Here is a 57,671-nt window from a genome sequence, read left to right on the forward strand (position 1 = left end):
GAGCGAATGGATTGCAGGTAACCCAGACGATCTATTGTCAACGAATTTGGGTATTTCCAAAGAAGAAGCGGCTCAGCTTCCGAATGATACGCTCTTTATTGCACCAGACCCGCATAAGGATAAGAATCATTCCTGAATGACAACTAACATGTATCACGTTTCCCTTTGTGTAGAACCTGTCTAGCTAACCTACGATGTTCACACAAGAGTGGGAAAAGTACATGCCAACATATGTGGTTACATTCCTATCGTACTGGCTAGACTGATCTGCATCACTGCTTTCACGCCCCAGAAAAGAGGTTACGTCTATGACCTTAACGCCTGATTCGGATTCGACCAGTAGCCATCAAGGCACAACCAAACCTATTGGACATACTGTAGAACGCTTAGAGCCGGGATTATCCCGGCTTTTATTATCATCAGCTCTAGTGCTCATTGCCGGTTTCATTGATGCCATAGGATATCTAGGATTAGGCAAGGTTTATTTATCATTTATGAGCGGTAATAGCACCAAGCTAGGCATTGCGCTCTTTAAAGGTGACTACTCCGTATGGACAACGACAGGGGTCGTCGTGCTGTTATTCATTGTGGGTGCATTTATCGGTACGTTGATAACGGAATTATCCAGACAATATCATTTGACGTTAATTTTAAGTGCGGAATCTATCTTATTCGTTATTGCGATCACCTGGGTCATATTTCTCCACACCGACAGCATTCTCTTTCCACTCGCAGTGGCGATGGGTATGCAGAATACGATGCACCAGATGGTTGCCCACGCCGACGTGGGGAAAGGCTTCGTGTCAGGAACCTTGTTCGGGATTGGACAAGCCATCGCTAAAGCTGTACGCGGCAAAGCGCCTGCGTCCGAATGGGCTGTTCTGGCACTATCCTGGATTACGTTTGTCATCGGTGCGGCTCTGGGAGCACTTCTGTTCACTCAAGCCAGTCTATTCATTTCCTTAATCGTGGCTCTATCAGCCCTTGTGCTGCTGATTCCATATGCACTCTACATGCAACGACAAAGAACGGTTGACCCTGGATAATTCCTGGTCAACCGTTCTTACAATCATTGTTTATGCCATTCTATGCAGCTAAGAAACACGGGGTTATATAGATTACAATCCCAGCTTCTGCCCTTTCTCCAGCCGCTGAATCTGCTGCTCTCCCGTATCTGCAAGTTCACGGAACTGCGTAATGGTCTCCCGCATTCGCGGTAATGCTTCCTGCTTATACACACTGATTGAATCGAGTGCAGACAAGACATCCGTGAATGCCTGCTTCATCGTATCGACCGAAATGCTTGCATCATACGCCTGCTTCTGAATGGCGATGCCCTGATCCTTAAGCATTTTGGATGTACCTGCGATGAGGTCGTTCGTCGTCTGGTTCAGCAGTTCGATTTTCTGCAATACAATCTTCTGATTATAGAGCGCACTTGCTACGGTTACGGCAATTTTCAGTGCCGATATGGTTACATTCTTCGCCCGATCGACCCCGCGAATCAGTTCCTTGTTGTTACGAATGACCACTTCAATCGCCATGATCCCTTGTTGGTTAACCACCAGCATCTGCTGCAGATCCATCACACGTTGCCGAAGCGGGAATAACACTTCTTCTGTAATGAAACGAACCTTCTCCGGATCTTCATTGCGTACCTTCGCTGCCTCAATCTGTCCATCAATGGATTCGTCCATCAGCACACCTAACTGGATTTCTTTCTGTAATCGCTTGGTTAATTCACGTAAATTCTGCTGCTCGATCTCTAAGGTTGTATTGTCATTCCGTAAAGTTGCTCGACCTTTGTCCAGCGAGGTCACGATGTCTGCAATGACCGCATCTGCTTTCTGGTACTTCAAGAAATACGCGCGCAGCGGATTGAACAGCTTGCCCAGAAAGCCGGTCTTGGCAAAGTCGACCACACTTGGGTCGAGATCCTTCAGTTGCATATGCAGCTCAGTTAAGCCTTTGGCTACCTGACCGCCCTCGTCTCCCGTCTTGGACAGATGTCCAACGGAGACTTGAAGCAACGCGTTTTTCTCCGAAGAGGATCTCATCGTGTTCATGCCAAAGCCCTCAATGGATTGCAGTATCTCCTTGCGCTTCTCCAACGATTCAAGGTCCAGTGTCATGATCATCTCTACGTTGGCACTTGCGACTTGTTGCAGCTCAGCAACCTCCGCAGGCACTGGTTTCACTTCTTCCTCAATCACCTTCTGAATTTCCTTCTGACTAGGTATCTCCATGGAAAATGACATTGACGTTCCCCCTTAAAATATTACATCTGTACGTTGAACAGGTTCCCAATCTTGTACACGACATCGTCGGTATCGGCATTAATGCTTGCCGCTTCGTTAATGCTGGAGATGCTCTCCAATGCTTTGATGTCTGCGTTATAGCCAATGGTGTAAATCGGCACCTGATACGTCTCGACCAACTCACGAATATCCTGCAACGTATGACCCTCATTGGTCTCACCATCACTTAAGACAAAAATCAACGGCTTCACGTTGGGATTAGCAACCTTGTAATCCTCCAGCATCTTCATCGCCACAACGATCCCGTCAAAGGTCGCTGTCCCTCCACCTGCTTGCAAGCTATCCACCGTGCCTACAAACATGGATTGCTGGTTCGTATCATACTTGGCAATAGGTAAGTTGACGGTAACTCCACTGGAGTAGGATACTAAGCCGATGCTGTTGTCCGTACCCAGATACTTCTGCCCTTTGTGCAAGGACTCCTTAAGCCGGTTAAGCGGTTCTCCGTCCATGCTTCCAGATACATCGGTAACGAACACAGCCGCAATAGGTTTGCTGCCATTTTTCTTCTCTTTCCATACTTTCTGCGCGGACAACAGCGTACCGCCATCTACCGATGCTACCTCTGATTTATAATCCGGGAGGCCATTGAAACCGAACTCCTCGGCTGATTTCTGGTATTTATCTTGCGTGACGAATTCCGCAAACTTCTGGATGATCTCCTGCTTGTTCTGCGGCAATTGACCGAGAGCATATAGCGGGCTGTCATGCCTTACTCCAAATGGTGTGAACACATATCCACTCTTCAGATCGGCGGTATTCACAAATGTCTGGTATTCAAGTACAAAAGCATCCAAACGGCCTGACTTGGCAGCTTCCCGCATCTGAATTGTCGTGGACGCGGTAAACGGTACGTTCGCCTGGAATTTCTCAAAGCCTTGGATCGCCTTCTCGCCAAGTGGATTCGAACTGTCATACGTGTTCAGTGCTGTCACGAGAAAGTTCAGCCCTGTGGAGCTAGCAAATGGATCGGTATATCCCATCGCAAGTTCGTTTTTCGCAATCGCTTCAGTGACTGTCTTCACATTGACAGAGCCATACGTATCAACCAGTGCATCATATTTCGCTTTGGAGATGACGATCCCTGGTACGTTACCAACAAGTCGTTCGGATACCATCTCTGTCTTCACTCCGCTTGCCTCTACCATCTCGCCCCACAGTTCATTAGAAGGTGTGAAGGCGTCGGGCACATACTTGCCTGACTTGATATAGTCGGTAGCTGTTCCAGAGGCAATGTTACGAATCTTCACCGACACTTGTTTACCATCAACTCTGATATTTGCTTGGTTGAATTCTTGCGCTACTTCGGTTAACCAGCCGTCTACCCCGCTACCCGACTTCTCTGTGGAAGAGAAGATTTCAACATAATCATTCGTTGTATTCTCTACCGCAATCGGGAACTTGGATATGTCCGGCAGCGATTCTGCTACATCAACCGGATCTAGATCAATCTGGCCCTTAACCGGTTCGGCTGTTGCTGGCGCGATGTCCGCATACAACTTACCTAGCTCCTTACCTGCATTCTCCGTGCTGACCTGTGAAGATGATTTACCGAAGTTTGACGTCAGTGTAATTCCTGCATAGACTAGGCCAAACACAAGCACCAACATTACAATGGATATGAAAAAAAACTTCCCCTTCTTCGCCATACGAGCAACCCCTCACTGTCTATATAATTTGGTGTGCTTAATTAATTGATCAATCTCCTGCATACAAGGCATCTGTTCAATATCTCCGGCCTCGTAGCTGTCTAGGCGTGAAATCTCTAGTAGCAACTGATCCAGCTTGAGCAGAATTTCCTCATTGGTGTGGAGTGAATCTTTTACGTAGGTTAGATAGTCGTTGTACACTTTCGTTTTTTCCTGAAAAAGCTTCTGTGGCAAGCTCGCGGATTTGGATTTCATCATATTGGCGTAATCCGCTTCATCAAATACATTCAATCGATTTAACACGCTGCGAATGTTCAGGTACAACAGCTTCTCTACTTCTAGCGTGACGGAAGCAAATTTCTTATAGCTCAGTTCTCCCGGATCAAATCGTTGATGCAATACATTCAGGAGCGTCTCTTTCTTTTTTTTCATCCGACTAAGTTGGGATAAGCCCAGCGTAATATCTTCTTCGAGCACTTTGATGCGTCTATAAAAAGATAAAGCCTCCACATAATCCTCATGTGTTTCGATACGCCTCACAGGCAGAACAACCGGTTGCCTGAACAACAAGGTATAGCTGCCATAGAACAGAGCGAGTGCGCTACCAAACAGCAGCGTCACCGAAAGTGCTGTCGTGAATGCACTCTCCCCAAATTCCAGTCCGATAAAGCCCGGTGAGAATGCTAGAACATTCACCGCCACAATGCCGAGGATCAGTCCGAGAAACTTTATGTATTTGGTCATGTTCAATCATTCGACCTCCTTTCATGTTAGATATTAGGCCTTCATGTCGTATTTTTCCTGTTTATCTCATTCTCATTGTACATGATGTTAACGCTCTCAGGTGGATATGATTGGATATTCATAATCAAAAGCGGACTTTTTGAATAACCTCTATAACTATACGTGGCTTGGGCTTATCCCATTTCATCTTTACAGGGACAACGTCAAAACAAATGGGGTAACTTGTGGTCAAACTGTTGAAGTATGTTGCCTGCAAATAGCAGATTGTGGATGTTCAGATGTTATTCGGTAATACGCGGAAAATTGCTGTGCGTGTCATTTTTTATATAAATACGTATTCACTCGTCAGCCCCTGTGGTGAAAGACTATCCATTCGAAATGTCTTGATACGCAAGCCTGGAACATTTTAAATTCACCTCATCTGAATGTAGACTTTCAAAAAAATATACCTCCTATATTTACTCTGAAACTTAATTTACAGTAATATACCCATATCATGGTAGATTTGAGGAGGGAACGATATACAAAGAAACAAGCCTCAGATAATATTTGTTTTTGTAATTCTTGTCCTAATTTTGGAAGGCTGTAGCTTCAAGTCTGATTCTAGCGCAGATACTCAAGTTGTTAACAGGGCTATGGAGGCAGGAACAACCTATTTCAAAGAAAAATATGATCTTAACGTAAAGTTTACCCGCCACAAATTTAATCCTCCCAGTCTGGGAGCAGATGTGGGGCTATATGGACATTTAATAGAAAATACGAATACCGAAGTGTTTCTCCTTATAAACTATGAAACACTTGAAATTGTCACTGCTGCTGTCCCCGAAGGGCTAATTAACAAATAATATTTACGGAATGGATTACTTTTTGTGATCCTTTCCTGTATTTAAAATGAAAAATACCCCGGCGAGGTGCCGGAGTATCGGAATGGTCAGATTTTCACTTAAACAAGCCTCGTGAACTTGCTTCGGTAAGTTAGCTTAACTTGAATAGCTGCTGGAGTGAATTTTCCAGTTCAGGATATAACACCGATTGAATCGCACCCTGGTCAAATAATTAGAAATTCCGGTTTGCTTCGTGTGGTGCGAACCTCTGTGACTTTACCGGCACAACCATTGTCACCCAGCGCCTGGAACGTCACCGTAACAGCTTCCTTGCCTGACGTAACCGTCTCCGGAATATCATAGGCAACATAGAACGTCTCGCCAATCTTGTTCATATGAATCCGCTGTTCTCCGATAACGACTCCATCGACGATAATATTGAAGTGCCGATCATACCGAATACCCTCACGTTCAAAAGGAGAATGATCTCCGCCCCAATAGGCTACGCACAGATGATTAGGTGCTGCTGGCTGCACGGCCAGTCGATAGCTGAAGTGAGCCTCACCAGTACCGTACGCTTCTCGCCACATGTGCAGCTTGTTGCGGCCGTCCGTAGACGAGCCGTTATACTGCGCCTCACGGCAGGTGCCATCCAGCTGGTGTCCAATCTCATCTTGCTGACCGTCCGGCTGAACTCTGTCGATGGTGATATCATTCAACACCTTCTCCAGCGCATCCCCTTCATCGTTGAGCGGCCAATACACCGTATAGAACTGATGATGCACATCATAGAACGGAATGAGCTTCACAGGCTCTCCCGTGGAAGTGACCTCTCCGCTCAGCTCGAAGGTTAACTTGCTCTGATCGAGAACTCGAATCCATTTCCGTACATCCTCTTCCTCTGTCCAGATGACAGGTACAGGTGCAGTCTTAGGATTCAACGCAGTCTCGTCTACGATCGTATCCACAGGAAGCCCTTCGCTACCAAGTGCACCGGCAAGTACAATTGGCCCGTACAGGAATGCTACCTTGTGTTCATCATCTCGGGATGTATACCGACTGAGCGCCATTGGGAGGGTAAAAGTAACGACGTCTCCCTCGCTCCAGTGACGCGAAAGTGTGATATATCCCGGCTCGCTCTGGGACACGATCTGTTGCGTGTCCCCATTCACCATGACCGTCATCGGCTCTTGGAGCCAGGATGGAACGCGCAGCTTCAGATTCGCCGAGGCGTTGCCTCCGGTAATCGTCAGGGTCCCTTTTTCCGAATAAGGGAAATCGGTGTTCAGCTTCAATGACAATCCTTGTGAAGTCCAGTCTAGCGTAGAGGCAATGTACAGGTTCACATACAGGTTATCGTCTTCCTCGAAATAGATCGCTTCAGCATACTTCCCCGGATTCTCCATGCCTGATCCTGTGCAGCACCACCATGCGGTATCGTGAGTTCCGTAGATTTTGTAATGTCCTTGGAGCGTTGAAGCAAAGTACGTTTTGTTCCCTGTATCCGGATCTTGGGTGCCTAAAATGTGATTGTAGACAGCGTTCTCATAATAGTCCATGTATGCATGATCTGGGTTCCAAGTGAAGAGTTGTTTCGTTAACTGCATCATGTTGTGGGTACAGCAGCTCTCTCCTGTTTTGATCCCTAGACTCTCCATGCCCTTCGCCTCATAATGCTCCGAAATGCTCGTTGCACCAAAGACATAAGAACGGTGATGTATGGTCGTATCCCAGAAAAATTCAGCCGCTGTGCGGTAGCTCTCGTGGGAATGATCTTGATTATAAATCTCCGCTGCTCCGATCACTTTCGGAATTTGAGTATTGGCATGCATCCCCTGAAGCTCATCCTTCTGCTGCTCTAGTGGCGCCAAAATGGTCTGATGAGTAAAGCGTTTTGCTGTCTCCAGATAGACCGCTTTCCCCGTCATGCCGTATAACTGAGCAAATACCTCATTCATGCCCCCGTGCTCGCACTGAAGCATCTTCTGTACCTGCTCATCCGTCATGCCCTGTAATCCTGCCACTGCCCAATCTGCAAAACGAATAACAACCTGAAGTGCCTCTTCATTCGCTGTCAGCCTATATGCATCGATAAGTCCACGATAGATTTTATGCACACTGTACCAAGGAACCCAATACTCTCCGATGTTAAAACCACCAATGTGCTCAGCTTGAAATCCAATGATAAATGCTTGCTCAGGCAGGCCGCCAATAAAACCACTACCTGTCGTCTGCTGAATACCAGCCAATTCACTGACTGCATAGTCTAATCTACGCTTCAACTCCTCATTGCCCGTCGCCTGATAGGTCACAGCGAGCGCAGACATGTAATGCCCTAAAGAATGTCCACTGATAGAACGCGCCTCCCAGCCGGCGTAACGCTCCTTACGTGCAGTTAATCCATGTGCCTCATAACATGGGGCAAGGAATCGATCCATTTCCAGTGATAAGAGATATTGCTCTCCCACATGCTGTGACGTGCGGAATACGCTATCCGACAGATCGACCTGTGCAGGACTCAAAAATCCTCTGTTCGTTTGTGTAATCAACTGATTTCCTCCTCATGAACTGTAATCATGTATTTTCCATCTGAGTAAAAAGGATAAAATCCGTTGTTTCTACATCTCGTATTGATTAGCCAGACACCTCCGGTAAACCTTGTACTTCCTCATATTATCAAATAAAATACAAATGAATCAGACTCAGAATCCAAGAAAAGGTGGATAAATCCGTCCTATGCCAAAGCTATTGGAACATTACCTCTGCGGGAAATTTATTTCGGAGGGGAACTGGACACATATGAAGCGCAGCATGCCCTTTCAAGAGATCATTTTGATGTTAGAGGGAGAGATGTACATTGCCGAGGAAGATCAGAAGTATATCGTGCGTCCAAATGACATGTTATTCCTTCAATCCGGGCGCCAGCATTATGGATATCAGACCAGTGACGCACCGGTAAGCTTCTACTGGGTTCATTATGACACGCAGCAGCTGGAGTTTCTGTCGTATCCTACTTATTCCACAATCCAGGTACCGTCAACGGCGAATCAGTTATTCAAGCAGCTTCTGCATGTCTCTTCGTTCTCATCGGAGGAATCAGATGCGGCGTTATTGCTGTTATTGAAGGAGCTGGAGCGTAATACCAAGTCTGACTATCGTGCACATAATGCCATTGTGGATCATATCTGCAAATGGATTGACCTTCATATCCATACGGATGTTACGGTAGCGAAAGTAGCGGAGACGTTTAATTTCAACAAGGACTATATCTCCAAAATGGTAAAGCGCGAGAAAGGCGTAGGTCTCAAAACGTATATTCTGACTCAGCGCATCAATCGAGCCAAACAAATGCTGCTGAATACTAATGCAAGTGTGAAGGAGATCGCTGGAGCATGCGGATTCTCAGACTACAAACTATTCCTACGAATGTTTAAGCAATATGAAGGGCTCACCCCTTCGGAGTATCGCAACCATCTCTACCACACGCAATTGAATCGTAAGTAGGACAATTATGGAGAATACGGTCTTCGTACGCATGACAAAAAACCACCTCCTATTTCGCTGTCCCTCATGGCTAGAATGCAGTCCAACATTCGAGAGAACCGTTCATAGGTGGTGGCTTCTGGTGTGACATGGAGTGACTAAGGGCTAGTGCCTAGGTCGGTACAAATCAGTACATCTAATCCGTTATGATATTGAGAGGTAAGCTTATGCGAAATGGGTTCGCATGGAACTAGGTTTATCTGTTACTTACATTTACCTACTCATTACCCGTTAATTTCGATGAGGATTTTGGCGTGGCTCTTATCGGACATGAGCAGCTCAAGCCCTTCTTCCACGATATTGTCGAGTTTGATTTTCTTCGTAATAACCTGCTTCACATCCAGTGCTCCTTCTGCGATCAAAGAAACCACTTCTGGGAAAATGTGACGATACGCCAGTGTAGAAGTCAGGTTCGCTTCCTTCACCAACAGCTCGAAGAAGTTCACTTGAAGTGGTGTTGGAATAGCCGCAATGACGACAACCTCTCCGCCTTTTTTGATCACGGCAATGGCGCTGTCCATTGTTGGCTGCACACCTGCAGCTTCATAAGCAACGTCAATCCCACCGGATTGCTGTAGAATGGTTTCCGTTGCATTCACTTGAGCACTATTTACCGGAATAGCGCCCAGCTTCGCTGCCAGGTTCAGACGCTCATCAAACACATCGACCGCATAGATTTCGGATGCTCCAGCCGCTTTTGCTGACAAGATTGTCAACAGTCCGATTGGACCAGCACCGTATACGGCAACCTTCTGTCCCACTTTTAGCTTGCTGTGACGAACGGCATGAAGGGCAACGGCTGTAGGCTCGACAAGTGCTCCTTCTTCAAAGGATACGTTATCTGGCAGAGCATGTACCATATAGGATTCGACCACAACATATTCTGCAAAGCCGCCGTCCCCATTCAAGCCAACAAAACCAAATTGTGTACATTGATTGTAACGTCCTTGGATACAGTATTCGCATTTTCCGCAATGATACAATGGCTCTACAACGACACGGTCTCCTACATTGATTCCGCTTACATGATCACCCAGTTCACTAACTACTCCGGCAAACTCGTGACCCAGTGTGAGCGGTGCATTCTGTCCGGATAGCGGATGTTTATCCCCTTCTTGTATACCAACACCATGGTGATACGCGTGCAAGTCACTGCCACAGATTCCAGCATACTGCACTTTAATTTTCACTTGCCCCGCTTGTGCTGCCTTTACCTCCCGCTCTTCAACGCGGACATCTTTTTTTCCATACCATACTGCTGCTTTCATTGAATGCATCCCCTTTTTATCATTTATAAGATGAACACAACTTCTATTCTTAGTATAGCCCTGTTCAAACATTATTCATATTTATAGATACTAATGTTAATATTAGTTATAGTAATACAAATACGGAGATGAATACATGAACCTTGAACAGCTTGAATACGTTGTTGAAATTGCCAAAACGAAATCATTTTCTGCTGCTTCCGCGAATCTGCACATCACCCAATCCGCAATTAGCCAATCGATTCATCGACTTGAAAAAGAACTGGATCTTACGCTTTTTGAACGCTCACGCAGCGGTACGTTCCCTACGGTAGAAGGCAAACGGTTTATAGCCAAAGCCATGGATATTCTCCAGCGTGTAGATGATCTGAAAACGATGAATATCGAAGCTTCCGCCTTGACAGGTGAGCTTCATGTAGCTACTTTTCCCAGTGTCATGCCCTACTTGGTTCAGGCTACAGCCGAGATGAAAATCGAACATCCCCAATTGGATATCTCGATTGAAGAAAAGGGTTCGATGGAGATTATCAAGGATATCCGCAGCAACAAGACACATCTCGGGTTCATCGCAATCTATACGAAACAACTACGCGAGTTCGACGGACTACACTTCATCCCCATGTACTCGGGCAAGCTTATCGTATGCACCCATCACCACTCGGAGCTAGCGAAGTTGAATCGGGTCACACCTGAACAACTCAAGCTCCATAAGCTCGCATTGTACCGCGATGGATTCGTTGATGATTTTATCCAAGACTTCACCTATGATCACGGCCCACTCTCTATTTTGTTCCGCACCAATAATTCCGAAGCCATTACAACGGTTCTCGGAAGTAATATGGCAGCAACCATCGGACATGACTTCTCCTTCTACCAACATCCATTGTGGAAAGAGGGCGTACTCAAACTCATTGAAATCACAGGCATTGATCAACCCAAGATGCAGATTGGATTCGTGCAGGCAGAGTCGAAGGAAATTGCTCTGGCAGCAGAGCGATTTACGTTAAAGTTCAGACAGGCTATTGAGCTGGGACATTTATAATAACTAAAAACACCCTACTTTCAGTCGATATCTGCATGAACACAGCTCGACTAAGGAGTAGGGTGTTTTAATAACGTTACACATATTACGTTTATTTCATTCTATACTTTGACTTTCTTCACTGCTTCGCTCATCTCATGCGTCTGTTGCTGTAGTACATTGGATGCCTCCAATACCTTCTGGAACATCGCAGATTGTTCACGGGTTAAACGATAGATATCGTCCGAATGATCCGAAACGCCGGATGAGATCTCGGAGATCGTGTTCACAGATGCAGCTGCTTCCTCGGATCCCGCGGATATTTCTTCTGCTGCAGCAGAGACTTCCTGAATTCGCTGGGTTACGAGTCGCAATGCGTCAACCACTTGTGTAAAAGCAATCTCCGCATCTGCAGTCAGAGTTACACCCTGACCTATCTCCTGTGCCGTTACATTCATCTGTGTCCCAATCTGTTCGGACTCTTGCTGAATACCCGTTAGCAAATCCGATATGGTCTGTACAGATGAACTCGAAGCTTCTGCCAGCTTTCTCACCTCATCCGCCACAATCGAGAAGCCTCTTCCATGCTCTCCAGCATGAGCAGCCTCTATTGAAGCATTGAGTGCAAGCAGCTTCGTCTGGGAGGCAAAATCCCGCAGCGTGTGCAAAGCGCCACCAATCTCCTGCGAATAGTTACTTAGCACTTGAACCAATGCTACCACTTCTCCCGCAACCGCGGATATATTCTCCATCTGTTTCTTCATATCTGTCATGCTCTGCTTACCCAATTGTGCTGTAGCAAGCGTCGTAGTCGCCGCGTCCGACACGGCTGTGGAGGACTCGGATATGTCCGTTATGCCTTTAGCAATCTCTTCCATCGCGTGAGCACTATCACTTGCGCCCTGCTTCTGTGTATGTGCGCCCTGTCTAATCTGTTGCACAGCATAATCCACAGTTTTACTCATGACCAACATCTCTTCTGCGTTCCGATTGAACTCCTCAGTGGATTCGGCGAGAATATCTGTAGTTACAGACACACCCGCGACCATATCACTCACGATTTTATTTAAATTTCCAGACATCTGGGTCATTGCTGTAAACGTACTACCAATCTCATCTTGGCTGCGAAGTGGGTATCCTGTCAAAATCCGATTTGCTTCTGCCAGTTCACCTTGCGCCATTCGTTCTACACTTGCTTTTAGTGGTTGCAACGGTCGCAGACCTCTTACGATAAACCATAATACAATGGCAATTCCCGCGAGTGTAATGAACAACAGCACTGCATAGAAAGGAATACTCGAGGTCATAATATCCGACTCGATCGTTCCGATAACTGATACAGCCGTATCGATACCGATTACACCTACTAGACCACCGTTGTTATCCATAATCGGAGCATAAGAGGATATGTATTCGCCATATTCTTCGTTATTAATAATGGATGAACTTGCTGTGTTCCCCTGCCGCAACTCGGCCACAGCATCTGAAGGAATGTCCGTTACTTCATTAATTGCGGATGCTTTATCTGGGTCCTTGATCCCATCCACCATCATGAGTGGTGTATCCTTGTCATCTATTTTTGCATAGTACACGTACATTGCGCCGATCCTTACACGAAAATCATCTAGTTCATCTCGTATCTTCAGAAATGTACTATTTTCTTGTGGATCTTGCACAAATTCTACATAGGGCTCCTTATCTAACTGACTTACATAACTTTGAGCTATCTGAATGTTGTAACTTGAGATTGCCTTCTGTGCAGCCAATTTTGTATTAGCCAACTGAAGCAACATACTTCCTGCAGATAGTACCAGCATGACAAGTGTAACGATGGCAACTATGCGGACAACTAAACGTTTTCTGAACACTCCGATCATTCGCTCCTCTTCCTCCCACATCCGTGTAAGCCTTTTCGACTAGCCCATACCCAATTTCACCATGCTTGAAGCACTATGTAATGTGAAAATAGTATACGAATATGTCGATTTTCGCAAGAAAATATTGGGTTGACATAAATAAGGGAATTTTCTTCATTAAGTACACAGAAAAAAAGGCTTACTCCTCTACTTTACAGTGGGAATAAGCCTTTAATTTTGGAGGTGAGGTGATATCTTTATACAACTATTTTAGCGATTCAAATTTATACATATCAGCTCTAAGCAAACTCTTAATATTTGTCCACTACGGCTCCCAGAGTTACTCCTCTCACATAAGGCTGTCCATTTAGGGATTGAAGCTCCTGTGCTGTTCCAGTAACAACGACTCCTAGAATTCGAATATCACTCTCATCGGGTTTATCCTTATCCTTCTTCAAATAATTATAAATTCGATTGAACTCATAATCATACTGTCCATTCAATTGAACGCCTCGCTCTAATGCATCCAAAAACTTCTTCTCGCTCACTTCAATTGGATCAGTATGGAAGATCCCAAATCCCTTAACCCAATCTCCAATATCAGGACTCGCATAGCTCTGATTACCATTACCATCGATGTAAGGATCATAAAACGCCTTGTTATCGTATGTGTCCACCCAATACCAGGTTTGAGTTAACCCTGGAGGGGTCAGTTTCTTCACTTCATTTAGCGAATAGTCCTTGTCAAAGGAAATCGCCATTTCTACCCGCTTGTCTGAACCCATTTCTTGAAGTAAAGGAAGATCATTTAAGATTTTCCCGTTATAATTCACCTGTGGAATGTAAAATAACATCTCTCTTTGTCCATTCAACCCGTTGTAGCTACGTGTATACTCATAACCTTCCTTTTTCATATTCTCATCTGGTAACGAAATAAGTTGTGAGACATCCCCACTCAACGTTGAAAAGTTCAAGAAAGGGAACACTTGATAATTGTATTTTTTATCTGACCAAGGTATAGGCACACCATCAATCACTTTAGCTGTATACGTCTGCAGGGTGCCATTCAGAATACCACTGTAGTTCACTTGACCTGTCTGAACCTCATTAGGCCCGCTGATCTGGTTCATAATCTGCTCGCTGTTCATCGCACGGTTAAAGCTCTTCGTTGTTAGATACTGATTGCCTAGCATTAATCCAAACAAAGCTATCACTGAAACCAGTAACGAAATGAGTACCGTGCGAATCGTCGATTTCCACTTTGCTTTCTTAATCATTTGGCTAATATTCATTGAATCTTCCTCGTTGTTTAATCCTTTCACGTTGTATCACTCCCATACTTTTTTTTGAACTGTTGTCGTGCTTGGTATAATGATGCTTTGACCTGTTCCATCCGTATCCCGAGCAATCTCGCTATTTCTTGATAAGGAAGCTCCATCTCATATTTCATGATTAATAGCTGTTTGTGGAGCGGGGCAAGCTGACGAAGTACAGCCTCTACTTCTTCTTTCTTCTCCTGTTGTAGGAGAGCGTCCTCAGGAAGGTTATCATCAGGTATGTCCATCGTATCGATCGGAACCATCGTCCATTTCTTACGGCGACAAAGATCATAGTATCGATTAATCGCTACTCTATACAGCCAAGCACTGAACTTCCCATTCTCTATGGAGTCTATATATAAAAACGCTTTGTACACCGTTTCCTGTAAAATATCCTCCGCATCGGATGGAGAAGCGCCGAGCCTAATGAGATAGTTCCGAATTTCTTGGAGCTTAGGCTGTAATTGTTCATTCATCTCTCCGGCGTTCATGCTTCACCACCTTTCATAGGTATAACGAATAGATATCAGGAATGTTAGAAATTTTGCATAAATAATACTTCAAGAAAACTATAGACGTGCCGAGACTGAACAATAATTCATGAGAAAGACCATATTACGAGCAGCCAGCTCGCAATATGGTCATCAATATGTTATATATCATTCTAGATCAATTCGAAGGCTATTTATGTATAACTTTAGATAAGGCTGTACCATCAAACCTGTTACCCCAACCTCTATTTTCTTCTATTGCATATTTCAAGAAGGAACCCACATTTGGCAGTGGAAAGCTATGTTGCAGCATGTAATCAGCTATTCTATGCACCAATATTAAGCTACTTTCTCCATATCCTTCAATGACAGAATACGCATGACTGATGCCCAATTCATAAATGTCTCGAAGTAAGATACCTATAGATTCCTCCGTTGATTGATATAGTTGAGATAGAGAAACAAATTCGTCACGGCTCAGTCTATCAAACTCCTGCTCTTCGTATGTATCGAACTCCATTAGATTTTCCGGTATCAGTTCAACGATAATTTCATTCCAATCATCTAAATGTTGAGTACTTGTAAATTGCCATAGGTAGTTCAGAACGTTTATCCAATCATTCAGATCATATTCTAAGGTAATCAGCACGTTCTCAAAACAACTGATCCCGTATGCAACTCTACCTCTAAGGGAAATCTGTTTCATCTGTTCTAAATTCATTAATGCTACCTCCTGTACATCCAAACTGAAATACCCATTAATCTCTACAATCTCATTATTTTTTGGGGTTAATCATTAAGCTACTTAGCCAATTATCCATTATATCTTGGATCTTTGTAGCACCAATTGTAATTATCCACATCCGTAGTTTTCTCTAAGTCTTCGAAAGTGTAAAACCATTCGTCCTCAACCCATAACTTGGATTTAGAATAGATCCTAAGTATTGCGCGAAAAAATCGAAATAATAGATCTTCATTATCGTAAAAGTCATCGGATACCACCGCTTTAAAATATTCATTATTGGTATCATCCCATTCAAAACTAACCACCTGATATTCATATGGTTCATCATAGATGCTAAAACAAAGGGTTCTTGAATAGTTCTCTCTAAAATGAAAAGTTACACTTTACTGAACGATTTACTGATAAGAAAAATCCCCTCATAGTAACAGGATCTACTATTTCACCTGTATACCATATGGGGAGTATATCACTTTTATTAAACAGCCTTGATAAGGTAACCACTCAGCCTGCTCGACTGAATGAAGTTAACATTACCCTCACTAAGCTGACCTAATTACGGTTTAGGCTTTACTGTGAAGGGTAACTAAGTAACCGTCTGGATCAGCAAATGTAAAGGTTCGCCCAAATGGTCCATCGATTGGTACAGATGTGATCTTTACGCCTGCTGCAACAAGCTTGTCGTGGATTTCTTGCGTATCAGGGGCTTGAAGCCACAGAGCAACACCAAGTCCAGGCTGACTAACCGAGCTGAGCTCTACTCCGGGGAGTAAGTCGCGAAGAGCAAATGCAATAGGCTTCGTATCAAAGACCACAGCATGAGGTGGCCCTGCCTGTGAGAGAACCAATCCAAGATAGTTTTGATAGAATTCCGCGGAGCTTTCAAGATTGCTCACTTGAAGTGAAATGAAGTCTGGTCCGATTACTGACATAATGTTATGTCCTCCTTAGTATATGGGTGGTTGTGTTATATGCATGATTATATAAGCCCCCTATTGCCAACAGTATGTCAGTAGTGTTTTTCCGTTTTTTTAATTTTTTCCTTATTATCTGGTGCAATTGAATGTTCGCAAGAAAATATAGATAATAAAAAACAGGTAATCAAGGTGTTATCTGACCATAATTAACCTGTTAAAATTCGCGAGTTCATCTTAATTAGATGTAAAACAAAACTTACCAAGTACGTTGCCATTTAATTATTTAAATATCTAATCTACTTTTTATTATTTCTAGTAAATTATTAATCTTATTTATATCTTCTGGATGTTCATCAAGATGTTTTCCACTGTAAGTAATTAAATAGTTATAAAATTGATCGTACTCCATTACTACCAGTACATCTTCGTCATAAGCTGGGGGCTCTCCTATAAAGCACACTTTCCTGTCTCCAATATAGTACTCCTCATTTGGCTCATGATAAGTTGAAAATTGTACCTCTAGTGGACCTGATCCATACCCATGTCTTTCAGAATCACCAAAATATTTTAATGCTCTTGGGAGGTCAATAATATAAAAATAAGATTCAACCAGTTTTTCAATTTCATATTGTTCTATAAGTATTCTGTACACTTCTCTCCCCCGTTAAGCTTTTTCTATATTCTCCTCACTCACGCCGCATTCGGGTATTCATTATCTGCATCAATATGTTAGATGTTTGCAAACTATAAAATTCAATATGTATTAGTTAAGTCATTTAATATTACAATTGCCTTTTCTATCCTTTGTATATCTACTTCTTTTAGATTCTCTAGGATTACATGATACGCATTTAAAGAATCAGAGGTATTCAAGATTGATAGTGATGCCATAGCAATATTTCCAATTCCGATTCCTTCTGCAAATGTATAGCGTGCTCCCATATATTGAGTTAAATTTTGAAGCTTTTCAATCACTAATATATTTTTTATTTTTAGTTCTACGACTCTAATCATCGTATTGCTGATGATATATATTTGTTTTGAATCCAGAAATTCAATTAATTCTCGTATGGATAATTCATTTTGCCTAATATGGCGAACTTTATCATCGAGTTCATTTTTGCTATTCATATAAATCACTCCATGAATCATCTTTTTAATCACGTAAATACGTTCGAGTTTATGTAAGTCACGCACCATTCAGCGAAAACTATTTTTAAATTTATAAGTTTTCTATATCGTACGGTGGCTTATTTAAAAATCTCTCATACCATCCTCCTAGAGGGAAGTGACAAACACCAACAATCTCTAGTTCATTCACTCTAAATACAAATCCCCCTTTCCGTTCTAGTATTCTTAACTACGGTTCATATACATAAATATACTCAGAGTATTGCGGATGATCATCTATATAGCTAGCTAATTTTAGATAAAAATGACAAATCAATTCTATACCAGAAAACTGATTCATGTATTCTATGGTTTCTTGGCTATAAATCGTTGTAATATCTACTAGCTCTTTTTCACCACCTAATAAACGAGTAATATCCGCAAATTTAGGTGAAATAGGTACTATATTTTCTTTTTGAAAAAATGAAGCCAGTCTCCTAAAAAACTCATATGCCAATCTCTCATCCCCTGGTGATACTACCGTCCCTACTAAACTCCAATCAATATTACTGCTTCGAGATACCGCTTCTCTCAAGTACATTACCTTCACTTCAACCTGGAAGCTATTTTGTTATTAAACAGATCCTTTACGACAAATTCGAGAATGGGTATAGAGTATTTGAATCGGGCGGAGCACCTTTCTATAGTTCATTCGAAACCCTTGGTCTTGTCAAAGAAACAATGGGGTCTGTGGATAGGCAGACACATAGCCTCTTTTTAATCTCATCCAAATTCTTCCTAAAATTTTGTCCTTTAATCGCCATAAAAAAAACAAAATGCCTCCTAGAATTTCATTGGAAAAACCCTAGGTTTAGCCAATGTCTACTTTAAAGGGTGCATTTTATATAAGTAGTGTTCCTTCATTTTTTTTATTTACTGGTAAGCCCCAGCTCTATATTTTATAAGATTCTAATTTGATAAAATTATCTACTAAATATTTATCATTATCACTCAGTCTCTCAAAAAGTTCGTTAAACTTAATCTTTGCATCCTCATTTTCTAGAAGAGATAGCGTAGCTATAGCAACATGCCCGAATTGCCATGGTCCAATAAATTTATTGTCTGTTAAAAGTTCTCCAAGTTCAGATAGTCTATCTACAATGCTAATATTACAGTAATTTCTTTCAATTAACTTGAACATTGCCATAGCAACAACCCTTAAATTTCTTGCTTCTAAACATACTATTAAATCTTCGTTTTTTATCTTATCAGTTTTAATCTCTTCTGCTAATTCAGCTATTGAAGCCATATTAAATCTCCCCTTTGTTATTTTTTCTTTCAATCATAGGGGCATATCTTAGTTGTTCTCTTTCTCGAATCAAGTGAAATTAAGGAAACACACCAAAATGAAGAAGACAAAAATAATAAAACAGGTAATCACGGTGTAATCTGACCATAATCGACCTGTTAGATTAAAAAAGCCTTAGTACTAACATTAAAATATTTAATAATCTTAAATTTAATTTCAATTCTCAATTTCTGGATTTTTGTAGCACCAGTCATTGCGAGACATATCACTAATATTCTCTATATTATCTGAAGTATAAAACCATTCTTCTTCAATCCATATTTTGGAATTCGGATATATTTTCAACATAGCACGGGATAATTGTAATAATAGATCTTCATTATCATAAAAGTCATCAGACACTATTGCTTTAAAATATTCGTTACCTACTTCATCCCATTCAAAACTAACAACTTGGTATTCATAAGGTTCATCATAAACGCTAAAGCAAAGAGTTCTTGAATAATTTTCTCTGAATGGCATGTCACTTATATATACTCGAGCATACTTCAATATCCCTTCATTATTATAAGTATCTTCGTCGCTATCAAAAAATAGATTCTCTTGCACACATACTTTATGAATGCTACTTAATAACTCTTTTGCCGAAATGCTTTCTCCAGTTTTAAATAATAAAAAAGACGAGGTTCCCATTATTTTAAAACTCCTTCTAGTTCTTTTAGTGAATTAACAACAATTACTCCCTTATCATTAAGCGATTGAAGCATTTTAACTGTTTGGGAATTTGAGCTATTAAAGGACTCATGAACATACAACACAACTTCCCTGCCCTCATAATTAAAGAATTGTGGATGCCCTGGATTAGTATATTTATCAATTTGGTTCATTTTAACAGCAGACATTGATTTCTTAACCTCTATAATTTGATTGTTTGTCAGAACATCAATATCTCCTGCTGGTTTGCCAGTAGTAATATTATCAAGCTTCAATCCAAATCCTGTTACTTCAATTCTCTTTAGAACATCTCCTCCCACTGTTCCTTCAATCGCTTTGCCAACATCCTTGCTTATCGTTGCTACTCCAATCGCACCTGGAATATTCTTTGGGTTTTGTTCAGTCCATTTTATTTTATTGCCGTAGGGGTTTTCAAATTCAACTTCTATACCTTTATTCGTTTTGATTATAACTGGATCCTTAAAATTCCCTATACCCTTCCCAAACTCCTGTTCCTTCTCCACAAACTCAGAGAATTTAGAAGACTCTCTCGCCTTTTTGCTTTCGGCAATGTTCTCGGTGACTCGCATACGTTGATCTTGAAAACCGTTAAAGCCACCTGTCATATTGCCTGTACCAGGACGAGTGGACGGATTGATCTTGGGGCCACCGCCTGTAAATAGATTGTGAGGCTTCATCATCGAAGACGCATACCCACCGCCCAGCATCAATCCACCTACGCCAAAAATATTTGCCCAGTGCTCACTAGACCAGGCATTCGTTGGGAACGTAGCTTCACGGATCGTACCATGTATACCGAATGTAATCCAATTGGCTGCATCATTAGGTGAGTTAAACGCTTTTTCTGCACGATCCACGTATCCAGAAACAAGACCACTTGGGATACCGAACGTCCAATAATCCAAAAAACCGCCAACACTATCATAACGCTTCTGGTACCGATCATCTGCTGATTGCAAAAAGGCTTGTCCTAACTCGACTATACTATCGGCGGACTTCTGAAAGGCTTTCCGCGTATCAGCAGCAGGCGCTTTAGCATCATTTGACTCAGGAGGGCCATAGGTTTCTAAGGTTTGATTGTCAGCATTCTTGAATTTCTCAGCATGCCTTTCCAGTTCTTTTGACTTGCTCAATCTCAACGATCCGTTGTTTCAAGCGGTTAGTCATTTGAGAAATCTGATAATGAGCCTCTTCGAATTGTTTTGATATGGCAAGCAGCTGTCCTGGTTTTACTTTTATAGTCGTCATGTCGTACCTCATATTATAAGTTTTCGTTGTTATACGAACATCTCATCACAATTTCATTAGCATAAGAGTACGTTAAACCTTGTATAATGAACTTTCATTATAATGAGGCACCCCAAGAATAGGTAGCGACTACCGAAGTATTTTTATAGTCCACATTAACCTAATTAAAACCAAAATATAACAGTACCTGGAACCTACTTTCCTTCCCGCTCCGCTAGAAACTCAATGCTAATTCGATCTACTTTCATCTCAACGTATGTACCTATTAAATAAGCATAGTCTCTGAACAATTCTTCATCGGTTAGGACGATCCCCGCATCCAAAGAGTCTGCTTGTATCACACCTCGAATGTTATAGGCAAATCCTGAATTAATCCGTTCTAACTCTTTCTTAGGCTCGTGCAGCTCCTGAACAATGACATCATCTAATATTGTAATCCCAATGGATACGGGGTAAGCACGTCCCACTTCAATAGGATATGGACAGATATTAGCAAACCCTGTAAATTCAACTCCGTTCATTTCAAGAGTTACCTCTTCTTCTATGTGGGGATCTAACCTTTTAACGACAGCCCAATTATTCATTGCGCAATCCTCCCTTCTTTCATCTCATCTGAATCTATATATGCAAGTATACCTCCAAGTACAAAAAAACACCCCAGCATGAGCACTGAGATGTCTTCTTCTTAATTAAGCAATATTTAATTCTGCTAATTCTCAAACCTTTTTCTCTATCCGATCTACATGCGACCTATAGATGCAGTCCGTTATTTCGCTTGTTTCCCATCTGCCTTACGGAATCGAACCAAAGACCAGATGATGAGGAATGCTAGCACGGAGAGACAGACACTAATACTGAAACGATTGCCTGCATCGAAAATAAACATCACTGCAATTACGGCCAGACATAGGGTTGTGGCACCTGTGATATAAGGAAATCCCCACACCTTGAAGGAAGGTTGCACGGGATACTGCTTACGCAACTTCAACTGCGATGAAGAGATACAGATCCACACCAGAATTACCACAAATCCAGGAACCGCTAGTAGCACACTGAATAGCTGATCTTGTGCAAATAGTCCCAGCATTGATCCAGCTAACAGAATGACGCTGCACACGAGCAAGGTGTTAATCGGGCTGCCGTTCGCATTGGTCTTCGCTAAAGCTTTGGGAGCCTCACCGCCGACCGCCATCGAATACATCATCCGGGATGCACCATAGATCCCAGAGTTCGCAGCCGATAAGACAGCCGTAACCAGAATGAAGTTCATAATATGAGCGGCACCTGGTAGCCCAGTCGAAGCCAGCACCTGTACAAATGGGCTACTCTCTGGTCCAAGCTCATTCCAAGGAATTAACCCACAGATGATGAGAATAGGCAAGGTGAAGAACAGAATAATTCTTAACATGAAATTGCCCACCACCTTGGGCAGTACACGATCTGCATTTTCCGTTTCCGTCAACGTTAATCCAATCAGCTCAGAACCCCCGTAGGAGAACATAACAACAAGCAGAGCAGAGAAGATTGAGCCCCAACCATTAGGGAAGAAGCCACCCGATTGTGTATAATTTTGCAAATAAGGTGTGTTATCACTCGGAATAATACCGAAGATTAGCGCAGTACCTAGGAAAATAAAAGCAATAATCATCGCAATTTTGATCCCTGCTAACCAGAATTCGAATTCTCCGAACACGCCTACACTCAGAAAATTGACGGATATAATAAACGCAGCGCATGCCAGACTCATGAGCCATAATGGCACGTCTGGGAACCAATATTGCAGGAAACTCCCCGCTGCGATCACTTCAATTACACATACAGACAACCATAGGAAGCAATACATCCATCCCATGACAAATGACACTCTGCTGCCAAACGCCTCTTGCACAAAGTCTTTCATATTCCGATTCTTATAGACGGTGGCCATCTCTGCCATAGCTGCCATGACAACGAGCAGCAACAATCCGGCGAAAATGTAGGTCACAATGACCCCAGGCCCTGCTAGTCCAATCGTTTCGGCACTGCCTTTGAAAATTCCAGTTCCAATGACACCACCCATCGCCATCAGGCTAATGTGTCTTGGTTTGAGTTTCTTCTGTAATGTTCCTTCTGTCTGAGCCAATTCCAGTCCTCCTGATGTAAAACACGTCTGTGATTCTTTTGTTCAAGTCTACCTAAATATAATTTTCAGTATACCCTATAGTCCATACCTCAGAACAGAACATCTACATGGGAATTTCATTCAATTCTTGATACCGTTCAATCCTTTATACATCAGTAATGTGATTAAGCTATATCCAACACCATATACGATCCCTATGCCCGCGTTACCCCAGAGAGTACCCCGATCGCTCGCGATGAACAACAAAGGCAGTACAAATGAAACACCCATCCCCATCATAATTTTAAACCGCCTTCTATAAAAGCAAACCACACCAAGCATTAGTGCAATGATCGGACTCATTACAAAAACTGCAAATAACGGATTCATATCACCAAATACCCAATAGATCACGTTGGTTCTCCTCTCTGGCGAACATTAGTTACGTGTGTATACTGTCATCTTAATCTAGTTTGCAATGCAACTATGTGTCTTTTGATACATTCTCACCATAACTTGCATTGCAGCTCTTTCGCTTCCTTTCCCTGTAGAGACGGTGCCGTATACAAGCCAAAGAACAGCATCCTCTGCAACTACAGAATGCTGTTCTTCAAGTATTTTTATAATAAAAGTTTTGAAGGTTTTGAAGGTTCTAAATGTCTCTAAACGTTCTTAATACTCTCCAACGTGTACTACAATTCCTTCGTCATAAATGTACTATTCGGGTCTAGGATATAATCTGCAAAAGGCTCACAATACGTAAATCCGAAATCTTCATACAGCTTGCGAGCTGGGATGAATGAATCCATGGAGCCAGTCTCTAGACTGATCCGTGTATACCCACGACTTATGGCAACTTCAATAATATGAGCAAGGATCTTTCTTGCTACACCTTTGCGTAAATGATTCTTAGCGGTTCGCATCGATTTGAGTTCTGCGTGCTCTTTATCTAGTTCCTTGATTGCCCCACAGCCGAGAAGCTCCTGATCTTCCCATGCGCACCAAAATGTAATCTCCGGCTTCTTCAAGCCGTCCAGATCAAGGGCATGAATGCTTTCCGGTGGAGAGTCTTCCGCCATTCCTTGCAAATGTTCTGCAATTAGTCCAATCACTTGTGCCCCACTCAAATCATCTACACGAATCTCCACTGCAACCACTCCTACGTTAATGTTAAGTATGATCTATGCTCGTTAACCTTCTGTATTCCATCATACTCCTATGGCAGGTTTCCTGACAACACCATTACGAAATTTCCGACTACGAGTGTTGTCTATCCCTGAAATTTCCATTATGATGAGCCTATCTGATCTCTAAAGGAGCGAGGCATATTGCGTAACATACATATAGCTAACGGTTGTTCTGAGGTGAAACAAGCTTAATTTTGGATCTGAAGGAGATTAACATGACACTATCAACTGAAAATTTATTTTATAGCCAGCGTCTAAAAATGACCCCTCCCCGCACAGAAGACGTTCAGACAATGCTATTGTGGAACGAAGATCCTGAATATCTGCGTAACGTAGATACGGATATTGCGATTCCTTATTCGGAGAAGCAGCGAGAGGAAGAGGGAGAAACGAAGAATAAGGAAGTATACTTTCGGCTACGCACCCAAGAGGATGAACAGCTGATCGGCTTTGTCGTTATTCATAGCATTGAATGGAATAACCGCTGCGGGCAGCTTGCGATCGGTATTGGACTTGCTGAACATCGCAACAAAGGATATGGTACAGAAGCATTGAAGCTGATTCTTCGATATGCATTCCATGAATTAAATCTAGATCGGGTTGGCCTTGACGTCATCTCCTATAATGCCCGGGGCATTCGTGCTTACGAAAAGGTAGGCTTTCAACTGGAGGGTCGCATCCGCTCAGCAGTTTATCGGGATGGCAAGCGATATGATCGCCTAATGATGGGCATTCTGAGATCCGAGTGGGAATCCCTCTAAGCAGAGCTCTAATCTTAACTGCGGTCATATCAATACACAAAACATACCAAAAACGTCCAGGCTTAATGCCTGAACGTTTTTTTACGATTTAATTCTGTTACACATAAAACCTTTATCTATAAAACCTTTATCTATGCGTTCCGGATCCTATATCCCAATCATCATTAACCCAGACCATGAGGATGATGTAGATTCATATCGGTGCAAACGGGTACTTTAGCTCTGCTGATACGTTACCGCAGTCATCTGACACGGCTCACATAGCAGCATATAATACATGCCTTCTCCATACTCCGCCAGTTCCTCACCATTCACCTGCCCAACCGCCTTCATACGGGTAGAACAGGACGGACAAGTTGCATATTCCGCATCCTGAACCCATCCCGGATGTCCGCCTAATTGCGACAGTGACGGTTCGTTTGCCCACTCACTGCCGTGGTAAGGGTTACGCGGTTTGGTCGCGATATGATAATGAGGAGCTGTATCTAGTGTAAACGCATCGTGATCTTCTGCATCAATCTCATCCACGCCCATAGGCATCACGTTATGCGTGCTCCAGACGGGTTCACCTTCAGCGCTCATCTCCATGTAAACTACCCCATAACAGCTGCAACTCATACAAGTCTGGACTTGAAGCTTATCGGCTTTCCATGACACCTCACGCAGTGCTGGATGATGAGCATCTAAACTAACCAGAACGGTTAATTCTCGACTGCACCATGGACAGCAATCCGAGCTGTTAACTAACATGGAGATCGGCTCTCCGCCTGAAGTAGTGGTAGCAGACTCCTTTTCATCCACGACAAATAAAGAATAACTCGGTGTTGTGAACAACATTCTACGCTTACCTTCTGTTGTCAGTTCCCAACCAGCCTCTGTCGCATACTGCTCGGGAGCTACATACAGTTGATCTGCCCACGGCGGGGGAGTTTGTCTCCACTGCTGAAATTGTTGTACAACGACATCATCCCCAATATATGCAAGCATCAGCAACAGGAGATTACGATTCTCATCATCGGTGTTCACCTGTTGTAGCAATTGATCTCGCACTTCCGGGCTCGCACTCTTATACAGAATTGCAGGGTAATAGATCTCATGAGCCAACAGCTCTGGAATCTGTTCAGATAACGAAATCCCATGATAACAGACAAGCGCTACCAGAATATCTTTGCCTGTATCCGCATCTTCTGTACGAATGAGATCCATTGCGTACTCTACCATCATAACCTGCTGCTCTGCTGATAAAGACAGAAACACTTGCTCTTTGGACTGCCCGTATGGAATATAACCAATTAATTCGTCCCGGACATGATGTGTATGCATAATTTTCAGGATCTCAACAGGATCAGTCATACCTTCATACAAGTTCACATCACGCCGATTCGCCTCGATATATTGGCGGTGCTCCTCCCGCGCAATCTCTTGTTTACATGGCATGCAGATGCCACCTGTTTTGGCTGCTGTTGCGGGCAAAATGGTGTTACTGCACCCCTCTCGACGACAAGGAATACGTTCTGTCATTAGACCTCTCCCCAATCCAAGCTTCGCTTAGTGATGACCCAGTTGCTCCTTCGTGAATTCGTAAAAAGCAAGCGCATCTTCGCTATTCGCAAAGCCCGCCTGAGCCATTTTATCACTGCCGCCACCTTTGCCTTGATACGCACCAAGATTGCCTTTGAAGAATGGGCCACATGCCCATTCCGGTGGTTGTCCATTCTGCGCTAGAACCACCTTCGCTTCTGAGATACTGGCGAAGAGCACTAAGCCTTCATGTTCTGCTGTAAGCTTGGTCGCAAGACTCTGCATATCCTTAAGCGGTTTGTCCTCAAATACCTGAGCGATGACCAGCCCTTCTCGCGCTGCGAGCAGTTCCTGCGCATAATAATCATCATTCGTTGCTTTTACCGCATTCAGCTCGCTCTGCAGCAGCTTCTGCTCCTGTTCCATTTTCTCAATGCGTTCCAGCAGCTCGTCCCTGCTCGTCTTCAATTTCGTCGTTAAGCCGTTCAGTACTTGCTGTGTTGCGGTGAATTCGTTCAATGCTCTCGATCCACATTTAAAATAAATCCGGGTGCCACCTTTCACCTTCTCGGTTTTCAGCAGCTTGATTAATCCAATCTCCCCCGTAGCCGACACATGTGTGCCACCACAAGCGTTATATTCCACACCCTCAATCTCAACGATCCGAATATCTTCAGTTACGCTCGGTTGCTTCACCAAGGGTAGACGTGCTGCCTCTTCTGCAGTTACCCATGATGTATGGATTGGAGCATTACGATAAATTTGCTGATTCACCTCGTACTCGATGGCTGCAAGCTGCTCTACACGGAGTGATTCTGCCGCCACATCAATCGTGGCATAATCCGTTCCCAGATGGAAGCTGAGCGTCATCGCATCCGCGAGCTTCAGCGTGATTGCTGATAGTAAATGTTGTCCGGTGTGATGCTGCATATGATCGAATCGACGCGGCCAGTCCAACGCACAGTCCACGTCCACTTGTTCAGGTGAGCGCTCTAGCTTATGCCACACCTCTCCATCTTCAAGATTGACATCAAGAACAGCAATGCCGCCGATCTGTCCTACATCACACGGTTGCCCGCCACCATGCGGATAAAAAGCAGTCTCTGCTAATGTGACGTAGGTGCCGTCCTCCTTGTCTGCTCTATTTATAATCTGTGTATGCCATTCATGTGTATATGCTGAGTTGTAATAAAGTTTATCTGTCATTGTATAGTTCCGTTCCCTTCTCGTTCAAAGTGGGTTATCTGTTCTCCAGATTACACTATTTGGCATAAGCAAGCCAAATTTCACCCTCTTTAAACCAAAAAAGTAGAGTGAAATAATCACTCTACTTTCTGAGAACTCTTTTAATTTAACTACCTTAAATACATCCTGCACTTAATAAATTGCTATTGGTCCATATGGCCCCTCGATAATTTCAATCTTGGTCTCGAAAATATCGGTTAGAATTTTGGGATCCATAACCTCATCCACTGTTCCAAACGCAGCAATCTGCCCATGCTTCATCGCACAGATTCGATCCGAATATTTGGCGGCAAAATTAATATCATGCATAACCGTCAGAATGGTTCGTCCAAATTCATTAGCTGCATACCTCAGATGCTCCATCATCCGAACAGAGCGAGCCACATCCAGATTGTTCAAAGGCTCGTCCAAAAGTACGTATTCTGTCTCCTGACACAAAACCATAGCTACATATGCTCTCTGTCGTTGACCACCAGAAAGCTCGTCTAAATATCTATTTTCCAGATCAGTTAAGTCTAGAAAATCAATATATTTCGAAATAATCGCTTCATCTTCATCTGTTAATCTTCCCTTCGAATGAGGAAAACGCCCAAATCCGGCAAGCTGTCTTACCGTTAGTCTTGTGACAAAATGATTTTCTTGCCGTAGCACCGTTACAATTTTGGCCAAGTCTTTGGACTTGGATTTGGAAACATCCATATTGGCAATTTTAATCTGGCCTTCATCCAAATTCAGAAGCCTACCGATCATCAGAAGCGTTGTTGACTTTCCCGCTCCGTTGGGTCCGATTAATGAAGTAAGACCAGCTTTGGGGATGCTTATATTCAAAGGGCCTATTTCTACCTCGGCTGCATAGGACTTTTTGACATTATCGATCTGTATCATAAAGAACCCTTCCTTAAAATAACAATTAAGAATGTTAGGCCACCAATCAATTCAATAAGAATGGAGACAACACCTTGCGCATGGAAAATATGATTCATAATAAAGTACGCACTCGTTAAGATTACAAATCCTATTGCAAGAGCCATTGGGAACACGTACCTGTGATCATAGGTCTGTGCTGCTTGATAACTCAACGTGGCAACTAAAAATCCATAGAATGTAAGTGGGCCGACCAAAGCGGTTGATACAGCCATCAAAATGGAAATGAGAACAAGCGTATACATGATACTTACTTGATGTTTAGAGCCCAGAACCGTTGAGACATCCTTACCCAGTGACAATACATTCAGTCGCTTGGCATTCGCAAGCAGAAGGATCGCTACAACGATAACAATCGGTATGGCAATCGGGAAATAGGCAGCATCTGCATTATTGACGGAAGCAAACATTCTTGCTTGCAAAATATCAAATTCAGATGGTGACAGAAGTCTTCTCATAAAAGAAGATACAGACCTTAGCCCCGTTCCAATAATAATACCGACCAAAAGCAGGAGTTGTAAATTTCCATATTTCCCAGAGAGCAACCATCCATAGAGGATTAGACACATCAAGACCATAGCAGCAATCTGATATAAAAAGGCATCTACACCACTAAAATTCACAAACGCCGCAGCTCCAAGGAAAAAGATCGTGCTTGTATGAATGGTGGAGTAAATAGCTTCAAAACCTAAGAGTGACGGAGTGATAATTCGGTTATTCGTAATCGACTGAAAAGCAACCGTTGCTAAGCTTTGACAAATTACAGCCATAAGCATGGCAACAAGGGCTACCACCCTTCTTGTAACAACAGGTATGAATGACGGGGAGGTTACCGGAACCGGATTGTTATACACCAGTAGTCCGAACGATGATAAAAGACCCACAACAATCAATGTTATCAGCAAAATCCAATAACGCTTTTCTTCCTTCTTGGTACGAAAGGCTCTAGCTGATCTTTTTTGGGGAGGTCGGCTAGAGTCGATGTCGACATTTAGTGGATTACTACTAGTTAATTCGCTCATCTTAGCCTCCTTTTTGACCTCCTTTGTCGTAGCAAAATAGCAATAAATACAACGGCTCCCACCGTTCCAAGGATCATAGAAACAGGTATTTCAAAAGGCATAATGATGATGCGAGACAGGATATCACATACAATGATGGTAGCCATCCCTAACACGCACACCCATGGCAGATTACTCCTAAGGTCATCCCCTCTAAACATGGAAACAATATTGGGGACAATTAGCCCTAGGAATGGTAAGTTTCCAATAACAGCTGCAACAACGCCAACAGCTAGAGAAATGAGACCCGTGCCAATAAGAATAATTCTGTTATAGTTTACGCCGAGACTAGTAGCGACATCTTCCCCAAGTCCAGCCAGAGTCAACCGGTCAGCAAATATAAAGATAAGTATAGTGACCAAAATAATAATCCATAGATACTCATACCGACCAATTTGAACAGGCGAAAAAGAGCCTACAAACCAGCTCTCGATATTTTGTGTCACTTGGAAAACAAGTCCGATAAACGTTGAAAATGCCGAAATGACTGCTCCCAACATCATCCCAATAATAGGCACAACTAAAGACGAACGAAGTTTAACTTTTCTTAGAAAAACAAAAAAAATCATTGTTCCTACAAAAGAAAAAATGATTGCGCCTGTCATTCTGAGCACTAGCGTTGGAGCAGGAAATAACAGATAAACAAATAAAAGTCCGAGACCTGACCATTCCATCGTTCCTGTGGTGGTAGGTTCTACTAAACGGTTCTGTGTAATCAGCTGCATGACCAGTCCTGCCATGGCCATTGCGGCTCCCGTGAGCATCAAGGCAATGGTTCTTGGTACACGAGTGATGAAGAACATCTCCATGCCATCCGCTTGTCCTCTGATGTCATAAACGCCAGTAAACAGCGATAAGATCGCTAGAATAGCTGTCACCGTGATGGCGATGATAAAAGGGATCGTCCAGAGCTTCTTACGGTTATGACGCTGGGGTTGAGAATTCTCAACCCCAGCTAGTTTTGGTATCAAGTTTTTCAGCACTGCGTCATACTCCTTTTACTACTTCGCTAAAGTTTCTGATAGGTTGTTGAAGATTTTAATGAATGTCTCAATGGATTCATTCGTATACGTGTCGTTTGGAGCATACATAATCTGTCCTTTAGTAATCGCCGTTGTGTTTTTGAGAGCAGGTGCATTATCAATAACATCTTGAGCAGGAACAGAAGCTTCATCGGAAGAAATAGCTGCATCACGATCCAGTACGAAAATCCAATCTGGATTGCTTTGAGCTATAGCTTCAACGGAAATATCATCACCTTGGTGATCAGCAGAAGACTTGTCAACTTCTAGGGCTGGTACCCAATTAAAGATTTCATACAATGGTCCCCATACGCGACCGGAGTGAGGAGCTGAAAAACCGATATCCCCTGCAGAAACAATCACACTCATAACTGTATCTTCGCCATTATAAGCCGCTTTTGCTGCTTCAATAGATTTATCGAATTCAGCATTCAGTTGGCTAGCTTCTTCCTCTTTATCGAAAATTTCACCTAAGCTCGTCGTTGTATCTTTAAATCCGTTAACCAGGTTTTCTCCAGGTGTTCCGGCTTCAGCAGAAACATCAAAAGTAAGATCAATTACTGCTGCATTAGGCACTAATTTTTTGATATCTTCATAGAATCCCGAGAATCTTTGACCAACAATAACAAGGTCAGGCTGGATCGATGCCAACAACTCCAGATTTGGTTCGCGGTGATTACCGATATTTTGTACCGCTTCATCAGCTACATATGGTGAATTCGCAGGCATAACTTCCTTCGGCACAGCCGCTAATTTAACATCCCAGTTCGCCAATGTCTCAAATGTTCTGTTATCTAGAGCAACTACATTCGTTGGGTTTACAGGAACTGTTACCGTTCCATGTGCATCTGTAATTTCAACTGTTGCAGGAGTAGCAGGAGTAGCCGTACTTGTAGAAGCACTAGTATCGGTCGCATTCGTACTCGTTGCATTTGAATTCGTAGCTTCATTACTGGAACATGCCGCGAGCACCAACGACAAAGCTGCCACCATCATAAACATGAATTTTCTAGAAATAGATTTTCTCATTTGTATCCCCCTAGGTTAAATATGTATGACCCATAAGTAGAGTCACTTGGATGAAATCATTATCATGTTAAATCCTCAGAGATCAATTCTTTATGAATCTTGAACCCCTTTGTTCGTTATTCCTGAGTTATAATTTAAACAAATGATAGTGATTATCAATATCAATAGATCTCATTATACCAACTTAGCGAGCATTTTCAACAGCCCATCACCTGTAATATATGGCGAAATTATGAATACAAACTTATAATCGTCTCTTCTTTTCACATGATATGTACCCGTTCATTTCCTTAAAGAACGGCATTTCACTGCCAAAAAGGAGTATCACGATGTGATACTCCTTTTTGGTAAAATCTTCATAAATTTTTATTTATCTTAGAAATCTTCTGAACTTTTCACAACATTTTATTTCATCGAATCAGACAACTCAGTGAAAATAACACCCAATGCATACGCACCAGCATCAGGGTATCCTAGACTACGGTCACCAACCGTACCTGCACGACCCATGCGAGCTACGATGTCTTCCGTTTTCTTCGCACCTTCGACCGCTGCTGCTGCACCTTTGGCAAACGCCGTTTTGAAGTCGTCTCCTGACTCAGCGCTTTGTGTCCAAGAATCAGCACAAGGTACAAGCGCATCAATCAAGGTTTTGTCACCGACAACTGCACCACGTCCGAAGGAGCGTTCGCCAGTGGACTGAATGCCTTGAACTGCAGCTTGAATCATCTCAGCGAATTCAGCCACACTCAATTGCTGCTTATCGCCTACAGCTTTGCCAGCCGCGCGGAATGCCGAACCCCAGATCGGGCCGGATGCGCCACCACAGTATTCCATGATAACTAATGAACATGCATCAAGGAATGAACCGATGTCCTTTTTCTCTTCGTTAACGATGTGGTTCCATTCACGTTTCAACTGGCGGAAGCCTTTGGCCACGCTCATCCCGAAGTCGCCATCGCCCGCATGAGAATCCAGCTCACAGAACGGTACTTCATTCTTAATGATGATCTCACCCATTTTGTCGATCAGGTACACGACATTATCGAGAGAGAACTGATTATTGTTGATTACCGCAGACGTTGCAGGTGTCTCTACCTCGAAGGATACTGGAGCATCCTCACTTACAACTGCTTCAAGTGCTTCAGAATACGCTACTTGGGCAACTGGTTCACCGGAAACCTTGAATGCAGGCGTATCGCTTTCTTGGAACAACAACGTTTTCAGTTCATCATCCAGTTTCAGGATGGTTACCGAAGCCCCTGCCATATCGATACTTGTCATATAGTTACCTACAAACGTTGTAGCAACCTTCAGACCCGTTTGTCCTGCAAGTTCACGTTGAACGGAGTTGTTCAGCAAGTACAATTCTTGTAGCGGTGTAGCGCCAAATCCGTTCACAAGCACAGCAATCTCCGCAGAAGCGTCATTGTCCAGCTTCATATCCGCCAGCAATGCTTCAACCATACGTCCTGCGAGTTCATCCGCAGACACAATTTTCTCCCGACGAATCCCTGGCTCACCGTGGATTCCCACGCCGAACTCCATTTCATCTTCCGCAATTTCAAATGTCGGAGTACCTTTCGCTGGTACAGTACATGAAGTGAAGCCAAACCCGATACTGCGCACGTTCTGTGCTGCCTTCTCAGCAACCTGTTTCACTTCATCCAGACTTCGGCCTTCTTCTGCCGCTGCTCCGGCAATCTTGTGAACCAGTACAGTTCCAGCAACACCACGGCGTCCCACCGTGTACAAGCTATCCTGCACTGCGATATCATCCTCAACGCGCACATATTGTACGTTAATGCCGTCTTCCTCTGCCAGATGAGCCGCATTCTTGAAGTTCATCATGTCGCCACTGTAGTTTTTGATAATCAACAACGTACCTTTGTTGCTAGCTGTAGCTTTGATCGCCTGGTATACCTGAATCTGTGAAGGTGATGCGAATACATCTCCACACACAGCTGCATCCAGCATACCTTTTCCTACATAACCTGCGTGAGCTGGTTCGTGTCCGCTTCCCCCGCCACTAATCAGGCTAACTTTATCCGCATTAATCTCTCTGCGTTTGATGACTTTATATTTCTTCAGGAATTCAAGCTCCGGGTGCGCAAGCGCAATCCCGTTGCACATTTCCATTACAACATTCTCGGCCTGGTTAATAATTTTTTTCATTATTTTGCCTCCTGGCGAGCTTTGTACTCCCGACCGATTCGGTCAGCTGCTGCGATGGCAGCTGCCACTTCAGGAACTGTGATTGGGAATGGCATTGCGTGAATGGATTCTTCCGGAATACAAGCAATCTCTGCTACTTGGATCAGTTCTTCTTGTGTAATTGTTTCTACACCGATATCTGCCAGGCTTACAGGCAGTCCAACGGCAAGGCAGAAGTCCATCACTTCATGCAGCTCTTCGGTTGGTGCATTCTCAAGCACGAGCTGAGCAATTGTACCGAAGGATACTTTTTCTCCATGGAAGTAGTGGTGCGTACCTTCAAGAACAGTCAGACCGTTGTGGATCGCATGTGCTGCTGCCAAACCACCGCTCTCAAATCCAAGACCAGACAACAGAATATTCGTCTCTACGATGTTCTCCAGTGCTTGAGTTACCACGTTGCTGTCACTAGCTACTTTAGCTTTTGCACCGTCAGTAAGAAGCATCTCATAACATAGCTTCGCCAGTGCAAGTGCTGCATTCGTACCTACAGCAGAAGGTGTATATCCTTCGCGAGATCCCATTGGTAGGCTCGCGTTCACACGAGAATAGGATTTTGCTGTTGCTCTTGCTTCAAAATACGTAGAAAGTGCATCTCCCATACCGGATACGAGGAAACGTGTTGGAGCATTGGCAATAACTGTTGTATCTACTAGCACCACACTTGGGCTTTGTTTGAAGTATGCATAATCATCGAATGCGCCTTCTGGCGTGTACAATACAGCAGAGTGACTTGTTGGTGCGTCCGTTGCCGCAATCGTTGGGCAGATGATCAAAGCTTCGCCTTCTGCTACACATTTTGCTGCATCAATGGCTTTACCACCACCAAGACCGATCGTAGAGTCACATCCTTTTTCCTTTGCGATCTCTTGCAGACGAGCAACTTCCTCACGGGAACATTCGCCTTTAAAACCGCTTTCAACAAACGTAATATTGAATTTCTCAGCTGTTGCATCCAGCTTCGCTTTTACACGTTGTACATCATCTGGGTGAGCGATCAAGAGTGCGGAGTCTCCGAACGATTTCACAAAATACCCCAAGTTAAGTAGTTCGTCTTCACCTTGTACATATTTCGTTGGGCTGATAAATGCTTTTCTCATAGTAGAAAACCTCCTATAAAATATTTAATGGATTAACCATTCAATTCAACATATAAAATTTTAAATGACTCACAATAATATAAATATATATCAGGTATGTGAGGTTTACAGTGGATTTTGATAACAAATTATTATAATTTGCAATCGTATTTTTTTGCTTTTTACTACAATCATGGTATCTTATTGTCATGGGCTTTTTATACATTACCCACAGGCATTACATTTTAATATGTACAATTCGCTAACTTTTAGAGGTTGTTCAATAAGTCCGTTTTTGATTCACCGCATGAATATAAGTTCAACTAAAGAATGTTTACACCTGCCACTCCAATGACAGAATAACCTTCCGATCGCTGTTATCCCCAGATTTTTTTGCATTCCCTTCTTCAAAGGGAAAATCCGGTGATAGTCTATGCTTTTCGAGGTAGCTTTCTTGCAGAAAGCTTTTAGGCGCACGCTTCGCTTCTTCACGTTATTTCTGTCCTCTCCGTTCTCGTGTAAAAAGTGTAGTTAACTTGTATAACTGATTCAAACAAGAACAAACGTAGGGTGACATACCGTATTGATCCAGCCTGCTATGGAGGTTTCACCATGATTAAGGAATACTTGCATATTAATAAAATTCTTGACCTAACCAAATGGAAGCGTCTACAGGATTCACTTGCGACTGTAACGAAGCTAGCCATCCTAACCGTGGATTACAAAGGGATTCCCGTGACCAGTCACAGCAGTTGTCAGGTGTTCTGCCAGAGTGTACGTAAAGATCCCGAGCTACTTCCCTATTGCCAAAAATGTGACTCACGCGGCGGTCTGGAAGCTGTTCGATTGAATGAACCATATGTATATCTATGTCATTTCAACATAGTAGATATTGCCATTCCCATCACAATTGACGGAAAATATATCGGGGCTGTTATGGCTGGACAAGTTAAGCTGGCTGACCCGGAGAAAGGTACCGATCTGGAACAGATCGTGACCTCCAAGAATGTACCGATGCATGCTGAGAAGCTGAAAGAGTTACAGGAAGAGTATGACCAGTTACCCGTCATGACCTATGAAGAGGTTGTGAAAATTTCGAATATGCTGTCCCTGCTCTGCAACTACATTGTAGAGGAAGCACTAAATAAAAATCTGCTGGTGGAAATGTTCGAGAAGGCCTCCGGCAATCAGCAATCACTGAACCTCGCGACCATCCTGCCGGGGTATTCCATTCGTAATATCGAATCCATCAAAAAAGAAATGACCAATGCGATTGCAGATGCTTATCTGAAAACCAGTCCTAATGAAGCCGAGACTGCCAATCCTGTGTTACAGCCTGCCTTTGAATACATTTATGGTCACAAAAGCGAGCAGGTTTCGTTGAAACATATGGCTGAGCTCTGTCACCTGAGTCCAAGTTATTTCAGTCGATTATTCGCCAAAGAAACGGGTGAGAACTTCACGACTTATCTAGCTAAACTCAAGATAAAATGGGCCAAGCAATTACTTGAGATTACCGACATGCCTGTCTCTCAGATTAGTGACGAACTGGGATTCAATGAATCAGGTTATTTTATCAAAATCTTCAAGAAGTTCGAGGAGATTACCCCTGCCCTTTATCGTAAATACATCCAAAAGCAATGAACGCTATGCTCGAATGAATCGAAACTGGAAAGAGGTGATGCTCCATCACCTCTACTTACACCAGTCCGTACTTCACCGGAACCCATCGCCTCTCTCCTGCTCATCTATTATTCCATCTGTTCCTGAACCCATATTGCTGCTTCTGCCAGCATCGTCATTAATTCATTAAAATCAACAGCAACATCCTCTAGAGGAAGCTCATATGCATCATGAACCAGCATTAACACTTTGCCAGAGGTCTGATCTAGTATAGCTATACTCCCCTCACCAAATCCGCCAATTGGAAATGGCTTGAGTTCGGCTGGAAGATCGTATTCAAGCTTGTACTCGCGGTATACCTCCAGAAACTCGGGATATGCCCATTCTAATTCCTTTACCGAATACAAGGCAGGATCACCGAAGTTGCAAGCACCGAATTCAAGTAAAAGCGCGCGATAAGCTGCGGGAATGTTCACGTTATGCTTTTGCTCAAAAGCCTGCATGTCCTGCTCTGTATCAGGCTTGCATCCCTTACCCATCGTGGTCTGATAAGCTTGTACCAACAGCTCCCGAATGGAATCCAATTCAGTTGACGTCATACGAACTCAACTCCTCCTCGAATGAAAAAGATAATACTATGAGAAACAATTCCACTCTTTACGTTTTATGATCTCATCCTAAGTTTAGATCGACTGCTTCTGCATCTCTTCGTTCAACCATGTCAGCGCTGCTCGCAGCTTATCCTGGGGTATGTGCTCATAACGATCACCCATAGAGAGTTCGAAGGCACAGCTGTTTCCGCTTGTTTTGTTCAAATATGACGTAATGCCTATCCCGTAATGTTGCGTCATCTGCACAAGCAGAGGTTCTACCTCCGAAGCTGCAAGTGCAATGTGAACATGGAACATATTCGATACGGGAACTTCAGGTAATGTACGTATGCCGTGACATGCGTTCAATAAGGCAGCCAGCTCCTGAGCCTGCTCGTAATATAGCTGCATTTTGCCAATCCGCTCATTGTAGTAGTATTGCGAGCTTAGAATATACGGATATAGGCCAATTAAATCTCCACCGTGACGCCGTTTCCATACCTTAGACTCCTCCATCACATCCGTATCTCCAGCAAGGATCGCCCCTGCAATGCCACCAATCCCTTTGTAAAAGGATATGTATACACTATCAAATAGACTACATATCTCAGCAGGTGTCTTCTGATAATAAGGTGTAATCTCAAACAGACGCGCTCCGTCTAGATGCAGCTTGATTCCACGTTCACAACAATACGCTGAGATGGACTCCAGTTCTTCGTAACTTGGCAATTGCCCACCAATCTCCCGCTGCGGCAGCTCAAGTAAGAGGCAAGCAATCTCCTGATCCAATCCTTGTACATCTTCTAAACGAATGAGCCGATCCTTATCTGCCAGTAAAATGGTTTCTATCTGATGTAGCTCCTTCAGCCCATCTTCTTCATGAATCTCCAGATGAGCCAGCGGGTGATACGCAACTCGTTTCAGCCCTTGGCGATCACACCAAATCCGCAATGCAATCTGTTGTGCCATCGTTCCACTTGGGAAAAATACAGATGCTTCCTTACCTAGCACATCAGCCATCTGCTGTTGAAAACTATCGATGACTGCACCGTTGCCATAGTGGTCACTCGCCAGCTCTCCATTCACATGCATGAACGCTTCTTGGAGAACTTTAATCTTCCTGCTACCATGACCGCCGATAATATATTCTGCATTCTGAAAAGCTGTAGCTAACGTTAGAGATGATTCCATCCGTTATTCACTCCTTCTATTTACTAACTGCCCTTCTCGTCTGTCTTCAACAATGATAACCAGGCACGCATGGCTCCTGACAAATGCTCACTGTGGGGATAGATGAAGCCCACTTCCAGTCTACGGTAAGGCTCAGGCAATGAATAGATATGCACTTCACCTCTGGATTGCGCTTGAACCACAGTGGAACGTGGCAGAAGAGATACACCCAGCCCAGCAGAAACGCCATGTATTATATTGTCTAACGTCCCATACTCGGTAACCTGTATGGTTGGCACCCCTTGATCCCTGAGTAATGCCTCTGCCTGCTCTCGATGTGTACAGCCTACTTCAAAGAACAACATCGGTTTGCTTAACCATTCTTGGAGTTCATACGATTCCTGTGTTCTAGGCTCTGCGATCAGTACCAATTCTTCTTCGAGTACCTTCATATAGTTCAGATCTGAAATATTCTGTGGTCCATAGATGAATGCGCCATGCACCTCATGCCGAATGACCTTTTGCATCAACTCATGGGTTCCCCCTGTGGCCAGTGCGAGTTGCACATCCGGATAGCGTGAACGATACTCTGCCAATAGTGGAGTTAGCAACTTCGATGCGGCTGTCTCAATCGCCCCGAGACGAAGCGAACCTACAGGTTTATCTCCTATTAAAACCGCTTGCTCCGCTTCATAGATCAGACTGACGATTTTGTCTGCGTACAAGAGCAGATTCTCACCCGCCGGCGTGAGCGACATTCCCCGATTAGAACGTCGAAATAGAGGTGTTTGCAGCTGTTCTTCGAGCTGTCTGATCCGTGTTGTCACATTGGACTGCACATAATTCAGTGCTATTGCAGCTTTGCTGATACTGCCTTCGCGGGCAACCGCCTGAAATATTTTCAAATCTCCTGCATCCATGCCCTTATCACCTGCTTATTGTCTATCATCATTTTTAATATTCACCTTCATTTTTGTTCATTTTACGTGAATCTCTCCCATCTGTACAATGAGGCTCAATACGCAACGTTATACCACACATAGGGAGGAAAAGCAGAGATGAAAGCTATGATCCATGCTCAGCATACCGGACGTCAAGGTCTTCAATTCTCAACAACAACAGCCCAAACACCAGGGGAGGGCGAGGTACAGATCCAATTGAAATCCGCTGGAATTAACCACCGTGATCTGTTTATTATGGCAGCTCGTACCGCTCAGGACGAGCCACTCATTCTTGGATCGGATGGGGCAGGAATCATTGTCGAGATCGGGACAGGTGTGCACGATATATCTGTAGGCGACGAAGTTGTAATCCATCCAACCCTTCATTGGGAGCACGCTGTTGATGTGCCTAATGTCCCTGATATTGTAGGTGGCCCTACCCATGGAACTCTCGCACAATATATTACGCTACCTGCTAGAAATGTCTTGCCCAAACCTTCTCATCTATCATGGGAGGAAGCAGGTGTGTTATCCCTTTCAGCCTTGACCGCGTACCGCGCCTTATTTACTCGTGGTGCGCTTCAGCCGGGTGAACATATTCTAATTCCGGGGATCGGCGGAGGTGTAGCGACCTATGCCCTGCTCATGGCCGTTGCCGCAGGTGCCAAAGTAACGGTTACCTCAAGAAGTGAAGCCAAGAGAAACCAGGCTCTACACTTGGGTGCCTCACAGGCATTAGATAGTCATGAAGATTGGCATCTCTATGGCGATCTTGAACCGGTTGACATGATTTTGGATAGCATCGGACAAGCGATGTTCCCAAAATATTTTGATATAATTAAACCAGGTGGACGTATCGTCATGTATGGGGCAAGCTCAGGAGATGATCTGACGGTGCCGATTCGTTCGATTTTCTTCCCACAAGTTAGCCTAATCGGAACCTCTATGGGTAGTCATGAAGAGTTTGTACAGATGCTGCAATGGCTGGAGGAACATGACATTCATCCAGTGATCGATCGGATCTATTCGTTACAGGATACTGTTGAAGCGTTCGAACGTATGGCTAATGGAGAGCAGTTTGGCAATCTCGCCATCCTTGTGGAGTGACAGTTGAGTTAGATAGAGCCTCATTCGTAGATGACAATAACAGAAAAAATTTTCGGGGGTGCACATATGACTGAAGTTACTCGTGTAGAGCTAATCGAATGGGTTCGTAAGCTAATGATCGCGGAAGGAACAGAGGCAGAGTTAGATGATATGTTAAGCGAGCTACAGCAACAGGTACCTTATGCAGAGATCAGCAATCTCATTTACTGGGATGATCGAGACCTGTCTCCTGAGCAGATCGTAGAAGAAGCACTCGCTGCCCGTCCTATCCAGCTTCCGCCCCCGTCCCAATCTTAAGGATAAGGAGGCAATGCCTACAATGACGGATGGACCCGATAACAGTAACCATGAACGAGACGACCATAATGAACTTGGTGAGCATTCAACCCGCCCGATTCACCTTACCCAAGGGGAGATCAACGCGCTGGAGAAAGCGATTATGTATCTCAAGTTTGAATGCAACGAGACGGACTCCCTCCTTTACGCAGGTAGCCCCCTTCTGAACAGCGTATTGGAAAAGGCGCGTGATGCAAGTCGATTCGGAGAGTTCGCGAAAGACTTCCACTCACGTCCTAATGAATATGCGGAGACATTCATGCGTGACAAGTTAGAACGCTCCTACGCAGAAGAATTAGCGCCGCGGGAGCGATCCACAGTACAGAAGGATGAAATTCTGCGAACATGTATGTTTCCATATCCGGTGAAATAAAAAATCTCTATACTCGTAGGTTGAGTATAGAGATTCTTTTATATATGCGTAATATCAATAACATTGAAGATGGATGCTAGGTTTAGATTTTTATTAAAAATGGATATGGCTTAGATTCAATTTTAGAGATATTCTTTTTTTGAAATAACGTGCCTCTATCTAAAAATTCGTTATAATGGAAAGAACTTGGCGAGATTGGTAAGTTTATGAATTCACACAACTTAGTCATTGGAGGATGATTATGGAAACGGAAGGTTTACGGAATGTTGAGAGTTTAGCCTTGAAGAAACACAAGATTTTCAAACAAAGCTTAATGCGCTATATCGCACGCTCGATGCTTGCGAGTATGTTCATCGGGTTTGGGGTAATCGTAGCATTTAAGACAGGGAATTTCTTCTATATGGAACAATCCCCGTTTACATACCCAATGGCAGCAATCACGTTCGGAGCAGCCATCATTCTGATTGCCTACGGTGGCGGTGACCTGTTTACAGGCAATACGTTCTACTACACGTATGCTGCACTACGCAAGAAGCTACGCTGGCTTGAAGTGGTGAAGCTATGGATTGCAAGCTACAGTGGGAACCTCATGGGAGCCGCAGTATTTGCCCTATTAATCTATCTCACCGGTTTGTTTGATTCAGCTCAAGTTAATGGCTTCCTGCTCAGTGTGGTTGAACATAAAATGGAAGCTCCCACGATGCAGCTGTTCTTCCGAGGCATTCTATGTAACTGGCTGGTATGTCTAGCGTTCTTCGTACCGATGTTTATGAAAGAGAACGGCGCCAAAATGTTCGCCATGATGCTCTTTGTCTTCTGTTTCTTCATCTCGGGCTATGAACATAGCATAGCTAACATGTGTACTTTTGCGATTGCTCTGGTGCTGAACCATCCGGGGACAATTTCGTTCGGAGGTGTGCTCCATAATCTGGTTCCAGTCACACTGGGCAATCTGGTCGGCGGTGTATTCTTAATGGGCTTTATGTATTACACCGTGAACAAACCATTTTTAGATGAGGAGACACATTAACACCATAACCTAACCCCGTAACACAGACATAGGTTGCTTCCTCATGTAAGCCAGGCAAGTGTCCAAGGACGTGTAAGATCGTTAAGCATTTGAATTAAAAAAACAGCAAAAAACCATCTCACTCACAATTTGAGATGGTTTTTAGTTTCGCGCGTTTTTATATTATTCACCCACCCGATTTTACTCCAGAATGTCTTTACCCTCATAGATCACTTACTCTTTCTTGATTAATGTGCCAGTTTGTTTATAAAATCTCCAGATGCAGCAGCGGGAACGGTTTGCCAGATCCATCGAGTTCAGAGCGCCCAATCTGTACAAATCCCATTTTTTCATAGAATTGCGCTGCTCCAGCATTCTGTTCATTGACATCCACCTTGAGATGATGACCTTTGAGTTCGATGGTATGTTCGATCAGAAGACGCCCTACGCCCTGTCCATGCTGACTTGGATCGACGAATAACATCTCAATAAAGTTGTTTTGTAACCCGATAAAGCCGACAGGTTGTTGCTCCATATCTAGCGCTTCCCATACCTCAACTTGCCGTTGCTCCAGTATTTCACCTACCATATTTCGATAGAACTGAATGTCATGCTCTTCCAAAAACGTATGCGTTGCTCGAACAGCTCTCTCCCAGATCTGTATCAGCTGCTCATGATCTTGTTCACGGTATGAAACGATAACCATCTTGAATGCACCCCAATACGAATAAACTGTTGATTTGTGTATTATTGTAACATTCCCAGCATACAACCAGTAACTGAACACACCAATCTTTAAGGCAACTTTCCACTGGTGTTTATGTCTTCCAGCGGAATGTTACGGCCGACTTCGCAGGCAAGCTGTAGTGAAATTCCGTTCCATCCATCATCACATTAAATGAGGTATCTTCATCCCCTGTGTTAGCCGCAACCAATACCATCGTTCCATCCGGATTGCGAAAAGCAACATTCTCAAGCTTGCCTTGCTCCTGATTGGAATCCACTCTTACCGCTCCAGGGCGTATAAACTTACTGATATGCCCCAATGCATAATATTCCACATTTTTATCTACCTTTCCACTCTCTGGATCAATGGTTACGACCCCTCGGCAGTTCTCGCAACCGCCATTGGTTGGTCCTCCTTGTGGATCTAATGCGATGTTCCAGAGCAACACACTTTGTGCCCAGTTTCGCGGTGCACCAATCATAAGGTTGGACATTTGCCAGCTCAGGTTTTCGCCAAAATCAGGGCTCCAGTCTCCACCACTACATTCCGTAAAATAAATGGACTTGTCCGGAAAACGATCATGCACCTCTGACATGGCAGAAGGATCACCGGCGTAACAATGAAAAGCCGAGCCATCAATATAGGTCGCAGCCTGCTTATCCCCAAGAACTTGATTGGTATACTCTACACCTTCATCCCAATTATGATCATACGCAATGATTCGGGTGTCTAGCTTTGCCTTTTTCAGAGCCGGACCGAGGTAATCACGTATAAAATGTACCTGTTCTTCAGCCCCCATACTCATACTGGGATAATTCGGAGAAGTGAATCCAGGTTCATTCTGGAGTGTAATCCCATAGATGGGCAGCCCTTTGTTTTGGTAGGCTTGAATATATCTCACAAAGTATTGTGCATAGGCTTCATACACCTGCGGATCTTCATAATTCAAGTACCAGCCATGTAAGGTCTTCTCGCCATATTTCATCCAGGCCGGTGCTGTCCAGGGTGTCCCCATAATTTTCATATGTGGCTTCAATCGGGTCACCTGTTGCAGCATATCTACGACCTCCCGATCCTGATCAATCGAGAAATGTTCCATGGTATAATCTGTTCCTGATTCCACATCATCATAGGTGTAGCTTGCAGGCGCACCGGACGCATCTACCGAATAATCGGAAGCTCCGATGGTATGCCTGACCATATCTAGATTTAGTCCCTCAGAGGTAAACAAATCATGAAGCAATTGTTCTCGCTGTTCTTGTGGGAGTTGGTTCATAAGATGTGCTGACGACCCTGTCATGGCTGCCCCAAACCCATCCATGGTTTGATATGTTTTCTCGGGATTAATCGTGATTGCGGCTTCCAGTGGGGATGAGCTAGTTCTTTCACTTTGAAGTAACGGAATCGGCTGCTGCGGGGCAAGCAAGTGTTGCTGATCTCCTGTAGTTAACCAAGCTTCCACCTCGGCATGCGTCTGTTCGGCAGGTGGCGGGACGGGTTCTTCTCTGACGCTACGTAACACAAGCCACAGCAGCAGTATTATAATGCATATGGCAAATACAATAACAAGCTTCATTCGGCCGCTAAGCTTGTTCCGTAGGAGCACTCTTTTCATCTTATTCACACTCCTTATCCTATCTACTCGAAATTCTTCACTCATATTGCAGCTAGGATTGTTAGATCTTATTGTAGAAAAAGCCGCGGCCCTAAGGCCACGACTAATACATCTATTCCTTCTATTTACCGGAAGGACTTCCGATATTCACACTACCTGTCAGACGGACATCATCCGAAGCGCTGCCGACATAGATAGATACTTTACCTTTAGGCATGATCCATTCATTCGACTTCTCATCCCAATAAGATAAGGCACTGCGATCTAGCTTGATGTTTACACGCTGTTGTTTACCCGCTTTGAGATCTACCTTAGCCCAACCAGCAAGCTGTTTGGCTGGTGTCTCTACTTTTGTTGGCAGATTACCTACGTATACTTGAACCACTTCGGCACCCGAACGTTTGCCTGTATTGCGTAAGTTGAGAGCCACTTCTACCGTTGCATCGTCTCCCTTGCCACTATTCTTCACATGCAGATTGCGGTAATCAAAACTTGTATATGACAGACCATGACCGAACGCAAATGCCGGTGATAGGCCTTGCTTTTCATATCCTTTGTATCCTACAAAGATCCCCTCCGAATAGTTACCTACTCCGTTGACACCAGGGAACTGCTCTGCAGTTGATACTGGCGTTTGTTGGTCATCAGCAGGGAACGTTACAGGTAGTTTACCTGAAGGATTCACATCCCCGAACAATACCCTAGCAACAGCATTTCCTTGTTCCTGACCAGCATACCAAGCTTGTACAATGGATGGCACTTCTTTTTGCCAAGAATCCATCTCTACAGCTCGTCCACTCATCTGTACTACAATCGTCTTCGGATTAGCTGCTGCAACCTTGCGGATCAACTGCTCCTGATTGTTAGGCAGTTCCAGATCGGAACGATCTACGTAACCTTCGCTGTCATACGTACGTGTCACGACAACCGCTACGTCAGATTTTTTAGCCAGTTCAACGGCCTTTTCCATTTTGGCATCCACTGCGTCTTCCGGTGCTTCCCAGCCAAAACGAACCTGCGCTCCCATATCATGATTCGACTGTACTGGGAAATCCGTGCGATATTCAATACGAATATTATGGGATTCTCCTTCTTGCAAGGTAATACCCTTCTTCGTTGTGCTTAGAGTTGCACCCTGATTGTCCACAAGAAGCTGATCATCCACATACAATTTAGCAGAGCCTAGGCTCGTTAGAGATAGCTGATATTCTCCTGTTTTTGGTGCTGTGATTGCACCTGTCCAGCGAGCAGACATTTTGCTGTTAAACTTGGTCGGTGTCACTGGAAGTTTAGAAGACTGTGCATTGAAGCCTTCATAGTTGTAAAATCCAAGATTCATATTGACCTGATTGTCTGTGCGAACAAGTTCAGGGTCACCTTCCATATCTTTATTCGTCCAATATTCTGCATGAAGGCCGAATTCTGCTTGATCTGTCCCGTAGTCCTGCTCACTCTTCTGAGCATTAGCTGGAGACAAAATTGCAGACGGTACCGCAGATGGGCCGTTAAATGCATCCCCTGCCGAGACAGGGTCTGTTCCCGCTGCATACTTCACATCAACGCCTTTTCCGGCACGTTTCCGAATGCCTTCCAATGGGCTCACGGTATACGTTGGGTTAACCAGACTGCTACCGCCTCCAGCCGCAGATGCTGTATCTGCATCCGGACCGATTACAGCAATAGAGTTCAGCTTATTATCGGAGAGTGGCAACATATTATCATTATTTTGCAGCAAAACCATACTCTCTTCTGCAAACTGACGAGCTTTCGCTCCATCTGCCTTCGCATTGATTGTTGTATTCGTTACAGGCTTATCGAACAGCCCTTTATCGAACATTTGAAGCAAAATACGTCTAACCTTTTCATCAATGGTTTGTTCGCTGACCTCGCCTTTGTTCACGGCCTCCAGTAGCTTACTTCCCCATTTACCGTACGGCTCACCTGGTGTTTCCAGATCGAGTCCAGCATTAGCGGATTCGACCGTACTGAAGTTGGCACCATAATCACTCATCACGAAGCCTTTGAAACCAATCTGATCCTTCAGTATGTTCGTCAGCAGCTCTTGGTTCTCACAAGCATATGTACCATTCACCTGGTTAAATGAACACATCGCTGATCCTAGATCGGCTTGTTCTACCACAGCCTTGAACGGTCGTACATACACCTCTTGAATCGCACGCTCACTTGCTGTTGCGTTGGTCGTAAAGCGCTCCGTCTCCTGATTGTTCAGAAGGTAATGTTTCGCTGTCGCAATCACGGGATTGCTCTGAATTCCCTTCACATACGCTGCCCCCATACCAGAAGCCAGCAACGGATCCTCACCCAGCGATTCGAAGTTACGAGAGCCCCATGGTGTACGTGCAATATCCAGCCCAGGGCCAAGTACTACATTGTGTGTTGTATTATGAGCCTCTTGTCCGATCAGATCACCGTATTTCTTGGCTAGATCTGTATCCCAAGATGCTGCCAGAGCAATCGGCGCAGGCAATGCCGTGGACTTTTTATCCTGAACATCCGGGTTCGCTACCCTCACACCTGCAGGCCCATCAGCCATCTGTAGTGCAGGAATGCCTAGACGCTCCAGCCCATCATTATAGAAACCATAATAGTTATTGACTTTACCTGTCACAAACCCAACCTTCTCTTCTAGCGTCATCGCTTGAAGTAACAGTTCGGTACGGTCCTCCGCAGATAAGGATGTGTTCATCCATGGGCGGTCTGCCCCAGATTCTGCGGCGAAGGCGTGTAACGGCATAGCCGCAACCGCCACGATGATTAACACCATAAACCATCGTTTAAGGGAAATTAGATTGAATCTTCTGTTCATGTTGCGCTCTCCTTCTCTCTTGATCATTTGTCTCGTACACATGCTTGAATACATGTATACAAGGGAATGCAAGCTGACGTCTTCCCAGCTCTTCAAGCATTCAGGTAAGCCTTGCATCTTACGTTCAGAAACGATCGCTTACAAGCAAGCGAGCTATTTCGCTTTCTTACGATAGCTGACCCACGACGAGATTGCATCCCCTTAAATATGGAAATAGGCTGGATAAACGGCTCCTAGTTCTTATGCATCATGCGGTTTTAAATACACTTAACAACAAAAGAAAGCGAATTAATTACATTTCCGTAACAATTTTTGTACAAAATATTCACTTTTAAAAACAGTCTTATAGGCCCATTTGGATTCTCCTAGTTTATACAATTAATTATCAATATCAGGAAGGATGCGTAGTGCCCCTGGGTCCAAGGTCATTTTGAAATCGGATACACCACATAAACTTCATGAATAAGAACATAGAGAAGTAGCCGAAGTCCCTTTTAACAGGTACTCCGGCTATGTTTATGACTTATACCAAGACATCATTCTAGTTCTGCAATTGGGCAAGAATCTGAGGATCCTTGATTTTCTTATCTTCGGCCAGCAGCATAATCTTGGATAAAATCTCCGCAGTTCTTGGATCTTCATCCAAGAATGGCAGGAAAATTCGTCCACGGTGCTGACTATGCACAGGTACAATGTGAAGCGCTCCTGTCGCTTGCTTGAACACATTACCGCTACCTAGATGAACAGCATATTCTCCCAGCTCACCATCAATACGCGCATAGTTCCCGTCCAAACGGACATTGTCTATTTTCAGCAAACGCAGAGATTCATTAACGATCACATGACGCATCTCAATTGTCGTCAAACTTGCTTCTGGATCTACTCCGCCCACATGTGCAATGCTCACAACCAGATCAATATCTCGCATGACCTCAGAGAAGAAGATCGGTGGTACATCTTGTAATGCTACAGGCTTGTACGTCTTGCGATCATAGAATTGAACTGTCTCCAGCGTAGGTGACTCCGTATCAGCCGGGGAGAACCAGTCTGCCATCGCATACAGATTGGCAATCAGGTTATGCTCATAACTCACCTTCTGTAGACCTTCTTCATAACTTACTGTCCACTGGCGTCCTTTGAGCAGAGCCACGGTCTTTTGGGTTTGAATCTGATATCCAGCATAGCGCCGGGATACAGTACCATTCGCCAGTTCATCCTCATTAGGCAGATACAACTCTCGGAATACCTGCTTGAATGGCTGCCGCTCCTGACGGGTGAATAGATCACGTTGGAACTCACTCCATTGACCACTGTTATACAGATGTAACGCATGTGCAATCAACAGCTCATCTTGATCTGTCAGCGGGTGGATAGTGCCTTCCTGATCCACGTTAATTAGACCACCTGTCGATGCATCGAATCGCCCTACGTATTCACCGGTCTTGAATACAAGGTTGCTCACTAAAGGTCGAAGAACTGGATTCTGGAACAGACTCGAAATCTCTTCACGGGTAAAAGCAGTCTCTGATGTCATGGAGCGTTCAAGCTCCTGTCTAGCTCTGCGATACTGCTGTACCAGGTCTGATTTTAACTCCTTCAATTCAGTAATATATCCATCCTTCTTAAATCTTGCAGGCACAGACTTAAGTGTCTTTCCTTTGCTGATCATGACGAGATCTGGCTGCCCTTCTTCATCAATGACCAATTGTGCTGTCGTCGTCTCATCAAGCTCATGAGGCTCGAAATAAGACTTCATCTCATCTAGCTTGCGGGCTTCCATACCCCAGATCAGACGTGTGATATCGGCATAGCCTGCATTTCGAGCAAGATTCCCCAACGCAATCTGGGATGCAGCTCCCTCGCTAGCACGTCGCTGTGCTCCGAATTGTTTGCTCTGCATTAGAAACTTCTGAATGAAGTCATACCGTTCACGTAGGTCTTGCTCCCGCTCTTCAGCAAATGGAATCAGACTGTATGTCAACAAATGATCCTTGTTACGCTTCTCTTCAACAGACTTCCGCATATCCTCGAGGCGCAATTTCCCTAGAGCAGCATCTGCAAACAATTGTGATCTGCGATGATTAGCTCCGCCTGATATATACTTGGCACAATCATATAACAGGTTGAAACGTTCCTCGCCCACAGCTGCGTATGCTTCTTCAAACCAAGCAATATCAAAAGCGCCATCGTTGAACTCTTGTGGTGAAATTGGAGAATAATGCGCCACAATCGTTTCTTTTTCCGCCGTAAAGCTCTCGTTAATGTGGGCATGGAAGTACCATGCTGCACTACGCAGCCCTTCCCAGCCTAGATATTTCGCCACAATCTCCATCCACTGCGGCGCGTACATTGCCGCCTCAAGCAATTTCTTCTCCTGAATTGGATACCGTTCTAGTAGCTCGTGTAGAAGATCTTCATTCTCACCATCTCTTGGATGACATTTCTGAATCAGATAGCTGAATGTTTCTTTGCGTGTCGTGTTATTCCCGTAACCATAAATATAACCACGAACGAAGGTGTCCTGATCCATTGCGGAGACAAGATGCACCCAGTGCTCCATGCCTTCAATTCGATCAAGCTTCATCGCAAGTGTGCTAACTTCTGTAGATAGCTCACCCCGCGTTAATTCAATCTCCACAATACGGTTAACAGCGGTATCCCGTATATGAACCATCTCTGGATCATCCGCAACACCCTCGGTACGGCTATACGTTAAATCTCGAATGAAGCCATGGCGATCTGCACCCATCAACAATTGTTGATAGATCTCCTGATCATCAATTAAATCTAGTTTGTAAGCACGTAAAAAGTCTTCCAGTGATAACAAGTTTAACGGATGTGTATCTTTAACCAGGTTCTTCAATTGATAGGCTGTCTGGAAATAACGCTTAAAGCTATGGTCATCATAGATTCTGCCGCGTACAAGGTAATTCCATGGACCGGTTAAGATATGAAGCATACCCGTTTCCTTCTCCAATTGCTCCTTCGGCATACTCGCTATAATAAAGGCCCATGCCTTCTCAGCAATCTCGAATGTATCCGCCTTGTCACTATCCTCAAAAGCAGCTGTAACGATCGCTTCCACTTGCTCGGAATACGTCAATTTCTCAAATAGTTCCTTCAACTGCTCGATATAAGATAGAGGATAGATCTGCTCTGCAAATTCCTTGCGCCAACCCTCCAGCAACGGAATCTTTCGCAGTTCATCATATTCATATGCCTGACTATAATAGCTGTAGTGGTCGTCCAAATTTTTATTCAGATTGTGGAATCGCATGCTGAAAACGAGCTGTAGCAATTCCTGGTGATCCAGACCATTACGCTTAATGAATTCCTCCCACACCTCATGTAATGGGAATTGCTCCATTAAAGGCATTTCATTACGTTGCGTATAAGGAACCGTCGAGCGTAGGTTAGCTCCAACCAGAAGTGTTTCTTTGTAGCCCGCGTAATACTCCACTTCATATTCCACATCTCTATGCTCATGCACCAACGCATCAAGCGCACCAAGGAATTGTTCCGCCTTTTCCAAGGAAAGGGTGAACATCTCCTTCACATTAAAGCTACCGAAATCACGCTGCTCTTCAAGCAAAGGCTGCTTCCGTGAAGGATCGAACAAACCAAATCCATTTGCAGCGGTATACTGACTATTCTGCTCGTTCAACTTATCCAGCAATTTCTGCTCCTTAGCTGTCGGGGCTGTGATCAACTCTGCTAATGGCTGTAATCGGTTTTGTTGTGATGTTCGCTCCGGATCGGATGCGATCTCTGTCAACAATTCAAGCGCACCTAGACGCTGCAATTCACCTTTGGCAGTCAGAAGCCGTTGCAACGCACTCTCAAGCTCATCTACAGGTTGAAGCAGAAGCACCTGTATGACCTTCTGGCGTAGTGAACCAGTCTTTAATTTGAGCAAAGCCTCAAGTTGCTTCATTTCCTCTGTCGTTAAGGTAAGCTTCTTCAGTTTAAGAAGCGCACTTTCACGGTTCGTCATACTTTTATCCGATAAACTATCGAGGATAAACTGTCGCTGTACCTCCTGTTGAGGATCTTGTAAAAATAGAGACAGAAGCTCCCCTCTCAGATCGGCGCTGAGCTTGTCTTTTAACGCAACCACTTCGCTAATCCATTCCGGATCCATATCGTAGGCTGCTAAATAGAGCATCTTCTTCACGACATCATCCGCATCAATACGATACTGAACAAATTCAAGAACGCCTGACGACCCTCCCGCGCCTGCCTGAGGAATGACGTCTAACATCTGCTTGAATAGATCAAAATCCCGTCGCCGTACAGCTTTATCTGAAAATACAGGTAGAGGCCAGACATACACTCTGCGCTGTTGATCTCCATCGTCAAACCGACCCCAGTCATAGGTGTACATCGCATCGTAATTTTGGACAATCCAGTGCATTAACTCTATGTCATGTCCACCAAGATACTGACGCGCCAGACTTAATCGCAGTTCTCGGTTCTGGCTGTTCGCAAGCACATATTGAGCGACGATCTGTTGATATAATTGGCCTTGATCCATGATCTGGATCACCTTAGCTCCCAATTCGCTCTCTTCAATTACTGCCGTAGCCCAGAGACTAATAAACAGTTTGTTTGCGTTATCGTCGAGTTGCCATGCTGCGCGTATCTCAGGATCAACTAGAGCCTCGTGAGCCTGCGTTATAAGCTGGGTCGCAACCCGTTGATTTGCCGCTTCAATGCCAATACCTGTCCAGACAGCAAGCGCGCGCACCACCGAGCTGAACCGGATCAGATTGTTGTCGATGATAATTTTTAATATGTATACATACGCCTCAATCGTACCTTCATCCATACGCTCTACGATACTCTGCCGCAGTCCCTCCTGCAGTCTTGCAGCAACCAGCAGTTCACCCACCATCTGATACGCTTCGGTCTGGTTACTCAGTACAATGCCTTTGATCATCTCGCCGCTTAACAGTGCATTCTGGTTGTCTCCATAGATGATGTCATGTAATGCCTGCTTCATTTCGCCGTTATCATGATCCAGCTCATAGGCGATGCAATCAGGGAGTACCCATCGAATTTCGTATTGGTAATCGAACTTGTATTCACGAAGTGACACATACTCGGTCAGAGAGAATGCACGGATCTCCATACGGAACAGTCCGACTAGCTTGCGTAATACTTGACCCATATGCAGTGCGGGATCAGATGTACGGAACGGTCTGCGTTCATAGTTACTGCTGTATGGATACTTCGGTGCTTGCTCCGCAATATAACGGAACCGTGCACATAGTTGCTCACTTGCCACATGTCCCAGTATGTCTAGAACAGGCTGGAACAATGGCCGACCAGTGTCTGCCGCCAGTTGTAATAATGTATGTCGCATATTTAAATAGAGCTTTTCATCTTCACGCAAATAACCTAATCCAGCCAGTTCTACAACATAAGCAGCCAGCTCATGCTGTTCCTCAGGCAATGATGCTGCCTTTTCCCGTAACTCGTTCAGATATCCCGGTTCCTGCTCTTGCTGATTCATCTAATTCTCCTCCTTGAGATACGTCCTACCACAAACGACCGGCAAGCATGGTGAACCGGATAAAGACTAGCTCATCACCCTCACGCAGTGTTAACGGCTCATCCAATTGATGTACTTCTTCTTCATTAACAAACACTTTATATAAACCATCTTCATGTGCTAACACGGCCGTTTCAATCGCCTGCTGCAATTCAGGAATCCCTTCATTATTAACCGCCCCAAAGCCCACTTTCCCCGCAGCTCCCTGGGATTCAATCTCTTCAGGCATGAGGTATGCAAGCCAATCTACCTGGTTTTTCTTGTCCTCTAGTGCCTGTACTTGCCGAGAAACCATGTTACCGATGAGTTGTCTCAGCGTGCCCGTTGTTTCCGGAAGTTCGGTAGCTTGTTTGGCGAGAGCAGGTTTTCGTTTGCCCAAGCTCTTGACTGTGACCCATACGTTCACTCCGTCTCCCCCTTCCTATAAATGAACTATAAATATTTACACTGACCACTCCGATGACAGAATAACCCTTCGATCGCTGTTATCCCCAGATTTTTTTTGATTCCCTTTCCAATGGGGAAAATCCGGGGATAAAGGCGAACGCTTCGCTTCTTCACGTTATTTCTGTCCTCTCCGTTCTTGTGTAAATTGCTAGTTCAATTTATCTATTAAATATATCCATTATCTCATTGATCGGCCCTTGAGTGCCAATTACAGAGCTTGATTACGAGACTACCTTATCAAAATCAAAATAATGCGTACATATGTGCCCCTATTTAGTATAATAACCAAATCTTTCTTCACATACATGAGTCATTTCTCACGTTTTATATGAAACCTATGGACTACCTCATAATCTAGCAAAAATAAAGAAGGTCCCCTCTCATTTAGGGAAACCTTCTGTTCATTTACACAAAAGTGTATATCATGTCATACCAAACGCAAAGGACGGATCGTAACCGCTGCCGTCTTGAAGCCGGGCATACGACAATACGGGTCCAGTTCAGGTCTTGTAGCTCTATTCACATTCTGAATGCCGCCCCAGTGCATCGGTACAAACAACGTATCTTCACGAATATGCTCCTTCACTCTGCTTCGAACCGTGAAGCTACCATACACAGATTGAACCTCTACCCACTCACCATCCCGAATGCGGTGACGAGAAGCCGTAGTTGGATGAAGCTCAACAAAGTTTTCCAGCTCACGAGCTTCAAGTGTCGGGCTTCGATGCGTCTGTACGCCGGTAAGATAATGCGGAAGCACACGCCCATTCGTGAGGATTAGAGGAAATTCTCGGGACACTTCATTCCAACCTGGACTCGTCTCTGCAGTAAAGGAGGCTCTGCCGTCGACGTGAGCAAAGCGTTCAGCAAATACTAATCCTTCTCCCGTGGTCTCCACTGACGGGCAAGGCCAATAGATTCCTTTTTCAAGACGTAGTCGTTCATACGTGATTCCATAATAATCAGCAACGCCTCCCCGGCTGGCTTCTCGCAGTTCATTAAAGATCTCCTCAGCAGACTGGAATTGAAAATACGAAGCCTTGCCCATCTCCACAGCGATGCGACATAAGATGTCCCAATCATGAAGCGCCTCACCCGGTGCTGGTATACCTTGCTCACGAAGAAGAACACGGCCTTCCAGATTCGTTAATGTCCCCTCATTCTCCAGATAAGCCGTAACGGGTAGCACTACATCTGCCATCCGCGCTGTATCCGAGAGGAACATATCTGCCACGACTAGAAAATCCAGCTTACGCAGTCCTTCTTCCACCAAACGTACATTAGGATTCGACACCACTGGATTGGAGCCCATCACGAATAGACCACGAATCTTCTGATCATGAACGAGTTCCATCATTTCATAAGCAGAGACCCCTTTTCCCGGTAAACTCGCTGGGTCTACACCCCACACGGATGCAACATAGGCACGATCTTGCTCATTTTCAATTGAACGATAACCTGGTAATTGATCGGCTTTCTGACCATGCTCGCGCCCCCCCTGACCGTTACCCTGACCTGTAATTGCGCCGTAGCCACAGCCAGGTTTACCTATATTGCCTGTCGCGAGCACCAGATTCAAAAAATGCCGAACCGCCATATGTCCATCAGTCTGTTGTTCAACCCCACGGGCAGTCATAACCATTGCTGTATCTGCCTGACCATAAGCAAGCGCAGCCTGACGAATCTGTTCAAGCTCAATCCCACACTTGGCAGCAGCCTCTACCAGATCCATCTCCGCCAGTTCTTGTTGTAATTGTTCAAACCCATGAGTCCGATCCCCTATAAACTGATGATCTACAGCGCCAGCATCTATAATTAGCTTCATCATAATATCTGCCAACAACGCATCCATTCCCGGTTTAATCTGCAAATGAAGATCAGCGATCCCCGCAGTGGCAGTCTTGCGTGGATCAATCACGATAATAAATGCTCCATTTTCTTTTGCCTCATTAAAGTAGGGAAGCAGTGTAGACTGACATTCGGCAATATTCGTACCAGCCAGCACAATGCAACGTGCGAGCGGAATATCCGACAAACGAAACGTTAGTCCTCGATCCATGCCAAACACTTTACTGCCAGCCGAAGCCGCTGCCGACATGCAGAACCGTCCGTTATAGTCGATGTACCGCGTTCCAAGACCAACCCTTGCGAATTTTCCGAGTAAATAAGCCGTCTCATTGGTAAGAGAGCCCCCGCCATACACACCAAGTGTGTCTGCCCCATAACTCTCTTGCAGATGGCTGAACCGTTCCGATATGAACTGAATCACTTCGTGCCATGAACTGGTTACAAGTTCACCGTTCCGACGGATCAGTGGATGCAACAAACGTTCTTTGCTGAGTGCATGTTGATGTGCATTCATGCCTTTGACGCACAATCGTCCCTGTGAAGCGTTATTCGGGACACCTTCTACGACGTACTCCGCTCGGCGTTCACCTGTAACGGGCGCTGCCACTTCGCTCACCTTCATCTTACATTGCACACTGCAATAGGGACACTGCGTTTCCTGTACCTGGAGCATTGAAGCTGTCTTCTCTGCATTGATAGATGGTGTCATCCTCATCCCGCCATTCCACTAAAATGATCATTCACATCATTTCTGACCTTGCACAGCCGTCCTGCCATATGATGAAACTGTTTCCCGAGCATCCGACGCACTCGCCATCTCGGCGTTCTTTCTAATCACTAGCTCACCCTGCAACTGATAATCCAGCAGTGTCTCTCGAATCGACATGAATCCTAGTCGCTCCGACCATGCCCACATCGGTTCGTCAAATCGCGCTGTCTGGCGATACCACTGGAGACACGCCGAGGTAAGCCGCACCGCATCCTCTACCGTTTCCGCAAGCCCTAACAATCCACCTTGCTTAACGGGCTGCTCTGCATGACCGCCAACATATACCTCCCACCCAGCAGGAGAAGCTTGCAGACCTACATCTTGAACAACAGGGCTAAGAGGTGACGACAGCCTTGTAGCTACCGCAATTCTAACTGGAGCAGGCATCGCCATACCTCTCCACGTCAGACGAAGTCGTTCAGTTAAGAGTCCACCCATATCAGACCCCGAAAGAGCATCATACATAGCATCATCACTGTACACGAGAGTTCCATGAGCTTGCCCTGCCCCGTAAACACCCCATTCACGATCAGAGTTCATACCCGCAACTCCACGTTTTAGTACTTGTGCATAATAACGAAGTGCTGGTTCGCAAACCTCACATCCCGATGCTGTTTCCCAGCTCAACCTTTGCAGTAATAGATTCTTCTCTGACTCCCAATCGGTTCCGTGTTGAATATCCAATGTCAGTCCGGCTGAAGAATTTTGCTCCCGGTACATCTCTTCCATCACACTCTTGAGTCCATCATGTCCCAGCGTTGTACAGCCACATATCGGTAGCTCCGTCTGATCTGCTTCGCTATCCGCAGCAGTACTCGCGCCGCTGCCGTTCTTCTGGAGATTGTGCGTGTGCTTCACCAGAGCTACGACCATGGGACGACATCCACCACATGAGCCGGATGCTTTTGTTCGCTCCTTAACCTGATCTGCATTCTGTAGCCCATGCTCTTGGATCGCCTGCATGATCGCCAATTTGCTAACATTGTTGCAAGCACATACTGTATCCTGTGCAGGTAATGCTGCCGCCGCTTTTTCTGCCGGATCAGGCTCTCCATCACGTGGTCGTAACTCAGCTACGTCAGCTCCCCGTTGAACAAGACTGAGCAATGCAGTTCCTTCCGTCGTATCCCCAAACAAAATAGCCCCTCGAACCTTGCCTGCTTGCATAAGCACCTTCTTATAGGTTCCCTGAACACCATCCAGCATCTGTATTGCTGTCTGCATGCCTTCACCGCTAATGTCTCCTGCGGAGAATACATCCACCCCAGATACTTTCAGTTGCGAATAGGGAATTGAGCCTGCATACGCTCCCGTTTCCTGCTGGCATAACGTACGAGCTAGAACCTTTCCTTGTTCAAACAATGGAGCCACCAGTCCATAACTGATCCCCCGATGCTCCGCACATTCACCAACCGCATACACATCTTGAACACTGGTACGCATAAAATCATCAACAACTATGGCACGATGGGTATAAATTCCACTCCGTCTAGCTAA

Annotated in this window: 50 protein-coding genes (2 of these 50 cut by a window edge); 11 read left to right on the top strand and 39 right to left on the bottom strand. The window is 44.4% G+C overall.

Annotation, left to right across the window (positions count from 1 at the left end; all coding sequences use genetic code 11):
• Positions 1-136, top strand: the 3' portion of a protein-coding gene (locus ASD24_RS10060) for a cupin domain-containing protein (RefSeq protein ID WP_235540505.1). The gene continues 914 nt to the left of window position 1, outside the view; 136 of the gene's 1,050 nt are visible here — the last part of the coding sequence; its start codon lies beyond the left edge, outside the window; its stop codon occupies positions 134-136.
• 172 nt (positions 137-308) lie between these two features.
• Positions 309-1,046 carry a YoaK family protein gene (locus tag ASD24_RS10065; RefSeq protein ID WP_056695103.1) on the top strand — a complete coding sequence of 246 codons (738 nt, stop codon included), beginning with the start codon at positions 309-311 and terminating at the stop codon, positions 1,044-1,046.
• Between the two features lie 72 nt (positions 1,047-1,118).
• Here the strand turns inward: ASD24_RS10065 and ASD24_RS10070 are convergent, their stop codons facing one another.
• The 3 genes from ASD24_RS10070 to ASD24_RS10080 are packed head-to-tail and all read right to left on the bottom strand — an operon-like array spanning position 1,119 to position 4,711.
• Positions 1,119-2,258, bottom strand: coding sequence for a toxic anion resistance protein (locus tag ASD24_RS10070; RefSeq protein WP_056695105.1), 1,140 nt, complete (start codon positions 2,256-2,258; stop codon positions 1,119-1,121).
• Between the two features lie 20 nt (positions 2,259-2,278).
• A complete protein-coding gene (locus ASD24_RS10075) occupies positions 2,279-3,967 on the bottom strand; it encodes a vWA domain-containing protein (RefSeq protein ID WP_056695107.1) in 1,689 nt (562 codons plus the stop codon).
• 12 nt (positions 3,968-3,979) lie between these two features.
• A complete protein-coding gene (locus ASD24_RS10080; RefSeq protein ID WP_327205238.1) occupies positions 3,980-4,711 on the bottom strand; it encodes a hypothetical protein in 732 nt (243 codons plus the stop codon).
• Between the two features lie 635 nt (positions 4,712-5,346).
• Here ASD24_RS10080 and ASD24_RS30980 point away from each other — a divergent pair.
• Positions 5,347-5,556: a hypothetical protein gene (locus ASD24_RS30980; protein WP_056695110.1), complete on the top strand. Its 210-nt coding sequence runs from the start codon at positions 5,347-5,349 to the stop codon at positions 5,554-5,556.
• 203 nt (positions 5,557-5,759) lie between these two features.
• Here ASD24_RS30980 and ASD24_RS10090 read toward each other — a convergent pair whose 3' ends face one another.
• Positions 5,760-8,084 (bottom strand): beta-L-arabinofuranosidase domain-containing protein, encoded by a 2,325-nt coding sequence (locus ASD24_RS10090; RefSeq protein ID WP_235540507.1) that lies wholly within the window; start codon positions 8,082-8,084, stop codon positions 5,760-5,762.
• A gap of 187 nt (positions 8,085-8,271) precedes the next feature.
• Between ASD24_RS10090 and ASD24_RS10095 the strand changes: the two genes are divergently transcribed.
• The gene (locus tag ASD24_RS10095; protein WP_156395412.1) at positions 8,272-9,039 is read left to right on the top strand and encodes an AraC family transcriptional regulator; all 768 of its coding nucleotides are present in this window, start codon (positions 8,272-8,274) and stop codon (positions 9,037-9,039) included.
• 263 nt (positions 9,040-9,302) lie between these two features.
• On the opposite strand, the gene ASD24_RS10100 is transcribed toward ASD24_RS10095, so the two are convergent.
• The gene (locus ASD24_RS10100) at positions 9,303-10,346 is read right to left on the bottom strand and encodes a 2,3-butanediol dehydrogenase (protein WP_056695112.1); all 1,044 of its coding nucleotides are present in this window, start codon (positions 10,344-10,346) and stop codon (positions 9,303-9,305) included.
• Positions 10,347-10,482: 136 nt separating this feature from the next.
• On the opposite strand from ASD24_RS10100, the gene ASD24_RS10105 reads away from it, so the two are divergent.
• Positions 10,483-11,388 (top strand): LysR family transcriptional regulator, encoded by a 906-nt coding sequence (locus ASD24_RS10105; RefSeq protein WP_056695114.1) that lies wholly within the window; start codon positions 10,483-10,485, stop codon positions 11,386-11,388.
• A gap of 101 nt (positions 11,389-11,489) precedes the next feature.
• Here the strand turns inward: ASD24_RS10105 and ASD24_RS10110 are convergent, their stop codons facing one another.
• The 16 genes from ASD24_RS10110 to ASD24_RS10180 form a co-directional block, all read right to left on the bottom strand.
• On the bottom strand, positions 11,490-13,244 hold the full coding sequence (locus ASD24_RS10110; RefSeq protein WP_056695116.1) for a methyl-accepting chemotaxis protein: 1,755 nt from the start codon (positions 13,242-13,244) through the stop codon (positions 11,490-11,492).
• A 290-nt stretch (positions 13,245-13,534) separates the two neighbouring features.
• Complete coding sequence (locus ASD24_RS10115) at positions 13,535-14,545, bottom strand: anti sigma factor C-terminal domain-containing protein (RefSeq protein ID WP_056695117.1); 1,011 nt, start codon at positions 14,543-14,545, stop codon at positions 13,535-13,537.
• Positions 14,542-15,033: an RNA polymerase sigma factor gene (locus tag ASD24_RS10120; protein ID WP_056695119.1), complete on the bottom strand. Its 492-nt coding sequence runs from the start codon at positions 15,031-15,033 to the stop codon at positions 14,542-14,544. The genes ASD24_RS10115 and ASD24_RS10120 overlap by 4 nt, the downstream gene beginning before the upstream one ends.
• Positions 15,034-15,223: 190 nt before the next feature.
• Positions 15,224-15,754, bottom strand: coding sequence for a hypothetical protein (locus tag ASD24_RS10125; protein WP_056695121.1), 531 nt, complete (start codon positions 15,752-15,754; stop codon positions 15,224-15,226).
• A gap of 584 nt (positions 15,755-16,338) precedes the next feature.
• Positions 16,339-16,707, bottom strand: a complete 369-nt coding sequence (locus tag ASD24_RS10130; RefSeq protein WP_056695123.1) for a VOC family protein — start codon at positions 16,705-16,707, stop codon at positions 16,339-16,341.
• A 268-nt stretch (positions 16,708-16,975) separates the two neighbouring features.
• Positions 16,976-17,344 (bottom strand): ribonuclease toxin immunity protein CdiI, encoded by a 369-nt coding sequence (gene cdiI / locus ASD24_RS10135; RefSeq protein ID WP_056695125.1) that lies wholly within the window; start codon positions 17,342-17,344, stop codon positions 16,976-16,978.
• 101 nt (positions 17,345-17,445) lie between these two features.
• Positions 17,446-17,823, bottom strand: a complete 378-nt coding sequence (locus ASD24_RS10140; RefSeq protein WP_056695127.1) for a hypothetical protein — start codon at positions 17,821-17,823, stop codon at positions 17,446-17,448.
• A gap of 229 nt (positions 17,824-18,052) precedes the next feature.
• Complete coding sequence (locus tag ASD24_RS10145; RefSeq protein WP_156395415.1) at positions 18,053-18,397, bottom strand: hypothetical protein; 345 nt, start codon at positions 18,395-18,397, stop codon at positions 18,053-18,055.
• 357 nt (positions 18,398-18,754) lie between these two features.
• The gene (locus ASD24_RS10150; RefSeq protein ID WP_056695130.1) at positions 18,755-19,111 is read right to left on the bottom strand and encodes a hypothetical protein; all 357 of its coding nucleotides are present in this window, start codon (positions 19,109-19,111) and stop codon (positions 18,755-18,757) included.
• A 216-nt stretch (positions 19,112-19,327) separates the two neighbouring features.
• Positions 19,328-19,804, bottom strand: a complete 477-nt coding sequence (locus ASD24_RS10155; RefSeq protein WP_056695131.1) for a hypothetical protein — start codon at positions 19,802-19,804, stop codon at positions 19,328-19,330.
• A complete protein-coding gene (locus ASD24_RS30725; protein ID WP_200956145.1) occupies positions 19,804-20,979 on the bottom strand; it encodes a hypothetical protein in 1,176 nt (391 codons plus the stop codon). The genes ASD24_RS10155 and ASD24_RS30725 overlap by 1 nt, the downstream gene beginning before the upstream one ends.
• Positions 20,945-21,094 carry a hypothetical protein gene (locus ASD24_RS30730; protein ID WP_200956146.1) on the bottom strand — a complete coding sequence of 50 codons (150 nt, stop codon included), beginning with the start codon at positions 21,092-21,094 and terminating at the stop codon, positions 20,945-20,947. The genes ASD24_RS30725 and ASD24_RS30730 overlap by 35 nt, the downstream gene beginning before the upstream one ends.
• A 194-nt stretch (positions 21,095-21,288) precedes the next feature.
• Positions 21,289-21,678: a hypothetical protein gene (locus ASD24_RS10165; RefSeq protein WP_056695132.1), complete on the bottom strand. Its 390-nt coding sequence runs from the start codon at positions 21,676-21,678 to the stop codon at positions 21,289-21,291.
• 182 nt (positions 21,679-21,860) lie between these two features.
• Positions 21,861-23,216: an amino acid permease gene (locus ASD24_RS10170; RefSeq protein WP_156395416.1), complete on the bottom strand. Its 1,356-nt coding sequence runs from the start codon at positions 23,214-23,216 to the stop codon at positions 21,861-21,863.
• Between the two features lie 120 nt (positions 23,217-23,336).
• Positions 23,337-23,609: a hypothetical protein gene (locus ASD24_RS30735; RefSeq protein WP_056695133.1), complete on the bottom strand. Its 273-nt coding sequence runs from the start codon at positions 23,607-23,609 to the stop codon at positions 23,337-23,339.
• 278 nt (positions 23,610-23,887) lie between these two features.
• Complete coding sequence (locus tag ASD24_RS10180) at positions 23,888-24,343, bottom strand: GNAT family N-acetyltransferase (protein ID WP_056695134.1); 456 nt, start codon at positions 24,341-24,343, stop codon at positions 23,888-23,890.
• Positions 24,344-24,597: 254 nt separating this feature from the next.
• Between ASD24_RS10180 and ASD24_RS10185 the strand changes: the two genes are divergently transcribed.
• A complete protein-coding gene (locus ASD24_RS10185; protein WP_082560362.1) occupies positions 24,598-25,143 on the top strand; it encodes a GNAT family N-acetyltransferase in 546 nt (181 codons plus the stop codon).
• Positions 25,144-25,359: 216 nt separating this feature from the next.
• On the opposite strand, the gene ASD24_RS10190 is transcribed toward ASD24_RS10185, so the two are convergent.
• From ASD24_RS10190 to ASD24_RS10225, 8 genes are all read right to left on the bottom strand, one after another.
• The gene (locus ASD24_RS10190) at positions 25,360-26,664 is read right to left on the bottom strand and encodes a hypothetical protein (protein ID WP_056695139.1); all 1,305 of its coding nucleotides are present in this window, start codon (positions 26,662-26,664) and stop codon (positions 25,360-25,362) included.
• 27 nt (positions 26,665-26,691) lie between these two features.
• Entirely contained in the window at positions 26,692-27,870 is a 1,179-nt protein-coding gene (locus ASD24_RS10195) for an alanyl-tRNA editing protein (RefSeq protein WP_056695140.1), read from the bottom strand.
• 171 nt (positions 27,871-28,041) lie between these two features.
• Positions 28,042-28,794 carry an iron ABC transporter ATP-binding protein gene (locus ASD24_RS10200; RefSeq protein WP_056695141.1) on the bottom strand — a complete coding sequence of 251 codons (753 nt, stop codon included), beginning with the start codon at positions 28,792-28,794 and terminating at the stop codon, positions 28,042-28,044.
• Positions 28,791-29,855, bottom strand: a complete 1,065-nt coding sequence (locus tag ASD24_RS10205) for an iron chelate uptake ABC transporter family permease subunit (RefSeq protein WP_056695147.1) — start codon at positions 29,853-29,855, stop codon at positions 28,791-28,793. Before ASD24_RS10205 ends, ASD24_RS10200 begins: the two co-directional genes overlap by 4 nt.
• A complete protein-coding gene (locus tag ASD24_RS10210) occupies positions 29,852-30,865 on the bottom strand; it encodes an ABC transporter permease (protein ID WP_397339315.1) in 1,014 nt (337 codons plus the stop codon). The genes ASD24_RS10205 and ASD24_RS10210 overlap by 4 nt, the downstream gene beginning before the upstream one ends.
• A gap of 30 nt (positions 30,866-30,895) precedes the next feature.
• On the bottom strand, positions 30,896-31,945 hold the full coding sequence (locus ASD24_RS10215) for a siderophore ABC transporter substrate-binding protein (RefSeq protein WP_056695149.1): 1,050 nt from the start codon (positions 31,943-31,945) through the stop codon (positions 30,896-30,898).
• Between the two features lie 405 nt (positions 31,946-32,350).
• A complete protein-coding gene (gene dhaK, locus ASD24_RS29910; protein ID WP_082560363.1) occupies positions 32,351-34,120 on the bottom strand; it encodes a dihydroxyacetone kinase subunit DhaK in 1,770 nt (589 codons plus the stop codon).
• The gene (locus ASD24_RS10225) at positions 34,120-35,259 is read right to left on the bottom strand and encodes a glycerol dehydrogenase (protein WP_056695150.1); all 1,140 of its coding nucleotides are present in this window, start codon (positions 35,257-35,259) and stop codon (positions 34,120-34,122) included. The genes dhaK and ASD24_RS10225 overlap by 1 nt, the downstream gene beginning before the upstream one ends.
• Positions 35,260-35,850: 591 nt before the next feature.
• Here ASD24_RS10225 and ASD24_RS10230 point away from each other — a divergent pair.
• Entirely contained in the window at positions 35,851-36,882 is a 1,032-nt protein-coding gene (locus ASD24_RS10230) for a PocR ligand-binding domain-containing protein (protein ID WP_056695152.1), read from the top strand.
• A 107-nt stretch (positions 36,883-36,989) separates the two neighbouring features.
• On the opposite strand, the gene ASD24_RS10235 is transcribed toward ASD24_RS10230, so the two are convergent.
• The 3 genes from ASD24_RS10235 to ASD24_RS10245 all read right to left on the bottom strand — a co-directional run bounded on the left by ASD24_RS10235 (position 36,990) and on the right by ASD24_RS10245 (position 39,541).
• Complete coding sequence (locus tag ASD24_RS10235) at positions 36,990-37,460, bottom strand: SMI1/KNR4 family protein (RefSeq protein WP_056695154.1); 471 nt, start codon at positions 37,458-37,460, stop codon at positions 36,990-36,992.
• 84 nt (positions 37,461-37,544) lie between these two features.
• A complete protein-coding gene (locus ASD24_RS10240) occupies positions 37,545-38,642 on the bottom strand; it encodes a threonine aldolase family protein (protein WP_056695156.1) in 1,098 nt (365 codons plus the stop codon).
• Between the two features lie 23 nt (positions 38,643-38,665).
• On the bottom strand, positions 38,666-39,541 hold the full coding sequence (locus tag ASD24_RS10245; RefSeq protein ID WP_056695158.1) for a LysR family transcriptional regulator: 876 nt from the start codon (positions 39,539-39,541) through the stop codon (positions 38,666-38,668).
• 138 nt (positions 39,542-39,679) lie between these two features.
• On the opposite strand from ASD24_RS10245, the gene ASD24_RS10250 reads away from it, so the two are divergent.
• The 4 genes from ASD24_RS10250 (at position 39,680) to ASD24_RS10265 (ending at position 42,408) form a co-directional block, all read left to right on the top strand.
• The gene (locus tag ASD24_RS10250) at positions 39,680-40,669 is read left to right on the top strand and encodes a quinone oxidoreductase family protein (protein WP_056695164.1); all 990 of its coding nucleotides are present in this window, start codon (positions 39,680-39,682) and stop codon (positions 40,667-40,669) included.
• 66 nt (positions 40,670-40,735) lie between these two features.
• Positions 40,736-40,966: a bacteriocin immunity protein gene (locus ASD24_RS10255; RefSeq protein ID WP_056695168.1), complete on the top strand. Its 231-nt coding sequence runs from the start codon at positions 40,736-40,738 to the stop codon at positions 40,964-40,966.
• Between the two features lie 22 nt (positions 40,967-40,988).
• Positions 40,989-41,378: a hypothetical protein gene (locus tag ASD24_RS10260; protein ID WP_056695169.1), complete on the top strand. Its 390-nt coding sequence runs from the start codon at positions 40,989-40,991 to the stop codon at positions 41,376-41,378.
• 241 nt (positions 41,379-41,619) lie between these two features.
• Positions 41,620-42,408 carry a formate/nitrite transporter family protein gene (locus ASD24_RS10265; protein ID WP_056695170.1) on the top strand — a complete coding sequence of 263 codons (789 nt, stop codon included), beginning with the start codon at positions 41,620-41,622 and terminating at the stop codon, positions 42,406-42,408.
• Between the two features lie 244 nt (positions 42,409-42,652).
• Here the strand turns inward: ASD24_RS10265 and ASD24_RS10270 are convergent, their stop codons facing one another.
• The 7 genes from ASD24_RS10270 to ASD24_RS10300 form a co-directional block, all read right to left on the bottom strand.
• Complete coding sequence (locus ASD24_RS10270) at positions 42,653-43,093, bottom strand: acetyltransferase (RefSeq protein WP_056695172.1); 441 nt, start codon at positions 43,091-43,093, stop codon at positions 42,653-42,655.
• Between the two features lie 112 nt (positions 43,094-43,205).
• Positions 43,206-44,729: a glycoside hydrolase family 30 protein gene (locus tag ASD24_RS10275; protein ID WP_056695176.1), complete on the bottom strand. Its 1,524-nt coding sequence runs from the start codon at positions 44,727-44,729 to the stop codon at positions 43,206-43,208.
• A gap of 121 nt (positions 44,730-44,850) precedes the next feature.
• Positions 44,851-47,556 (bottom strand): beta-glucosidase, encoded by a 2,706-nt coding sequence (locus ASD24_RS10280; RefSeq protein WP_056695179.1) that lies wholly within the window; start codon positions 47,554-47,556, stop codon positions 44,851-44,853.
• 541 nt (positions 47,557-48,097) lie between these two features.
• The gene (locus ASD24_RS10285; RefSeq protein WP_056695185.1) at positions 48,098-53,071 is read right to left on the bottom strand and encodes a DUF4132 domain-containing protein; all 4,974 of its coding nucleotides are present in this window, start codon (positions 53,069-53,071) and stop codon (positions 48,098-48,100) included.
• 25 nt (positions 53,072-53,096) lie between these two features.
• The gene (locus ASD24_RS10290; RefSeq protein ID WP_056695187.1) at positions 53,097-53,516 is read right to left on the bottom strand and encodes a hypothetical protein; all 420 of its coding nucleotides are present in this window, start codon (positions 53,514-53,516) and stop codon (positions 53,097-53,099) included.
• Positions 53,517-53,984: 468 nt separating this feature from the next.
• Positions 53,985-56,114, bottom strand: a complete 2,130-nt coding sequence (nasC, locus tag ASD24_RS10295) for an assimilatory nitrate reductase catalytic subunit NasC (protein WP_082560364.1) — start codon at positions 56,112-56,114, stop codon at positions 53,985-53,987.
• Positions 56,115-56,150: 36 nt separating this feature from the next.
• A protein-coding gene (locus tag ASD24_RS10300; protein WP_056695191.1) for an FAD-dependent oxidoreductase crosses the window boundary here: on the bottom strand, positions 56,151-57,671 show its 3' portion. The gene runs 738 nt beyond the window's last position; 1,521 of the gene's 2,259 nt are visible here — the last part of the coding sequence; its start codon lies off the right edge, out of view — the gene reads right to left on this strand; its stop codon occupies positions 56,151-56,153.

The organism is Paenibacillus sp. Root52, assembly GCF_001426865.1.
Classification (GTDB): domain Bacteria; phylum Bacillota; class Bacilli; order Paenibacillales; family Paenibacillaceae; genus Paenibacillus.

Excerpts from the sequence above, each read along its gene's own strand:
- ASD24_RS10065 (WP_056695103.1), top strand. The coding sequence starts at position 309 with ATGACCTTAACGCCTGATTCGGATTCGACCAGTAGCCATCAAGGCACA.
- ASD24_RS10070 (WP_056695105.1), bottom strand. The coding sequence starts at position 2,258 with ATGTCATTTTCCATGGAGATACCTAGTCAGAAGGAAATTCAGAAGGTG.
- ASD24_RS10075 (WP_056695107.1), bottom strand. The coding sequence starts at position 3,967 with ATGGCGAAGAAGGGGAAGTTTTTTTTCATATCCATTGTAATGTTGGTG.
- ASD24_RS10080 (WP_327205238.1), bottom strand. The coding sequence starts at position 4,711 with ATGACCAAATACATAAAGTTTCTCGGACTGATCCTCGGCATTGTGGCG.
- ASD24_RS30980 (WP_056695110.1), top strand. The coding sequence starts at position 5,347 with ATGGAGGCAGGAACAACCTATTTCAAAGAAAAATATGATCTTAACGTA.
- ASD24_RS10095 (WP_156395412.1), top strand. The coding sequence starts at position 8,272 with ATGCCAAAGCTATTGGAACATTACCTCTGCGGGAAATTTATTTCGGAG.
- ASD24_RS10100 (WP_056695112.1), bottom strand. The coding sequence starts at position 10,346 with ATGAAAGCAGCAGTATGGTATGGAAAAAAAGATGTCCGCGTTGAAGAG.
- ASD24_RS10105 (WP_056695114.1), top strand. The coding sequence starts at position 10,483 with ATGAACCTTGAACAGCTTGAATACGTTGTTGAAATTGCCAAAACGAAA.
- ASD24_RS10110 (WP_056695116.1), bottom strand. The coding sequence starts at position 13,244 with ATGATCGGAGTGTTCAGAAAACGTTTAGTTGTCCGCATAGTTGCCATC.
- ASD24_RS10120 (WP_056695119.1), bottom strand. The coding sequence starts at position 15,033 with ATGAACGCCGGAGAGATGAATGAACAATTACAGCCTAAGCTCCAAGAA.
- ASD24_RS10125 (WP_056695121.1), bottom strand. The coding sequence starts at position 15,754 with ATGAATTTAGAACAGATGAAACAGATTTCCCTTAGAGGTAGAGTTGCA.
- ASD24_RS10130 (WP_056695123.1), bottom strand. The coding sequence starts at position 16,707 with ATGTCAGTAATCGGACCAGACTTCATTTCACTTCAAGTGAGCAATCTT.
- ASD24_RS10140 (WP_056695127.1), bottom strand. The coding sequence starts at position 17,823 with ATGAATAGCAAAAATGAACTCGATGATAAAGTTCGCCATATTAGGCAA.
- ASD24_RS10150 (WP_056695130.1), bottom strand. The coding sequence starts at position 19,111 with ATGGCTTCAATAGCTGAATTAGCAGAAGAGATTAAAACTGATAAGATA.
- ASD24_RS10155 (WP_056695131.1), bottom strand. The coding sequence starts at position 19,804 with ATGGGAACCTCGTCTTTTTTATTATTTAAAACTGGAGAAAGCATTTCG.
- ASD24_RS30730 (WP_200956146.1), bottom strand. The coding sequence starts at position 21,094 with ATGACGACTATAAAAGTAAAACCAGGACAGCTGCTTGCCATATCAAAA.
- ASD24_RS10165 (WP_056695132.1), bottom strand. The coding sequence starts at position 21,678 with ATGAATAATTGGGCTGTCGTTAAAAGGTTAGATCCCCACATAGAAGAA.
- ASD24_RS10185 (WP_082560362.1), top strand. The coding sequence starts at position 24,598 with ATGACACTATCAACTGAAAATTTATTTTATAGCCAGCGTCTAAAAATG.
- ASD24_RS10190 (WP_056695139.1), bottom strand. The coding sequence starts at position 26,664 with ATGACAGAACGTATTCCTTGTCGTCGAGAGGGGTGCAGTAACACCATT.
- ASD24_RS10195 (WP_056695140.1), bottom strand. The coding sequence starts at position 27,870 with ATGACAGATAAACTTTATTACAACTCAGCATATACACATGAATGGCAT.
- ASD24_RS10200 (WP_056695141.1), bottom strand. The coding sequence starts at position 28,794 with ATGATACAGATCGATAATGTCAAAAAGTCCTATGCAGCCGAGGTAGAA.
- ASD24_RS10205 (WP_056695147.1), bottom strand. The coding sequence starts at position 29,855 with ATGAGCGAATTAACTAGTAGTAATCCACTAAATGTCGACATCGACTCT.
- ASD24_RS10215 (WP_056695149.1), bottom strand. The coding sequence starts at position 31,945 with ATGAGAAAATCTATTTCTAGAAAATTCATGTTTATGATGGTGGCAGCT.
- dhaK (WP_082560363.1), bottom strand. The coding sequence starts at position 34,120 with ATGAAAAAAATTATTAACCAGGCCGAGAATGTTGTAATGGAAATGTGC.
- ASD24_RS10225 (WP_056695150.1), bottom strand. The coding sequence starts at position 35,259 with ATGAGAAAAGCATTTATCAGCCCAACGAAATATGTACAAGGTGAAGAC.
- ASD24_RS10230 (WP_056695152.1), top strand. The coding sequence starts at position 35,851 with ATGATTAAGGAATACTTGCATATTAATAAAATTCTTGACCTAACCAAA.
- ASD24_RS10235 (WP_056695154.1), bottom strand. The coding sequence starts at position 37,460 with ATGACGTCAACTGAATTGGATTCCATTCGGGAGCTGTTGGTACAAGCT.
- ASD24_RS10240 (WP_056695156.1), bottom strand. The coding sequence starts at position 38,642 with ATGGAATCATCTCTAACGTTAGCTACAGCTTTTCAGAATGCAGAATAT.
- ASD24_RS10245 (WP_056695158.1), bottom strand. The coding sequence starts at position 39,541 with ATGGATGCAGGAGATTTGAAAATATTTCAGGCGGTTGCCCGCGAAGGC.
- ASD24_RS10250 (WP_056695164.1), top strand. The coding sequence starts at position 39,680 with ATGAAAGCTATGATCCATGCTCAGCATACCGGACGTCAAGGTCTTCAA.
- ASD24_RS10255 (WP_056695168.1), top strand. The coding sequence starts at position 40,736 with ATGACTGAAGTTACTCGTGTAGAGCTAATCGAATGGGTTCGTAAGCTA.
- ASD24_RS10260 (WP_056695169.1), top strand. The coding sequence starts at position 40,989 with ATGACGGATGGACCCGATAACAGTAACCATGAACGAGACGACCATAAT.
- ASD24_RS10265 (WP_056695170.1), top strand. The coding sequence starts at position 41,620 with ATGGAAACGGAAGGTTTACGGAATGTTGAGAGTTTAGCCTTGAAGAAA.
- ASD24_RS10270 (WP_056695172.1), bottom strand. The coding sequence starts at position 43,093 with ATGGTTATCGTTTCATACCGTGAACAAGATCATGAGCAGCTGATACAG.
- ASD24_RS10275 (WP_056695176.1), bottom strand. The coding sequence starts at position 44,729 with ATGAAAAGAGTGCTCCTACGGAACAAGCTTAGCGGCCGAATGAAGCTT.
- ASD24_RS10280 (WP_056695179.1), bottom strand. The coding sequence starts at position 47,556 with ATGAACAGAAGATTCAATCTAATTTCCCTTAAACGATGGTTTATGGTG.
- ASD24_RS10285 (WP_056695185.1), bottom strand. The coding sequence starts at position 53,071 with ATGAATCAGCAAGAGCAGGAACCGGGATATCTGAACGAGTTACGGGAA.
- nasC (WP_082560364.1), bottom strand. The coding sequence starts at position 56,114 with ATGACACCATCTATCAATGCAGAGAAGACAGCTTCAATGCTCCAGGTA.